40 protein-coding genes (1 of these 40 only partly in view) are annotated in these 57671 nt (G+C 71.6%); 7 read left to right on the forward strand and 33 right to left on the reverse strand.

The genetic code is table 11. From position 1 onward, the window contains the following. Positions 1 to 14: 14 nt before the first annotated feature. From ABZT14_RS24355 to ABZT14_RS24395, 9 genes are all read right to left on the reverse strand, one after another. Entirely contained in the window at positions 15 to 824 is an 810-nt protein-coding gene (locus ABZT14_RS24355; protein ID WP_356306301.1) for an alpha/beta fold hydrolase, read from the reverse strand. 7 nt (positions 825 to 831) lie between these two features. After that, on the reverse strand, positions 832 to 2547 hold the full coding sequence (locus ABZT14_RS24360) for an ABC transporter ATP-binding protein (protein ID WP_356306381.1): 1716 nt from the start codon (positions 2545 to 2547) through the stop codon (positions 832 to 834). Between the two features lie 2 nt (positions 2548 to 2549). Continuing rightward, positions 2550 to 4295, reverse strand: coding sequence for an ABC transporter ATP-binding protein (locus tag ABZT14_RS24365; protein WP_356306303.1), 1746 nt, complete (start codon positions 4293 to 4295; stop codon positions 2550 to 2552). A 422-nt stretch (positions 4296 to 4717) separates the two neighbouring features. Then, positions 4718 to 5794, reverse strand: coding sequence for a Gfo/Idh/MocA family oxidoreductase (locus tag ABZT14_RS24370; protein WP_356306305.1), 1077 nt, complete (start codon positions 5792 to 5794; stop codon positions 4718 to 4720). Then, complete coding sequence (locus ABZT14_RS24375; RefSeq protein WP_356306308.1) at positions 5791 to 11307, reverse strand: amino acid adenylation domain-containing protein; 5517 nt, start codon at positions 11305 to 11307, stop codon at positions 5791 to 5793. The genes ABZT14_RS24370 and ABZT14_RS24375 overlap by 4 nt, the downstream gene beginning before the upstream one ends. Further along, on the reverse strand, positions 11304 to 15851 hold the full coding sequence (locus tag ABZT14_RS24380; RefSeq protein WP_356306310.1) for an amino acid adenylation domain-containing protein: 4548 nt from the start codon (positions 15849 to 15851) through the stop codon (positions 11304 to 11306). The genes ABZT14_RS24375 and ABZT14_RS24380 overlap by 4 nt, the downstream gene beginning before the upstream one ends. A gap of 218 nt (positions 15852 to 16069) precedes the next feature. After that, the gene (locus ABZT14_RS24385; RefSeq protein ID WP_356306312.1) at positions 16070 to 17656 is read right to left on the reverse strand and encodes an AMP-binding protein; all 1587 of its coding nucleotides are present in this window, start codon (positions 17654 to 17656) and stop codon (positions 16070 to 16072) included. Positions 17657 to 18606: 950 nt separating this feature from the next. Further along, a complete protein-coding gene (locus tag ABZT14_RS24390; RefSeq protein ID WP_356306314.1) occupies positions 18607 to 18957 on the reverse strand; it encodes a hypothetical protein in 351 nt (116 codons plus the stop codon). A 69-nt stretch (positions 18958 to 19026) separates the two neighbouring features. Continuing rightward, the gene (locus ABZT14_RS24395; protein WP_356306316.1) at positions 19027 to 20823 is read right to left on the reverse strand and encodes a carbamoyltransferase C-terminal domain-containing protein; all 1797 of its coding nucleotides are present in this window, start codon (positions 20821 to 20823) and stop codon (positions 19027 to 19029) included. A 545-nt stretch (positions 20824 to 21368) separates the two neighbouring features. Here ABZT14_RS24395 and ABZT14_RS24400 point away from each other — a divergent pair. Further along, the gene (locus tag ABZT14_RS24400; RefSeq protein WP_356306318.1) at positions 21369 to 22388 is read left to right on the forward strand and encodes an alpha/beta hydrolase fold domain-containing protein; all 1020 of its coding nucleotides are present in this window, start codon (positions 21369 to 21371) and stop codon (positions 22386 to 22388) included. Positions 22389 to 22781: 393 nt separating this feature from the next. On the opposite strand, the gene ABZT14_RS24405 is transcribed toward ABZT14_RS24400, so the two are convergent. The 18 genes from ABZT14_RS24405 to ABZT14_RS24490 all read right to left on the reverse strand — a co-directional run bounded on the left by ABZT14_RS24405 (position 22782) and on the right by ABZT14_RS24490 (position 43155). After that, on the reverse strand, positions 22782 to 24479 hold the full coding sequence (locus ABZT14_RS24405) for a fatty acyl-AMP ligase (protein WP_356306320.1): 1698 nt from the start codon (positions 24477 to 24479) through the stop codon (positions 22782 to 22784). Further along, complete coding sequence (locus ABZT14_RS24410) at positions 24476 to 27208, reverse strand: aminotransferase class III-fold pyridoxal phosphate-dependent enzyme (RefSeq protein WP_356306322.1); 2733 nt, start codon at positions 27206 to 27208, stop codon at positions 24476 to 24478. The genes ABZT14_RS24405 and ABZT14_RS24410 overlap by 4 nt, the downstream gene beginning before the upstream one ends. Beyond that, positions 27205 to 27465 (reverse strand): acyl carrier protein, encoded by a 261-nt coding sequence (locus ABZT14_RS24415; RefSeq protein WP_356306324.1) that lies wholly within the window; start codon positions 27463 to 27465, stop codon positions 27205 to 27207. The genes ABZT14_RS24410 and ABZT14_RS24415 overlap by 4 nt, the downstream gene beginning before the upstream one ends. Before the next feature lie 73 nt (positions 27466 to 27538). Beyond that, positions 27539 to 28102 carry a 4'-phosphopantetheinyl transferase superfamily protein gene (locus tag ABZT14_RS24420; RefSeq protein WP_356306326.1) on the reverse strand — a complete coding sequence of 188 codons (564 nt, stop codon included), beginning with the start codon at positions 28100 to 28102 and terminating at the stop codon, positions 27539 to 27541. 21 nt (positions 28103 to 28123) lie between these two features. Beyond that, positions 28124 to 28378: a phosphopantetheine-binding protein gene (locus tag ABZT14_RS24425; RefSeq protein ID WP_356306329.1), complete on the reverse strand. Its 255-nt coding sequence runs from the start codon at positions 28376 to 28378 to the stop codon at positions 28124 to 28126. Beyond that, positions 28371 to 29234 carry an alpha/beta hydrolase gene (locus ABZT14_RS24430; protein ID WP_356306331.1) on the reverse strand — a complete coding sequence of 288 codons (864 nt, stop codon included), beginning with the start codon at positions 29232 to 29234 and terminating at the stop codon, positions 28371 to 28373. The genes ABZT14_RS24425 and ABZT14_RS24430 overlap by 8 nt, the downstream gene beginning before the upstream one ends. Next, complete coding sequence (locus tag ABZT14_RS24435) at positions 29221 to 30279, reverse strand: nitronate monooxygenase (RefSeq protein WP_356306333.1); 1059 nt, start codon at positions 30277 to 30279, stop codon at positions 29221 to 29223. The genes ABZT14_RS24430 and ABZT14_RS24435 overlap by 14 nt, the downstream gene beginning before the upstream one ends. After that, positions 30279 to 31109, reverse strand: a complete 831-nt coding sequence (locus ABZT14_RS24440) for an aminoacyl--tRNA ligase-related protein (protein WP_356306335.1) — start codon at positions 31107 to 31109, stop codon at positions 30279 to 30281. The genes ABZT14_RS24435 and ABZT14_RS24440 overlap by 1 nt, the downstream gene beginning before the upstream one ends. Further along, the gene (locus ABZT14_RS24445) at positions 31106 to 31351 is read right to left on the reverse strand and encodes an acyl carrier protein (RefSeq protein ID WP_356306337.1); all 246 of its coding nucleotides are present in this window, start codon (positions 31349 to 31351) and stop codon (positions 31106 to 31108) included. Before ABZT14_RS24445 ends, ABZT14_RS24440 begins: the two co-directional genes overlap by 4 nt. 7 nt (positions 31352 to 31358) lie before the next feature. Beyond that, on the reverse strand, positions 31359 to 32231 hold the full coding sequence (locus ABZT14_RS24450) for a diiron oxygenase (protein ID WP_356306339.1): 873 nt from the start codon (positions 32229 to 32231) through the stop codon (positions 31359 to 31361). A gap of 42 nt (positions 32232 to 32273) precedes the next feature. Then, positions 32274 to 33131: a hypothetical protein gene (locus ABZT14_RS24455; RefSeq protein ID WP_356306341.1), complete on the reverse strand. Its 858-nt coding sequence runs from the start codon at positions 33129 to 33131 to the stop codon at positions 32274 to 32276. Positions 33132 to 33931: 800 nt separating this feature from the next. Continuing rightward, positions 33932 to 34537: a response regulator transcription factor gene (locus ABZT14_RS24460; RefSeq protein WP_356306343.1), complete on the reverse strand. Its 606-nt coding sequence runs from the start codon at positions 34535 to 34537 to the stop codon at positions 33932 to 33934. A 720-nt stretch (positions 34538 to 35257) separates the two neighbouring features. Then, complete coding sequence (locus ABZT14_RS24465; RefSeq protein WP_356306345.1) at positions 35258 to 36550, reverse strand: MFS transporter; 1293 nt, start codon at positions 36548 to 36550, stop codon at positions 35258 to 35260. A 574-nt stretch (positions 36551 to 37124) separates the two neighbouring features. Continuing rightward, positions 37125 to 38162: a questin oxidase family protein gene (locus ABZT14_RS24470; RefSeq protein WP_356306347.1), complete on the reverse strand. Its 1038-nt coding sequence runs from the start codon at positions 38160 to 38162 to the stop codon at positions 37125 to 37127. Between the two features lie 151 nt (positions 38163 to 38313). Continuing rightward, positions 38314 to 39117: a methyltransferase domain-containing protein gene (locus tag ABZT14_RS24475; RefSeq protein WP_356306349.1), complete on the reverse strand. Its 804-nt coding sequence runs from the start codon at positions 39115 to 39117 to the stop codon at positions 38314 to 38316. 63 nt (positions 39118 to 39180) lie between these two features. After that, positions 39181 to 40401: a 3-deoxy-7-phosphoheptulonate synthase gene (locus ABZT14_RS24480; protein WP_356306351.1), complete on the reverse strand. Its 1221-nt coding sequence runs from the start codon at positions 40399 to 40401 to the stop codon at positions 39181 to 39183. Positions 40402 to 40766: 365 nt separating this feature from the next. Next, positions 40767 to 41501, reverse strand: a complete 735-nt coding sequence (locus ABZT14_RS24485; protein ID WP_356306353.1) for a PAS domain-containing protein — start codon at positions 41499 to 41501, stop codon at positions 40767 to 40769. Positions 41502 to 41949: 448 nt separating this feature from the next. Continuing rightward, positions 41950 to 43155: a macrolide family glycosyltransferase gene (locus ABZT14_RS24490; RefSeq protein WP_356306355.1), complete on the reverse strand. Its 1206-nt coding sequence runs from the start codon at positions 43153 to 43155 to the stop codon at positions 41950 to 41952. 189 nt (positions 43156 to 43344) lie between these two features. Here ABZT14_RS24490 and ABZT14_RS24495 point away from each other — a divergent pair, with 189 nt between their 5' ends. After that, complete coding sequence (locus ABZT14_RS24495) at positions 43345 to 44004, forward strand: class I SAM-dependent methyltransferase (RefSeq protein ID WP_356306357.1); 660 nt, start codon at positions 43345 to 43347, stop codon at positions 44002 to 44004. Next, positions 44001 to 44834: a 1,4-dihydroxy-6-naphthoate synthase gene (locus ABZT14_RS24500; RefSeq protein WP_356306359.1), complete on the forward strand. Its 834-nt coding sequence runs from the start codon at positions 44001 to 44003 to the stop codon at positions 44832 to 44834. The genes ABZT14_RS24495 and ABZT14_RS24500 overlap by 4 nt, the downstream gene beginning before the upstream one ends. A 90-nt stretch (positions 44835 to 44924) precedes the next feature. Here ABZT14_RS24500 and ABZT14_RS24505 read toward each other — a convergent pair whose 3' ends face one another. The 3 genes from ABZT14_RS24505 to ABZT14_RS24515 are packed head-to-tail and all read right to left on the reverse strand — an operon-like array spanning position 44925 to position 48314. Continuing rightward, positions 44925 to 45932, reverse strand: a complete 1008-nt coding sequence (locus ABZT14_RS24505; protein WP_356306361.1) for a Gfo/Idh/MocA family oxidoreductase — start codon at positions 45930 to 45932, stop codon at positions 44925 to 44927. A gap of 14 nt (positions 45933 to 45946) precedes the next feature. Further along, positions 45947 to 47257 (reverse strand): lipopolysaccharide biosynthesis protein RfbH, encoded by a 1311-nt coding sequence (rfbH, locus tag ABZT14_RS24510; RefSeq protein WP_356306363.1) that lies wholly within the window; start codon positions 47255 to 47257, stop codon positions 45947 to 45949. Next, a complete protein-coding gene (locus tag ABZT14_RS24515) occupies positions 47250 to 48314 on the reverse strand; it encodes an NAD(P)-dependent oxidoreductase (RefSeq protein ID WP_356306365.1) in 1065 nt (354 codons plus the stop codon). Before ABZT14_RS24515 ends, rfbH begins: the two co-directional genes overlap by 8 nt. 214 nt (positions 48315 to 48528) lie before the next feature. On the opposite strand from ABZT14_RS24515, the gene ABZT14_RS24520 reads away from it, so the two are divergent. Further along, positions 48529 to 49794, forward strand: coding sequence for an activator-dependent family glycosyltransferase (locus ABZT14_RS24520; RefSeq protein WP_356306367.1), 1266 nt, complete (start codon positions 48529 to 48531; stop codon positions 49792 to 49794). A 48-nt stretch (positions 49795 to 49842) separates the two neighbouring features. Here the strand turns inward: ABZT14_RS24520 and ABZT14_RS24525 are convergent, their stop codons facing one another. Then, positions 49843 to 50499, reverse strand: coding sequence for a response regulator transcription factor (locus ABZT14_RS24525; RefSeq protein ID WP_356306383.1), 657 nt, complete (start codon positions 50497 to 50499; stop codon positions 49843 to 49845). Between the two features lie 5 nt (positions 50500 to 50504). Next, positions 50505 to 51710 (reverse strand): histidine kinase, encoded by a 1206-nt coding sequence (locus tag ABZT14_RS24530; protein WP_356306369.1) that lies wholly within the window; start codon positions 51708 to 51710, stop codon positions 50505 to 50507. A 166-nt stretch (positions 51711 to 51876) separates the two neighbouring features. Here ABZT14_RS24530 and ABZT14_RS24535 point away from each other — a divergent pair, with 166 nt between their 5' ends. Genes ABZT14_RS24535 through ABZT14_RS24545 form a run of 3 tightly spaced genes read left to right on the forward strand, consistent with a single transcriptional unit; the run spans position 51877 to position 54121 of the window. Further along, a complete protein-coding gene (locus ABZT14_RS24535; RefSeq protein WP_356306371.1) occupies positions 51877 to 52392 on the forward strand; it encodes a YceI family protein in 516 nt (171 codons plus the stop codon). After that, positions 52377 to 53336 carry an ABC transporter ATP-binding protein gene (locus tag ABZT14_RS24540; RefSeq protein WP_356306373.1) on the forward strand — a complete coding sequence of 320 codons (960 nt, stop codon included), beginning with the start codon at positions 52377 to 52379 and terminating at the stop codon, positions 53334 to 53336. The genes ABZT14_RS24535 and ABZT14_RS24540 overlap by 16 nt, the downstream gene beginning before the upstream one ends. Further along, positions 53333 to 54121: an ABC transporter permease gene (locus tag ABZT14_RS24545; protein ID WP_356306375.1), complete on the forward strand. Its 789-nt coding sequence runs from the start codon at positions 53333 to 53335 to the stop codon at positions 54119 to 54121. The genes ABZT14_RS24540 and ABZT14_RS24545 overlap by 4 nt, the downstream gene beginning before the upstream one ends. Positions 54122 to 54288: 167 nt before the next feature. Here ABZT14_RS24545 and ABZT14_RS24550 read toward each other — a convergent pair whose 3' ends face one another. Beyond that, positions 54289 to 57671 carry the end of an SDR family NAD(P)-dependent oxidoreductase gene (locus tag ABZT14_RS24550; RefSeq protein ID WP_356306377.1) on the reverse strand. The gene runs 5566 nt beyond the window's last position, so only the last 3383 of its 8949 coding nucleotides appear in the window; its start codon lies beyond the right edge, outside the window; it ends in the stop codon at positions 54289 to 54291.

The following is a 57671-nucleotide window of genomic DNA, read 5'->3' on the forward strand; positions in this document are numbered from 1 at the left end:
GGACGCCTGAAGGGTCACGGCATGGTGGGCCACGCCTCGGATACGGCATCCGCCGCCCGGCGCCCCTCACCCACGATCAGGTCGAGGATCTCGCGGCGGTGTTCCTCCAGGTAGAAGTGGTCGCCGGAGAACACCCGCAGCGCGCAGGCCCCCCGGGTGGCCTCCCGCCAGCCCTCGGCCTCCCGCTGGTCGACCTCGGGGTCCCGGTCGCCGTACAGAACGGTGACCGGGGCGCGCAGCGGTGCCCCGGGAAGTGGTCGGTAGGTCTCGATGAGTTGGTAGTCGCGCCGGATCGTGGGCAGTACGGCCGCCATCAGGGACTCGTCCTCCAGGATGCCGCCACCGGTGCCCCCGAGCCGGCGCATGTCGGACACCAGGTCGTCCTCGCTGCCCAGGTGCACGGTGCCCGGCCGTGACAGCGCGGGGGCGGGACGGCCGGAGACGACCACCGCCGCGGGTTCCCGTCCGGCGGCGGTCAGCTGACGGGCGACCTCCCAGGCGACGGCGGCGCCCATGCTGTGTCCGAACAGCACCGTGGGCAGAGGTACCGCGTCCCGGGCGTCGGCCAGGAGTTCCCTGGCGATCGCCCCGGACAGTTCGGCCATGTCGGTGGGCGCCGGCTCCTGGTACCGGTCCTCGCGGCCCGGGTACTGCACCACCGCCCACTCCACGTCCCAGGGCGCCTCCACGGCCCACCTGCGGTAGGCCCCGGCAGTGCCGCCGGCGTGTGGGAAGCACAGGACCCGCGCCCGGGCGCACCGGCGGGGTGCCGGGCGGCGGACGGCGGTCCCCGCCGGAGGCCGTGCGGGAGGTTCGGGAAACATCTTCGCCTCACTCACTCGGTGCGGATGCCAGGGAGGTGTGCCAGAACTGGGCGTAGCGCCCCTTTCTGCGGAGCAGTTCCTCGTGCGTTCCCTGTTCGACGATGTGACCGCCGTCCAGGAAGGCGATGGAGTCGGCCTGTTGGACGGTGCGCAGTCGGTGGGCGACCACGACCACGGTCCGTCCCTTCAGCAGGTGGTTGAGCCCTTCCTGCACGGCTCGTTCGTTCTCCGGGTCCAGCGAGGAGGTCGCCTCGTCCAGCAGGACGATGGGCGCGTCCTTCAGCAACGCCCGGGCGATGGAGACGCGTTGGCGCTCACCGCCGGAGAGCACCGAACCGCCCTCCCCCACCCGGGTCGACCAGCCGTCCGGCAGCCGGTCGATGGTCTCCTCCAACTGCGCGGCGGTCATGGCGGCACGGACCTCGGCCTCATCCGCGTCCGGCCTGCCCAGGCGCACGTTGGCCTCGATGGTGTCGTCGAAGAGGTAGACGTCCTGGAAGACGGCGGAGATGTGGCTCATCAGCTCCTCGGTACCGATGTCCCGCACGTCCACGCCGCCGACCCGCACCGCGCCGCCGTCCACGTCGTGGAACCGCGCCATGAGCTGGAGCAGGGTGGTCTTGCCGGAGCCGGAGGGGCCGACCACCGCCAGACGGGTGCCGTCGGGGACGGTCAGGGACAGCTGGTCGAGGATGGTGCGACGGCCCCTGCGGAAGGTGACCGCGTTGAGGGCGAGGTCGTTGCCGCCCGGTTCCATCGGCTCCTCGGCTTCCGGCAGCGGCTCCTCGCGGAGTACCGCCTCCAGCCGCCGCAACTCACCGCGTGAGGCCCGCATCTGACCGCTGAGGTCGGACAGCGACAGCAGCGGGTCCACGCAGCGGGCGGCCAGGACCAGCAGGGCGAGCACCTCGGCCGGACCGGTCTGTCCACCCAGCGCGGAGGCGGTGCCCAGCACCAGCAGGGCGGTGAAGAGGGCCTGCACGCTGAACGACAGCCCCAGGACACCGGGCAGCGCGGACAGGGCGGAACGTCGGAGGCTGTGCCGCTGCCCTTCGAGCGCGTCCTCCAACTGCTTGAAGCCGTCGGAGGTCCGGCCGCCCACGCGCAGTACGGGCTGGGCTCGTACGTACTCCAGTACCCGGCCGGCCGCCTCCTCGTCCCGGCGGGCGCGTTCGGCGTCCTGGGCGGCGGTGGCCCGGCCGGTCCAGGCCAGCATGGCCGCGACCACCGGTACGGCGGCGAGGGCCGCCAGGCCCATGCGCCAGTCGTAGCAGAGCATCACGGCGACCACGGTCAGGGGGGTGACGCAGGCGCCGATGAGCGGCTGGAAGCGGTGGGCCGGAACGGCCATGGCCTGGAGCACGCTGCGGCTGGCGAGGACCGACACCTCACCGATGCGCCGGGGGGTGAACCAGCCCAGCGGGAGTCGGGCCAGGTGGTCACCGAGCCGGTGGTGGAGCCCCCGGGAGAGGACGGCTCCGGCGCGGAAGCCGGCCACGTCCGCGTAGTACCGCAGCACGGCCGTGACGGCGGCGCTTGCCGCGAAGGCGCCCAACCAGGGCCAGGCGTCGGAGGGTTCGTCACCGAACAGGGCGGTGAGCATGGGGACCAGCAGGGCGTAGGACAGTCCCTCGGCGACGGCGGTGGCCGTCATCAGGACGAGTGTGCGGCGTAGTTGCGGGGAGTGCTCGTCGCCGAGAACGCGCAGTAGCAGACGGATCACCGTCACGAGCCTCCTTGTGCGATGGTGTCACGGTCGTGCGGCGTCGCGTCGGGCGCGGCCGGTTGGGCTCTCCACATGGCCGCGAACTTGCCGTCCGCGGCGAGGAGTTCGGCGGGTGAGCCGAGTTCGGAGACGGCGCCGTCCTCCAGGACGACGACGGTGTCCGCTTCGGCGATGGTCTCCAGCCGGTGGGCGATGACCAGTTGGGTGCGGTTCTCCCGGAGGGTGTCCAGGGCCCGCCGCACCTCCTGCTCCGTACGGGGGTCGGCGAAGGCGGTGGCCTCGTCGAGTACCAGTACCGGGGCCTCGGTGAGCAGCGCGCGGGCGATGGAGATGCGCTGGGCCTCGCCCCCCGACAGGCTGGTGTCCTCGCCGATGACGGAGTCGTAGCCGCGCGGCAGTTCGAGGATCCGGTCGTGGATGCGGGCGAGCCGGGCGGCGCGGACGATGTCGTCGCGGTCGGCGTGCGGGACCGCCAGGGCGATGTTGTCCGCGACGCTGGCGCGGAGGAGCCGTACGTCCTGGAAGACGAAGGCCACCTGGCGGTAGAGGTCGCGGGTGGCGATGTCCCTCAGGTCGACCCCGCCGAACCGGACGCTCCCCTGGGTGGGGTCGCTGAACCGGGGCAACAGCTGGGCCAGGGTGGACTTGCCGCTCCCGGAGGGGCCCACCAGGGCGGTCACGGTGCCCGGGGCGAGGGTGAGGCTGACGCCGCGCAGCACCTCGTGTCCGGGGTCGTAGGAGAAGTGGACGTCGCGCAGTTCCACCTGGGTGCCGTGCGGGGTCAGCGGTCGGGACGGCTCGGGCAGGGGCGGTGCCTGGAGGAGTTCGCGGATGCGTCCGGCGGCGCGCTGGGCCGCCTGTACGTCGTCGAGGCCGTGTCCCAGGGCCGCCACGGGGGCGGTCAGCGCGAGCCCCAGCAGCAGGAAGGGCAGCAGGTCGGCGGGGGTCATCCCGCCACCGGTGATCAGCGCCGTACCTCCGGTGAGGATGAGGACCAGTACGAAGGGCGGGGAGAGCACCAGCGAGGCCAGGGCACCCAGCCCCGCCACCCCGAGGACCCAGCCCAGGAAGTAGTCGGCGAAGTCGTCGGCGGCCTTGATGAAGGCGCGATGGGCGCGGCCGGAGGCGCCGAAGGTCTTCACCACGGAGATGCCCTCGACGAACTCGATGGCGGACTTGGCGATCTGGCCCATGGCCTGGTCCAGGGCCTGTTGGTCGCGGCGTCGGCGGTCCGACATCAGCATGAGGTTCAGCGCGAGGCCGAGGGCCACGGGGATCAGCGCGACGAGGGTGAGCCAGACGTTGACGGCGAAGAGGTAGACCAGGCAGGCCAGCGGTACGACGACGGCCGAGGTGGCCTCTGACGGGGTGTGCGCGGTCAACGGGTGGAGCGCGGCCACGTCGTTCTGCACCACCTGGCCGAGTTCGCCGGAGCTGCGCCGCGCGTACCAGCCGAGGGGGACCTTGCCCAGTCGGGCGGCGAGCAGGCGCCGCAGGGAGAGCTGGAGTTCGCCGTCCAGGAGGTGGCCGATGCCCGAGGAGAGGGCCGCGAACACGACCCGGACGAGGAGGCCGCCGGCGCCGAGGGCGACGACGGTCCACACGTGGCCCTCGTCTACGGGACCGGAGGAGAGCAGGGCGCGTCCCACCTCCACGACGGCGATCAGGGGGGCGAGGCCGGCGAGGGCGCTGACGATCTGTAGGAGAAGGACGGCGACCAGGCGGAGCCGGTAGGGCCACAGCACCCCAACGAGGGGGTTTTGTCCGGTAGTTTCGGTTTCCGCGGCGGGAGGGCCGCCCTGTGGGGCGGAGTCCGCTTCGGTGGTCACTACCGCACCTCCTTTGCTAAAGCGCCGATGCCCTCGGGTGTCCAGTGGTCGGTCGGCGGAGTGCTGGTTGTCGGTAACGAGTGGCGGGGGGCGATGTCTCGGTCGAGGTGGGGGTCCGGTGGTGTCGCCGGTGATACGGCCGGCGATGTTCCGGCCACGTGCGACGGGACCGGGAACGCCGGGAACCGTGCGAGAGGTCCCCGCCCCCGGTGCGATCGCACCTGGTTCACCGGACCTCCCATCACCCGAATTACCATACGCGTACGGTAACTTTACAGAAAGTAGGTACCCCTGTCATCCGGGTCCCGAGGCGAGCGAGGACGTTGCGCGCCGGGCGGTCACCGCGCCGCCCCGTCAGCGGGCAGGAGGTCGGCGGCGGTGACCGGAGGGCCGGAACGGGGGGTCGCCGCCTGGGGGTAGCCGAGCACCTCGGTGAGTTCCTGCCAGCTGTGAGCCACCGTCACATGCCGCTGGGCGCCGCGCAGGGGGTCGCCGCCCGCCTCGACCCGTGCGCACAGTTCGTCCAGGGCCCGCAGTACGCCCCGCGGCCACACCGAGTCGAGCACCTCGGCCCAGGAGGGCCCCTCCGCCGGTCCGAGCACCTCGGGGCCGAGGTGGCCGGAGGCGGTGACGAAACGTCCGGCCGGGTCCGGCGCGAGACGTAGCACGGGGCTCCAGACCACCGGCCCGTGGGTGTTGACCAGGGTCAGGTTGCCGGCGTCGGTGCCGATGGTGACGCGGTGCAGGAAGAGGCTGGAACTGTCGTCCCCGGGCTCCATCCGGTTCTCCACCCGCAGGGTCAGCGGAACACCGGCCACCGTCGCGTCCAGGGCGGTGAGGGGGCGGTCGACCGCCCCGACCGGTCCGGTCAGCGACCAGGGGCGCAGCCCGTCGAAGACCTCGCCGAGGATGTCCAGGAGGTCGAAGGAGACCTGGACGGCGCACATCGCGTCGACGAACACCGGGGTCCGCAGTGCCACCAGCCGCCGCGCGGCGGTGATGAAGCGCCGTACGGGTTCCAGGTGGGGGTAGAAGGTGTTCAGCAGGTACTGCGTTCCCGCGCCACGCGCGGTACGCAGGCAGTCCGCCAACTCCTTCGGGTGGAGCGGGTGTTCCTGTAGTACGTGGATGCCCCGCTCCATCAACCGCTGGGCCAGCTCCGCGCCCTGGCCTCCTCCGACCGAGCTGGAGACCGCCACACAGGCGAGGTCCACCTCCTTCGGCAGCTGGTCCACGGAGTGGTAGAGCGGGACGCCGTACTCCTCGGCGAGGGTGACCGACCGGGCGCTGCCGCGTGCCAGGATGCCCGCCAGCCGGTACCGCCGCGGGCAACTGGCCAGCGCCGACAGGTAGACCTGTCCGAAACGGGTGCCGCAGACCACCACGTTCACCGGGGCGCGCTCGGGCCGGCTCATCGCCGCGCCCCGGTGCTCGCCGTGACGGTCGCGGCGGTTCGCCGTACGTGCGGGGGTTGGATACAGGTGAAGTGGTCGCCGGGGACGTCCACGACGGTCAGCTCGCCCAGACACATCTCACGCCAGAAGCGGGTCATGTCGTCCTGGAATCCGGGGATGAAGTGGGTGGGCTCCGACGGGCGCAGGAAGGTGACGTCACCGGCGTAGGGCAGTGGTTCGTAGTGGGTGACGGCCTGGACGGTGTGCTCGAAGACCCGGTGCAGGGCGGCCACCTGCTCGGCGTTGTCCAGCCCGGGGCCGGTGTGGGCCAGGGCGTCGCGCAGCGCCTGCCGGCGCTCCTCCTGTGGCCGCTCCCCCAGCGCGCGGAAGCGTTCGGCGACGGCCCTCAGCCGCTCGTCCCCGTCCAGCAGGGCGAAGGCACCGGGCTCCAGCGCCTTCGGGGACCGGGCGAGGGCCGCCTTCAGGGCGTGGCCCATGTCGCCCTCGTCGGCGGGCCAGCCCAACGACTCCAGGTCGCCGCCCATGACGCGGGCGAAGGCGTAGTCGACCATGAGCTGGTCGTGCAGGCGGTAGGGGATGCGGTAGCTGGAGACCACGGTCAGCCCGTGCACCTCGGCCCCGCTCTCGTCGAGCGCGCGGGCGAGTTCGGCGGCGACCAGGCCACCGGAGCAGTAGCCCACCACCTCGACCTCGCGGTGCCCGGCGGCGAGCACCTCGCGGGCGTACCGGGCGGCCAGGTCCTCCACCAGCCGGTGCGCCGGGAGTCGCAGATAGCCCTCGCTGTCGTCCACCGCGAGCCCCAACACGGGGCCGGCGGTGGCCAGTTCGGTGACCAGGGGGCGGTAGGGCGCCAGGGTGCCCAGCCCCTCGTGCACCAGCAGCCGTACCGGGCCGGTGCCGGTCCCACCGAGGTCGACCAGGGCGCCCCGTTGCCGGGCGGAGGCCCCCCGGTGCGCCTCGGGGCCGGCCTCCGGGTCGGGGGACGCGGCCAGTCGGGCGGCCACACCGGCGACGGTCGGGGTGTGCAGGAGCGCGCGGAGCAGGACGTCGAAGGAGACCTCCGCCGCCTCCGGCACCCCCTCGCGCAGCTGTCCCACCAGGCGTGCCGCCAGCAGCGAGTCGCCGCCGGCGTCGAAGAAGCCCTGTTCCCGGGAGGGGACCTCCCCTCCCAGCAGGTCGGCCCAGAGTTCGGCCACCCGCTGCTCCAGTCCGGGGCGCGGCGGTTCGGTCTCCTCGGCCGTGGCGCGGTCTCCGCGTCGGGGTACCCAGTCCAGCAGCTGTCTGCGGTCGACCTTGCCGTTGGAGGTCAGCGGCAGCGCGTCGATCACCTGGACGTGCGCGGGCACCATGTGGGTGGGCAGCCGCTCGGCCGCCCACCGGACGACCTCCTCGGACCCGATCCGGGCACGGTCCTGCTTGAAGGAGGCGGCGACCACGCCCTGCCCGAGGGCGGCGAACGGGTCGTCGGGCCCGGGCAGGCTCACCACCTCCCGGGCCCCCGCCGCGAGGAGCAGTCGGTGCCAGTGGTCCTCGTCGACGAAGAGGGCTCCCGACTCGTGCCGGAGGTCCTCGGGCTCCTCCATCATGAACGCCTGGGTGGCGGTGATCTCCGGGTGTTCCCGGGTCATCTCCAGCAGGCAGATCCACCCCTGGGGGGCGAGCAGGTCCCGTAGCCGGTCCAGTACGCGGGGGGTGTCGCGCGCGTTGTTGAGGGCGCCCGCGCTCAGCACCACGTCGAAGGAGTTGGGCAACAGGCCCTGCGCGCGCGGGTCACGGTTCATGTCGAACAGGCCGAACCGCACTCCCGGCCGGGCCCCGAAGCGTTCCCTGGCGTCGGTGAGGAAGTACTCGGAGACGTCGGTGAACAGGTACTGCACGGGCCGGTCCCCGAGGGCGTCGAGGACCGGTCCGGTGGCCGCCCCGATGCCGCCTCCCACTTCGAGCACCCGCAACGGCCGCTCCCCCACTCCGTCCGCCACCCGGCGCACGGCGGCGGCGAGGGTGGCGAGCAGGTGCTTGGCGGGCTGGTTGTCGACGTACCAGGAGCGGGCGACCTCCTGGCTGCCGCCGGGGAAGAACAGTTCGACCTCCTGCGCCTCCCCGCGCAGCAGGGCCGGGAGTGCCTCGGCGTGTGCCTGGAAGTAGGCCAGCAGCGCGGGCGGGCACACCTCTTCCGGTGTGTGGGCGGCCAGGTGGGACCAGGCCCGTTCGACCTCGTCCTTCCCGGGCGGCGCGGTGGCGCGCCAGGTGTGCGCGCCGGCCTCGTGACTGACGTGTCCGGCCGCCCGCAGGGCCACCAGCCAGCGGTGCAGCAGTCCACGGTGCCGTTCGGCCACTCCCAACCGCTCGGCCAGCTCCTCCTCGGAGCGGGGTGGCCCCTCCTGCGTGAGCCCTCCGGGCGCGGCCAGGGTGGCGGCCATGGACAGCAGGAACGCCTGGTCCAGGTGGCGGACGTAGGTGGACACGCGCTCGGCGTCCGGCGCGTGGGCGGGCGGGGGCGGGGCGCAGTTCCGTACCGCCTCGCCGACCGCCTGTCGTGGTGGCTCGGCGCGTACCGCGGGTTCCACGAAGGCGACGAGGGAACGCTCGATCGCGTCGGCGCCCTGCACCAGGACGGCGCTGGACCCGACGGCGGGGTGCTCGCCCAACACGGTGTCGATCTCGCCGAGTTCGACGCGGTGCCCCCGGATCTTGACCTGCTGGTCGGTACGGCCGAGGAACTCGATCTGACCGTCCGGCAGGTAGCGCCCGAGGTCGCCGGTGCGGTACAGGCGTTCGCCGCTGGCGGGGTGGGTGGGGAAGCGCTCCGCGGTGCGTTCGGGGTCGTTCAGGTAGCCCTCCGCCAGCCCGGTGCCCGCGATGTACAGCTCGCCGGCGACCAGTTCGGGCCGGTCCCGCAGGGCTCCGTCCAGTACGTGGAACCGCTGGTTGGCCAGCGGGACACCGTAGGGGACGCTGTGCCAGTGCGGCTCGACCCGGCGGACGGGGTGGTGGATCGACCAGATCGCCGCCTCGGTGGCCCCGCCCAGGCTGACCAGTTCGGCCCCGGGCAGGTGCCGCCCCGCGTGGGCCGGGAGCGCCAGCGGGATCCAGTCGCCCGACAACAGGGCGAGCCGCAGCCGGGACAGCGCGTGGGGCTCGGCGTCGAGGTAGTGCAGGAGCATCTGCAACTGGGCCGGGACCGAGTTCCACAGCGTCACGTCATGACGCTCCACCACGTCCGCCCAGTGCGAGGGGTCGCCGCGACGTGCGGGGTCGGGCAGCACCAGGGCCGCTCCCAGGGCGGGCGGCCCGAACAGGTCGTACACGGACAGGTCGAAGGCCAGGGAGGCCAGGCCCAGCACCCGGTCCGAGGAGGAGACCGCGAAGCGCTGGTTGATGTCGTGCACGGTGTTGGCGGCGGCCCGGTGGCTGATCATCACGCCCTTGGGCTCACCGGTCGAACCCGAGGTGTGGATCACGTAGGCCAGGTCGTCCGGGGCCACCGAGATGTCTCGGGGCCACTGTGACGGCGGCAGCACCTCCCCCACGGTCACGTCCACCGCGTGGGTCCCGGGGGGCAGTCCGCGCCCCAGGTCGGGGTCGGTGAGTACGACGAAGCGGGCCTGGCAGCCGGTGAGGATGCGGTCCCTGCGTACGGGTGGCTGACCGGTGTCCACCGGTACGTACACCCCGCCCGCGAGCAGGGCGCCCAGCACGCCGACGGTCTGGTCACAGCCCTTGTCGATCAGGACCGCGACGAGGTCCCCCGGACGGCAGCCGGCGGCCCGCAGCTCCCGGGCGACCCTGGCGGCACGCCCCAGCCACTGCCCGTACGTCAACGAGCCGTCGCCGTCGATCACCGCGGTCCGGTCCGGGTGCTGGCGGGCGTACTCGACCAGTGGAGCGTGCAGCGGTCCGCCCGGTTCCGGGGCGTCGGTGGCGTTGACGGCCTTCCGACGGGAGGACTGGGCTTCGGGCAGGCCCAGCGGGTCGGCCTCGTCCCAGGGGGCGTCCCGCTGGGCCAGGCGGTGCAGCAGCCGGTCGAAGGCGGCGAACATGTCCTCCACCAGGCCCTCGGGGAAGACTCCCTCCCGCACGTCCCAGTTGACCTCCAGACCGCCGAACTGGTCGGTGGCCTGGCAGTCGATCCACACCTGCGGGGTCTGGCTGATGCCGTACACCGGCCGCGCGGGTTCTCCGGCGCCCTCCAGCGCGCGGCCCACGACACCGATGCCGCCGGTGAAGACCACCGGCATCAGGGCCGCCTCGCGTCCCCGGCGCCGGGCCAGCTCCCGCAGCACCCGCACCCCGCCGCACAGCACGTGGTCCAGGTCCTCGAAGAGCCGCTCCCCCATGTCGCGCGCCCGTTGGGCGAAGGGCGCCCGGACGGAGTGGTCCACGGACAGCAGGCTGACGGAGGTGAAGTCGCCCAGCAGCCGGTCGACCTGGGGGTGGAGCGGCATCCGGTTGAGGACGGTCAGGCCCAGACAGAACCGTTCGGCCGCGCTCCAGCGGCCGATGGTCTCGGCGTACACGGCGAGTACGGCGTTGGCCGGCGTGACGCCGTGCTCGGCCGCCCTGGTCCGCAAGGCCCGCCACCGCTCCTCGCTCAGGGAGGTGCCCAGTCGGCGGAAGCGCGGGGGTGTGCGGGAGGGGTCGTGGCCCTCGGCCAGGGGCAGGGCCGGGGCGGCGGGCAGGTCGTCGACGCGGTTCAGCCAGTAGGCGTGGTCGCGGGCGTAGCGGTCGGTCTCGCGCAGCCGGCCTTCGGCGGCGACGTAGTCCCGGAAGGTGGCCTCCAGCGCCGGCAGCGGGCAGTCGGGGTCGGCGTAGCGGCGGTCGAGTTCGGTCAGCAGCAGTTGGATGCTGATCCAGTCCAGCACCATGAAGTCCATCGACAGGTGCAGCCGGCTGTGGTCCGGTGCCTGGGTCAACCTCAGCTCGTACATGGGGCGTTCGCCCGGGGGGTGGACCCGGTGCGACAGTTCCTCGCGCAGCGCGGCCAGTTTCCCGGCCGCGACCTCGGCGGTCTCCCGGCGCAGGTCGGTGACCGGGAGGCGGGTGTCCGGGAGTGTCGGCGCGATGCGCTGGGTGCCGTCCCGGGAGATGACGCAGCGCAGCATGTCGTGGCGTGCCACCAGGCTGTCCCAGGCCTGTTGCAGCCGCTGGGGGTCGAGGTCGGCCGGCCGCTCGAACTCCAGGTAGATGTGGCAGGAGACGCCGCCGTAGTCGAAGGCCTCGTCACGGCCCAGCAGGTAGGCGGACTGGATGTCCGTCAGCGGGAAGGGCTGGTGGCGGTCCTGTGGTGCGGGCCGCCACAGCGGCTCGGGGGCGGCGGGAGCGTCGGTGGACGTTCCCCCGGGTGAGGTGACCTCGGACAGGCAGGCGAGGAGTTCGGCCTTGCTGCCGCGCAGCGTCGCCAGGCGCTCGTCGGTCATGACGCCGCGCGGGGCGCGGAACCGCAGTTGGTCCCCCTCGCGCCAGAGACGGATTCCGGCGCTCTCGAACTCCCTGATCAGCTCACTGGCGTTCACAACGCACCTTCCTCGAAATCGTCACCGGCCGCGGCCTCCCCGGTCGCCCCGAGCGCGGACTGCCGTTCCTCGATCAACGCGCCCAGAGCGGCGACGGTGGGCGCCCGCATCACCTCGCGCATCGCCAGCTCGACCCCGAAGGCGTCGTGGATCCTTGCCACCAGGCGGGTGGCCAGCAGGCTGTCGCCGCCCAGGGTGAAGAAGTTCTCGTCACGGCCCACCGAACTCAGGCTCATCAGGTCGGCCCACAGTTCGGCGACCGTCTTCTCGACGGCGCCGTGGGGCGGCTCCGCCTCCTCCCGTTGCCGGGGTGCCAGGGTGGCGAGCGCCTCCTGGACCCGGTGTCGGTCGACCTTGCCGTTGCCGCTCAGGGGCAGGGCCGGCAGGACCGCGAGGCTGGCCGGGACCATGTGGGCGGGCAGTCGTTCCGCCGTCCAGCCAAGGAGTTCCTCGGGGTCGATGCCGCGCGCCCGGTCGGGTCGTCGTGCGGTGACGAGGACCTCTCCGGTGGGTTCGGCGCGTACCACCTGGACGTCGACCAGCCCGGCCCCGGTACAGGCCCGGGCCCAGTCCGGGCCGTCGTGCAGCCACGATCCGTGCGAGCGGCCGGGTCGCAGTCGGCCGGCCTGGGCGTCCAGGGGCAGGGCGACCAGCAGGGCGAGCGGAGTGAGCCGGGTGGTCTCCACCAGGTGCAGCCGGCCCCCCGGTTTGAGCAGCAACGCCATGGTGGCGGCGGCGACCTGGGGGGAGGGCATCCGGTGCAGCACGTTGTTGGCCACCACCGCGTCGTAGGCGTGGAGGTGCGGGGCCGGTACGGCCGAGGTGCCCTGGTGGACGGTGCGTACCCGGTGTCCCAGGTCGGCGAGCCGCGTGTCGGCCGTCGACAGCAGGGTGGCCGAGGGGCCGAGCACGGTGTAGTCGACGGTGCCGGGTTCGAGTGCGGCGAGCAGTCGGGCGGCGCCCAGACCGCTCGCCGCGTCCCAGTCCGCGACGGCGGGCGGGGCCTCCTCCGCGAGGTCGCGCAGCGCGTCGGCGACGGTGGCCAGACACGCTCTGCTTCCGGGCATCGCGTCGCCCAGGCCCTCGGGGGACAGTACGGGGTCCTCCAGGAGTACCGAGGCGGGGGCCCGCCCGGACAGCACCGCCGCGAAGAGGGGTACGGCGCCGGACAGTGCGGAGGCCACCGGCCCCAGGTGGGTGCCCTGTGCCCGCTCGCGCAGCCGTCGGACCTGCTCGGGGGCGCGGGCCTGGGCCCAGCGTGGGCCCGGCGACACGGTGGCGCCGTCCAGCCGTACGACCTCGTGCCGTGCGAGCTGGGCGCACCAGGCGTGCAGGACGGGGCGTTGCTCCTCGCTGACGTGCAGGGCCCGGGCGGGGTCCGTACCGGACTCCACGGCGGGGGCGAGGAGTTCGGCCAGGAGGGTCTCGACCAGTCGGCGTTCCAGGTCGTCCTCGTCCCGGCCCGGCTCCGCGCTCGTGGGGGCGTGGTGCGCGGGGTACGGGGGTGCTGGGTGGACGTCCGGGTCGGGCGGTGGTGGCACCCGCTCCACGACGGCGGCGATCACCTCCCGTCGCCGGTCCCCCACGGTGACGGCGACGGCCCCGGCGACCTCGGGGTGGGTCTGGAGGCTGGCCTCGATCTCGCCGAGTTCCACGCGGAACCCGTTGATCTTCACCTGGTGGTCCGCGCGCCCCAGGAACTCCAGGGTGCCGTCGGGCCAGTAGCGGCCGAGGTCGCCGGTGCGGTACCAGCGCTCACCGTCCACTTCGGGGAAGCGTTCGGCGGTCAGTTCCCCGTCCCCCCGGTAGCCCAGGGCGACGCCCGCGCCCCCGATCCACAGTTCTCCGGGCACCCAGTCGGGACAGTCCCGGCCACGGTGGTCCACGACGCGGAACCTCTGGTTGCGCAGGGGTTTCCCGTACGGGACGGACCGCCAGTGGGCCGGCACCCCGTCGACCTCGTGGGCGTTGGACCAGATCGCGGCCTCGGTGGCGCCGCCCAGCCCCACGAGCCGACATCGGCCGTCGGTCGCCTCGGACAGCCGTCCGGGCAGGTCGAGTCCGATCCAGTCGCCGGAGAGCAGGGCCAGCCGCAGCGATGAGGGCAGAGGGGACCGCTCCGCCGCGGTCAGCAGCATGTCCATCAGGGCGGGGACGCTGTTCCACACCGACACCCGGTGCCGGGAGCACAGGGCCAGCCACTCCCTGGCGTCCCTGCGGTCCGACTCGTCCACCAGGACCAGGGCGCCGCCCTCGGCCAGGGGGCCGAAGACGTCCCACACCGACAGGTCGAAGTCGAGGGCGGAGACGGCCAGTACGCGGTCCTCCGGCCCGATGCCGTAGCGCTGGTCGATGTCCTCGACGGTGTTGGCCGCCGCCCGGTGGGTCACCTCGACGCCCTTGGGCGTACCGGTGGAACCCGAGGTGAAGATGACGTAGGCGGCCTGGTCCGGGTCCACGGGTGACGGTGCGTCCAGGGGCTCCCCGTGCAGCGCCTCGCTGACCGTCAGCACCTCGACCCCGGCGTCGGACGGTGGCGGGCCGCCGGTGCCGTCCAGGACGAGGTCGGCGCCGCTGAGGCGCAGGATGCGGGAGCGGCGGGCGTCGGGCTGGTCCACGCCGACGGGTACGTAGGTGGCTCCGGCGGCCAGTACACCGAGTACGGCGGCGATCTGGTCGGGCCCCTTGGGAACGGTGACCACCACGGACGACCCCGGGCTGACGCCCCGTCGGGTCAGGGCGGCGGCGATCCGCAGTGCCCGGTCGGCGAGTTCGCCGTGGCTGAGGTGGCCGTCGGTGCCCCACAGCACGGCGGGGCGCGCGGCACGGCCGGCGGCCCGGTCGAAGAAGTCGGCGTGCAGCAGAGTCCGGGTGGCCGGGTGGGAGGTGGAGTTGACCTCCTCCCTGCGCCGGGACTGGGCGGCGGGAAGGGGGATGCGGGGCGCGGCGGCGCGGTCGCGGTCGGCGAGGTCGGCCAGGAGCGTGGCGTACGCGGCCATCATCGCGTCCAGCGTTCCGTCGGGGAAGAGTTCCTCCACCGCGTCCCAGGCGAGCAGCAGTCCGCCGTCGCGGGTGCGGTAGACCTGGTGGTCCAGCCAGACCTGGGGCGTCTGGGAGACCATCCAGGACAGTTCCCCGAACGTGGCGGCGCAGTGGTCCGGGACCAGGGGGGCGTCGAGGTTGCAGGCGAAGACGACGGGCGCGGCGCGGGGGGCGTCCACGTCGGTGCGGACCATGTCCCGCAGGACGTCGACGCCGGTGTACGCGGCGTGCCCCACGTCCTGGTGCAGCCTGTGCTGTACGGCCCGGGCCCGCTGGGCGGTGTCCCGCCCACGCGTCAGGTCGACCTCCAGCAGGACGAGGCTGGTGAAGTCGGCGACGACGTGCTCGATCTGTGGGTGCGCCTCCAGGTCGCGGTCGAACAGGGGCAGGTTGAGCAGGAAGCGTTCCTGCCCGCTCCAGCGGGCGAGGACCTCGCAGAAGGCCGTGGCCAGGAACACGGCGGGGGTGACCCCGGCCTGGGCGGCCCGCTGGCGCAGGGCGTTCCAGTGCGAGGGGGTCAACTCGTGGGTGCGGCGTACGAAGTGGGTGGCGCGCACCTGGTCGGGCTCCACCGCGAGCGGTAGCGCGGGCCCTCCGGGCAGCTGGGGCAGCCGGCGCTGCCAGTAGGCGCGGGCCTCCTCACGTTCGGCACCTCGGGTGCGGCTCTGGTCGGCGAGGTACTGCCCGAAGGTGTAGGTCATCTCGGGCAGCCCCGAGGGGTCCTCGTACAGCGTGGCCAGGTCGGCGAGGAGCAGCCGGATGCTGTGGACGTCGGCGACGAGCAGGTCGACGTTGAGGTGCAGCCGGTCACGGTCGCCGGGCAGCCGGGTCAGCTGGAGGTCCAGCACCTCGCCGGAGCCGACGTCCAGTCGGCGGTGGGAGAGCCGGCCGCGCAGTTCCTCCAGCCTGTGCGCCACCGCCGGCGCGGGCTGGTCCCGCAGGTCGTGCACGGTCAGTCCGGGCCAGGGTGAGCGGGGCAGTGTCCGCTGGGTGGCGTCAGCCTCGAACCGGCTGCGCAGCATGGGGTGCCGCCGTACGAGCGCGTGTACGGCCGCCTCCAGGCGGCGGGGGTCGACCTGTGCGGCGTCGATCTCCAGGTAGGCGTGACAGCCGACTCCCCCGAGCGGCTGGTCGTCGCCCCGTCCGATCCAGTACGCCTGCTGTACGGCGGTGAGGGGGAAGGGCTCGCCCTCCTCGGCGGCTGTTCGCGCCACGGGGGCGGGGGTGGGGGCCGGGTCACCGGCCGGGTCGGTGGCCGTCAGCAGCTCGTACCAGGCGGCCAGTCGGGGGTCGGCGGCCAGGCGCTGGAAGTCGGCGCGGACCCCGGCCCGGTTGAGCCGGCTGGTCAGTCGCATCAACTGCAGGGACTGGAGGCCGAGTTCGAAGAGGTTGACGTCCTCGTCGGCCGGGCCCAGTTCCCGGTCCAGCAACCGCGAGACCTCCTGCCGCAGGCTTCGCGGTTCCCAGGGGGAGGCCGCCGACGACACGTTCCGCTGTGACATCCGTTAACTCCGGTTCATCGGTTCCCCCGTGGGCCGCCGGGCACCGCGCGCCGTCGGCCGTCGGACCGTGCGCTGGTGCGGCCGGACGCCCGACTCAGGCTCACAGGGGCGGCTGGTGGGAATCTGCACGTGTGCTGGGACTGTCCGGCAGCGGTGACGCCGTGGCCGGTCCCGCTGCTGCCCGCCGGCCCGGCTGAGCCGGGTCGGCGGGGTTCTCCTCACTCGTGGAGCCGGTTCCTCAGCGCCCTCTTGTCGATCTTCCCGACCGGGGTCAGCGGCAGTTCGGGGAGGATCTCCAGTCGGTCGGGGAGCTTGTAGGAGGCGATGCCCCGGTCGTTGAGTCCGACCCGTACCTCGCGGAGGGTCGGCGGGTGCTGCGGGTCGCTCGGCACGACACAGGCGCAGGACTGTTCGCCCATGTCCTCGTCGGGCAGGCCGATCAGGGCGACGGCGGCGATGCGCGGGTCGGCGAGGAGGTGCTCCTCGACCTCCTGGGCGGGGACCTTCTCGCCGCCCCGGTTGATCACGTCGTTGCTACGTCCCACCACCTCGAAGTAGCCGGAGGGCGTGCGCCGTACGACGTCGCCGGTCCGGTAGTAGCCGTCCTCGGTGAACCGGGTGCGGTTGCGTTCCTCGGCCTGGTAGTAGCCGCGCACGGTGTACGGGCCACGGGTGTACAGCTCGCCCTCCTCCCCCGGCCTGGCCTCCCGGCCGTCCTCGCGCACCACCCGTATCTCGTCCGCCGGTACCAGGGGGCAGCCCTGGGTGTGGAAGACCACGCTCTCCGGGTCGTCCAGCCGCGTGTAGTTGAGCAGCCCCTCGGCCATCCCGTACACCTGCTGCAGGACGCAGTCGAGGCCCTGGGGGACCTGGCTGGCCGTCGCGGGGTTCAGTCGGGCCCCGCCGACCTGGAGCAGTTGGAGGGACGACAGGTCGTGCGGCGACCACTCGGCGGCCTCCAGCCACAACGGCACCAGGGAGGGCACCAGCGAGGTGACCGTCGCCCGGGCGCTCTCGATCAGGGGGAAGCAGGACTGCGGGGTGGGTTCGGGGGCCAGCACCGCGGTACCGCCCAGGCGCAGGACACCCAGTACGCCCGGGCAGGCCAGCGGGAAGTTGTGCCCCAGGGGCAGCGCGCACAGGTAGCGCGTACTGGCCTGGAACCCGCACAGCCGTGAGGTCTGCCGCAGTTGGCAGGTGTAGTCGGCGTGGGTGCGCGGGATCAGCTTCGGCGGCCCCGAGGTGCCCCCGGAGAGCAGGAACAGGGCGACGTCGTGGGGGTCGGGCGCCGGCAGGTCCACCGGCTCGGCGTCCACCTCCGACAGCGCGGTGAAGGGCCCCGGGTCGCCGGCCACCAGGACGTGCCGGAGGGAGCCGCCCGTACTCTCCAGGACCTCCTTGGCCAGGAGCCGGTGGTCGCAGTCGAGGACCTGGTCGGGGCAGACGTAGGCGACCGCCTGGGAGGTGTTGACCAGGTGGGTGATCTCCGAGGCGCGGTGGGCGGGCAGCGCGAACACCGGCAGCGCCCGCAGCCGGAAGAGGGCGAAGCACAGGACGACCATGTCCGCGTCGTTCGGAAGGTGCACCACCACCCGGTCGTCGGCGCCGACGCCGAGGTCCCGCAGTCCGGCCGCGAGACGGTCGGCGGCCCGGTCGAGCTGGCCGTACGTCAGGGTGCGGTTCGGCGTCACCACGGCCGCCCTGTCCTCGGCGCCGGGGAGCGACATCGGAAGCCCCCCGAGAACCTCGTCCGTCCAGTAGCCCCTGGTCTCGTAGTCACGGACGAAGGACTCGGGCCACGGCACACAACCTTCAAGCACGGGTCATCCCCACTCTCGGCGTCCAGAAGAGCTGTCGTCTCGGTGCGGCGGACGGCGGGCGGGTGAGGACCCGACAGCTGTCCGGTGAGGCAGGCCGGTCGCCGGGCAGGGGCGGACCGGATGGATCGACGAGTGCTGACCAGTTCCGCTGCCCTCGGTCACGTGACGACGGTCGGGAGGGGCCGGCGTGTGTGGCACCGCCCCGCTCACCGTGCGGCTCGCCGACGGGGCCTCCCACACGGTGGGCCGAGCCCCGTACTCCGTCGCGCACGTACCCGCCCAGCCCTCGTCTCCCACGACGAGGTGCTCAGCGGAGAAACAGCCTGACACGGCCCACCTGGCTACTTTCTGCACAAGCTATGGAGGGGCGATGCGCAAAGTCTGTGCCCGGTCACGGTGCGTGTGCGGGCGTCCGGGAAGCCGTCCTCCGACGCCGGGAATGGCGGGCCCGTCCCGACGGCCCCGGGGAACGGCAGGCTGGTGGGAACGGGGATGTCCGGGGTACGTGGTGGGGCCGGCCCACTCTCCTCGCGGCGTTCCGGGTGGGCGTCCCCCGGGGCGCGGCCGGGCCCGGTGACGCGCACTCGGCCTGATGAGCAGGCGGCCAACTGGCCCACGTCGAGGGGGCGTTGGGGCCGGCGCGGTCGTCCCGCCCTCAGCGGTGCCCCGCCGGCCGCCTCCAGTGGGCGGGGGCCGGCGCGACTGGCGGCCGTGACCTACGGGGTTCCGCGCGGGAGAGGGCACCTCGGCCCGGGCCGCCGGGGGGGTGAACCGGCCGGGCTCGGCGGAGGGTTGACGCCACCTCTGGGGTCCGGGCCCGTACCGGTGACCGGAACCCGCCGGTCACGGCAGGCGCCCACCCGGTGTACCGCAGGACGCCCAGGGCTGAGCCGCCAGGCCTACGGGGCGGCTCAGCCGGCCCCTGGTACCGGGGATCAGTCCCGTACCTTCTCCGCCCGCCCTCCCTGCACGGCTCCCGGGGAGGGCACGGACACCGGGGAGGAGGTGCCGGCCCGGTGTATTCCGGTGCGTGCGCGGCAGGCGTACTTCGTCGTCTCCACGACGCTGCGGGCGACGCCCACGGCCTCGTGCAGCAGATCGGTGTGCAGGGTCGCGTCCTCGTGGTGCTGCTGGGTGCGCAGCAGGAGCGCCGCGCAGGTGAGGGCGTCGCGGGCGGCGCTGATCTCGGGCACGCGTTGGTCGGAGTGCCGTAGACGGGTGGCCAGTGTCTCCAGGTGTTGCGTGAGCGTCGGCAGGCCCTCGGGCTTCTCATGGCCGATGGACATCGAGACACCTTTCGTGTTCCTCGTGCCGGGACGCCACGGGAAAGCGTCCCGGCACGAGAGTCGGAGACGTTACGCGGGCCGACTGGTCTTGGTGACGAGGTGGTTGCCGAGGACCAGGTAGTCGATCTCGGTGCCCAGGAAGCAGTTGAGCGCGTCGGAGGGGGAGCACACGATGGGCTCCCCCGCGACGTTGAAGGAGGTGTTGATCAGGCAGGGCACGTCCGTCCGGGCCGTGAACCGGCGCAGCAGGGCGGTCAGCAGCGGTGCGTCCTGGTCCGTGAGGGTCTGCACCCTGGAGGTTCCGTCGACGTGGGTCGCCCCGGGGATGACGTCGTGGTACTCAGGGCGGACGGGGAAGACGAAGGTCATGTAGGGCGAGCGGTTCTTGCGGCCCATCTCGAAGATCTTGGGCGCGTCGTGCTCCAGCACGATCGGCGCGAAGGGGCGGAACGGTTCCCGGTGCTTGACCCGGGTGTTGATGACGTCCTTGATGTCGGGGAACTTCGGGTTGGCCAGGATGCTGCGGTGTCCCAGGGCGCGGGGACCGTGTTCGAGCCGGCCCTGGAACCAGCCGATGACGACCTTCTCGGTGAGCAGGTCCGCCACCTGGTCGATGAGCTCGTCCTCGGTCAGCCTGGTCCACTGCACGCGGTCCTCGAAGTCGTGCAGGGCCCGTTCGATGGCGGACTCCTCGTAGGCCGGGCCGAGGTAGGGCGTGACCGTCTCGGCCCGGGGCGTCCCACTGGTGTCCGGGTGCTGGGCCCAGGCGTGGACTGCGGCGCCGATGACCACTCCGGTGTCGCTGGCGCCGAAACTGACCGTCATGTCCTCGAAGCGGGAACCCTCCAACAGGTGGGTGTTGTTCACGCAGTTCAGGGCCAGCCCGCCCTCGAAGATCAGGTGGTCCAGATCGGTCCTGGTCTGTAGCGCGCGCAGCTGGTGGCTGGTGACGGCGGTGACCATCTCCTGTGCCGCCGCGGCCAGCGAGGCCTTGTACTCGACGGTGTCCTGGAAGGGGCCGAAGTGCTGCTCGAACAGGTCGTCGAAGCAGCGGGGGTTCTCCACGTCGTGGGGCCGGCACAGGGTGTAGCGCCCGTCGTCGTGCAGCTGCACGATGTGTTCGAGGAACGGGTTCGGGGAGGGCGCCTCGGCGAACGCGGAGAGGCCCATGACCTTGTACTCGTCGTTGTTGGGGACGAATCCCAGGTACCGCGTGACGGACGCGTAGAGGTTGCCGATCGAGTCGTTGGCGCTGATGGTCGACTCGTCGAACACCCGGATGTGACCGTCGCGTATCTCCCCCACCACCGAGGAGAAGAGTTCCGCGCGGCCGTCACTGATGAGGAAGGCGCTGTCCTTCTTGCCGGCCATGTAGTAGCCGGTCATGGCGTGCGCGAGGTGGTGCTGCACGAACACCACCCGGTCGGGGTCCGGGGTGAAGCCGGTGCGTTCGGCGAAGTCGGCGAGGATCGCCTCACGGCTGAGCGCCTTGTCGAACAACTCGCTGAGGCGGCTGAGACGTTCGGCCTTCTCCACGGGCCTCAGCGGGGCCGCCGCGAGTTCGGACATCAGGGTGTTGAAGATGGAGTCGGAGAAGTTCCAGGGAACCGCGATGAGATCGATGTCGGAGAACTCAATGCCCGCTTCCTCCAGGCACCAGTTGACCGCCTGGAACGGGAAGTCGGAGGTCTTCTTCTCCCGGTTGAGACGTTCCTCCTCGACCGCGGCGACCAGTTTTCCGTCCACCAACAGCGCCGCGCCCGCGTCGTGTCCGAGCACGTAGTGCTTCTCGATTCCGACCGCGCCGAACTTGTCAGCGAAGACCTCCGCGCCCCGGGTGAACCCGTTGCACCCCAGAACAATCATGAATCTCATTCCTTCTCTGTTGTGCCGTCTCAGGTGCACCGCCCCCGGCCACCGGAAAACACGTCGGCGGCTTACGGACCAGCGCGGATCCACTGCCTGTTCGCACCGGAAGGCGGCTGGGCGCGTCCTGCTGACCACCCGTCACGGCGGGTGCGCCGCTTCTTTCCGGGGCAGCCGGGGTACGAAACGCTTCCCCTCCCCCATACGCCCGTCCACGCCGGACTCCGGCCCGTTACCCGGAACGCGAACTCCCCCGTAGCGATTACCAGCGAATGTTTTTCCGCAGGCTACCGACGCCGGCCAACGGGCCGCAATATGCGCATCACACCGCCGCGTGTGCGTTCTTCACGATATGCGGTGGCCAGGAAACGTTCGCAATGTACGACCCACAGTTGATTCCCCGCGCAATAACGTGGCAACTTGAGTGGACTGACGTCCGGCGAGGTGGAGTCCGAAAAACTCCGCCCTCCGGCGCCGAGAAGAATTCGCCGGCACGCACGGCGCCGTAATTCCCGCACCGGACCGTCTCGCAGGAGAGTCTTGGTATGCCGTTAGACCGGATATTCCGCAGCCTGATCGCCTGGCAGCACGCCGACGGCCCTCCCGTTCCCGCCCGCGCGTTGACCGTCGAGCAGGTGCGCGAGCGGTACCGGGCGAACTCCGTACGCCCCGGCGCCCTCGACGACGCGATCGGTACGGCGGACCACACCGTGCGCGGCGCGGACGGTTCCGCCGTGCCCTGTCGCGTCTACACACCGGCCGGCCCGGCCCCGAAGCGGGTGATGACGTACCTGCACGGAGGCGGCTGGGTCGCGGGTGACCTCGACAGCCACGACCGGGTCTGCCGCCTGGTGGCGGACGCACTGGGCGCGGTGGTCGTCTCGGTCGGCTACCGGCGGGCGCCGGAGGCCCCATACCCGGCCGCGCTGGTCGACGCGGTGGCGGCGGCGCGCTGGACGAGCCGCTCCTTTCCGGGCCTTCTCCACGTGATCGGTGGCGACAGCGCCGGAGCGAGCCTGGCGGTGGGCGTCGCCATGGAGGCGCGCGAGGCCGGTGGCCCGGAGTTCGCGGCCCAACTGCTGGTCTGTCCCCCGACCGATCCGTCCCTGTTGTTCGCCGCGAGCGGTGACTGCGCCGAGGGGTACTTCCTGACGGTGGACGACATGGCCTGGTACTACGACATGTACGTGCCCGACGTGCGGCGGCGCGGGGACCCCGCGATCGACCTGCTCCACGCCGACCTGCGGAACCTGCCGCCCGCCGTGATCGGCACGGCGGAGTTCGACCCCCTGCGGGACGAGGGCGTGGAGTTGGCCGACAAGTTCGCCGTCTGCGACGTCGCGGTACGCCATGTGCCGGGGCCCGGACTGGTGCACGACTACTTCGTGATGCACGACCTGGTGCCGGCGGCGGCGACCCGTGCGCGGCGGGTCCTCCAGGAACTGGACGCCCTGCTCGAAGCGCGCGGCGCTGTCGACGGGACCGCCACCCCGCTGGAGGGAGGCCGGCCCGTCCCGGCGGACCGGGCGGCTGCCCCGGCCCCGGTTCGAGGCGCGGGACGGTGAGCCGCCCCGCCGACCCGTCGGTGAGCGGTGCCGTGGCCCCCCGTACCCCTGTGAGCGGTCCGGTGGACCGGGCACCGTGGAGGGCCGCCCCGGCCGCGCGGTCCCAGCCGAGGGGCCCCGACAGCTGACGGGGCCGACCTCCCCGTGGTCCGAGGCTGGTGACCCGGTACGGGGTGGGGGCGGGCCAACTCCGTCCGGTCACCAGGAGGTTGACGGTGCCTGGGGGGGACTCCCGCGGGGTACCGCCCCCACTCCCCCGCTGGTCGCGGGCCGGCCGCGCCGCGTCCGACCTCGCGTCCGCAAGGGTTCCGAACCGTCCCGTGTGGGAGGGGGCGGCGACGCCCGGGACGGGGCCCGAGGCTGAGGAGCCCCGGGCCGGCCGTTGAGGCGGGCTCACCCCTCGCCGGTGACCGCCGTTTCGACGAACATCTCCCGGGCCTTGGACCGCTGTAGCTTTCCGCTGGTCGTCTTGGGGATGCTCCGCCGTGGGACCAGGTGAACCTGGCGGGGCGTCACACCGGTGCGGGAACTGACCGCGTTGCGGATGGCCAGGCGCAGGGTTTCGAGCTGTTCACCGGACAGTTCCGTCTCGGCGATCACGTGGAGTTCCTCGGAGTCGCTGTCCTCGGACCGGTGGCCCACCGCGATCACGGCGCCCAGCCGGACGCCGGGCACGGTCTCGGCGGCCTGCTCGAAGTCGGAGGGGAAGTAGTTGGCGCCCCGGATGATCACCAGGTCCTTGGCCCGACCGGTGACCCGCAGGCTGCCGGCCCGCAGGTAGCCGACGTCGCCCGTCCTCCACCAGCCGGAGGGGTCGAGGCAGGCGGCGGTCTCCTCGGGGAGTTCGAAGTAGCCGACCGTGCGGGAGGGGCCACGGAACTGGAGGTGACCGATGCGGTCCTCGCCCAGTGGCCGTCCCTCACCGTCCACCACGCGCACCTCCGTGCCCTCCACCGGTCGGCCGCAGTCGACCACGTGCAGCGCCTCGGTGCCGTACGGGTCGACGTCGCTGGCCCGCCCCTCGTCGACGGCGCTGCGCCGGTCGATGGAGTCGAAGGTGAACGCGTCCTCGGGCCGTGTGGTGGTGACGACCAGTGCGGCCTCGGCCATGCCGTATCCGGGGGTGAACGCCGACCGGGGCAGGCCCCAGCGGGTGAAGCGCTCCACGAACCGCCGTACGGTGTCGGGCTGGACCGGCTCCGCGCCGCACAGGGCGGCCCGCCAGCTGGAGAGGTCCACGCCCTCCATGTCCTCCTCCCGCACCCTGCTGGTGGCGTAGCCGTAGCCGAAGTTCGGCGCCGCCGCGATCTCGCCACGGTAGGTACTGATGTGGCGCAGCCACTCCACCGGTTGCCGCAGGAAGCGGGCGGGAGGCATGAGGACCGCGCCCGAACCGGAGTAGACCGGGCACAACAGGCCGGTGATCAGCCCCATGTCGTGGTAGTGCGGTATCCAGCTGACGGTGGTGCCCGTGTCCGTCCAGCCGATCGCCCGGGTGAGCTGCTCGCAGTTGGCGGCCAGGTTGGCGTGCGTGACCATGACGCCCTTGGGCGTTCCGGTGGAACCGGAGGTGCACTGGATCAGGGCCAGGTCGTCGCCGTCGGGTCGACGTACCGGGTGGACGGGGGCGTCCTCGGCCAGGGTGCGGGCGTAGAGCACCGAGCCGTCGAGCAGCGCGCTGCCGTCCAGGTCGGGCAGGACGTCGATCACCGTGGCCGTGGTGACCACGGCGGCCGGTCGCAGGTAGCTCACCAGGTCCTTCATCTGCCCCTCGGCCCCGGCCGCGCCGCCGAAGCGCAGGGGTACGGCCACGGCCGTCGGTACCGCTCCCAACAGCTGCGCCCCGAAGAAGACGGTGGTGAACTCCGGGCCGGTCGGCAGGCACAGCACCACCCGGTCACCCCGGCCGACACCGTGCTCCGCGAGGGCCGCGGCGGAGCGCGCGGCCCGGGTCAGCAGCACGTCGTACCGCAGCCGCTCCTCCCTGCCCGGCTCCGGTATCAGCGTGATCGACGCCCCGTCGGGGCCGCGTTCGGCCTGTGCCAGCAGCGCGTCCACGACGCTGGCGAAGTGCGGGCGCGGTCCGGTCATCGGTACTCCTTAGGAGAGCTGCTGAGCTGGTCCTCGATCCACGGCCGTACGGAGACGTCGTCATGGACGATGCGGGCGGGGTGGAACGCGTGCCGGACGGCCAGGTCCCGGGCGGCCAGCACTCCGGTCAGGGACAGCCCTCCGTAGGAGGGACTCGGTGTCTTCGGCTCCAGACCGAGCAGGGTCGCCTCGGCCATGCAGGAGTAGACGATTCCGGGGGGAAGGGTGATCCCCGGGAAGTGGGGGGTCTGGAGGCCGGGCAGTTGGATACGGCCGCCGGAGACGAGTGTGACGTTCGGCAGGCTGGCCACGGCCGGGTGCACGTCGCCGGGAACCGCCAGGTCGCAGATCAGCACCTTGCGTTCCTCAGCCAGGTGCTGGGGGGCGATCACCGGGTCCGCCGAGTTGGTGGCGCTGACCACGATCGGGCAGTCCCGCAGCGCGTCGAGGTCCTGGGAGATGGAGATCTTGGTCTGGGCGGAGAGGCGGTCGGCCAGCGCGCGCAGTCGCCGCTCCGAGCCGGGCCGGCCCACCAGGACCACCGAGTCGCAGTGCGGGGCGATGAGTTCGGCCATCACCGCGCCGATGTTGCCGATACCGCCGACGAGCCCGACCCGTCGTTCCCCGGTGCCGGACTCGGCGAGCTGGAGCCGCAACAGGTCGTAGGCGCAGGCCGCCGTCAGGGAGTTGCCCGAAGTCACCCTGATGTCGTCCTCGACCACGTCGCGGGCGGCGCTGGTGACGATCGAGGTGTGACCGCCCAGGCCGATCACGTCAGCCCCCATCGAGGCGCTGAACTCCACCGCGTCCAGTACCGTCCGGCGCAGCCACGCCCCGTGGCCGGACTGGAGGGCGGAGACGGCCTGAGCGGCGGTGAAGGGCACCGCCACCATCATCACCTCGGCCGCTTCCCCGGTGTGGGAGCTGACGCGGTGGCGGGCGACCTCGAAGGGTTCCGCCTCCCCCCACATACGGTCGAACACCGCCGCGCACTGGTCGTCGGACCAGGCGGCCAGTTCCGGCGCCAGGTAGCGCAGCTTGCCGGGGACGTCCATGTTGGCGAGGAAGGCGACACGGGGCAGGTCTTTCTCCCTCCCCCCGTCCGCCGGCGCGCGGTCGCCGCGGGGCTGGGGCACGTGCTGCCGGGGCTGCCAGGCGTCGGTCACCGGCACCGTCAGGTGCTCCAGCAGCGTCGCGTAGTCGCCGCGCGAGAACAGTCCGGCGACCTCGTCGAAGGCGGTGGCGACACGGTCCACGTCCGCCGACTCCAGCAGGGCCGAGGGCTGGATGCGGACGGTGGTGGGGGCGGAGAGGGTGGGGATGACCCGGATGCCGTGGGTGTGCAGCAGGCGTCCGGCGATGAGGTAGCCGAGGGACTCGGAGTCGAAGAGTTCCCGCAGCAGCCCCGACGCGGGCCGTGGCAGGGCGAACTCCACGCCCAGCAGCAGCCCTCGGCCCCGTACGCCCACCACGGCGTCCGGCCACCGTGCCGCCACCTTGGCCAACTCCTCCCGCAGCAGGGTGCCGGTCCGGGCGATCCGGTCCAGGTACTCGCGGGACAGGTCCAGGGAGGCGGTGGCGATCCGCGCGGAGAACTCGTCGTCCGCGAAGGTCGAGGTGTGGTGGCGGCCGAACTCCGTCACGTACCGGTCCTCGGCGACCAGCAGCGCCGAGATCTTGGCCAGGCCGCCGCCGAGGGACTTGGAGAACAGGTAGTAGTCGGCGGCCACCCCGGAGGGCTCCGAGGCGAGGAAGGTGCCGGTGCGTCCCATGCCGCACTGGATCTCGTCGAACACCAGCGCCGCCTCGTGCCGGTCGGCCAACTCCCGCAGGGCGGCCAGGGTTTCGGCCGGCACCTCGTGGACTCCGGCCTCCCCCTGGACGGGTTCGGCGAAGCAGGCGGCCACCGGGGACAGGTGACGCGAAGTGGAGTGGGGCGTCCCGGCCGGGTCGAGGGTCACCGCGTAGGTCTCGACCCGTTCGGCGTCCAGGGCGGCCACCACCGCGTCCGGTGCCCAGTCGGTCAGCCGACGGTGACTCGGGCCCGGTACGTGCAGGTCCTCCGGCACGTTGGAGCCGTGGGTGAGGGTGCCGGCAGCGGTCGACTTGCCGTGGAAGGCGTTCACCAGGGAGACGAACACCGGGTCCCGCCGGCGTAGTTCGACGATCTGGTCGAGGACCTGGCGCAGCACCTCCGCGCAGGGTCGGCCGGTCGCGGGCCCGCTCGCGCAGGGGGTGTCGGCGAGGCCGTCACGTCGCACGCGCCGCAGCCGCGCCTCGTACTCCTCCTGCAACCGGCCGAGCCGGCGCCGGTGTTCGACCGTCGCGTGCTTCACCGCCGCTTCCACCGCCTCCGCGCCGGTGTTGCCGAGCGTGGTCACGTACCGGGTGCCGGTGGTGGCCCCGACGAGGGAGGACAGCCGTTCGGCCAGTTCGGCCGCTCCGGGGCGGACGCTGGCCTGGGCGTTGAAGGGGGTGTCCTCGTCCAGGCACCGCCGGGCGACCTCCAGCAGGGCCGGGTGGTTGTGGCCGAACAGGGAGGCGCCGGCACCGCCGACCAGGTCCAGCACCTTCCGGGGAGGTTCGTGGCCGTCACCGGTGCCGGACGGCGCGTCCTGTACGAGGTGGTCGCCCCGGCCGGACCGGTAGGTCACGTCCAGGTGCAGGGCGCGCAGGAGCCGGGCGAGTTCCGGTCGGGTGTACCGCGCGAAAGCTGCCTTGGCGTTCATATCTCACCGTCTCCCTGCCCCGCGCGGACCGTCAGCGACTCGCTGATCTGGTTCACCACGTCGCGCAGTGTCCGCATCAAAGCCGCCTGGTCGTCCGAGATGTGCACGTCGAAGGCGCACTCGAGTTCCACGACCGTCTCGATGGAGCGGACGGAGTCCAGGCCGTAGTCCACCAGGGGAACGTCCGGGTCGAGTTCGGGTACCTGAAGCTGGCGACGGAACAGTTCGTCGACGACTCCGAGAACGTCTCGGTTCATGCCTTCTTCCTTCCTCCCTGCGGTGCACTCTTCCTCTTTCCTGCGCGAGCCCGAAAGGACGAGGAGAACGGGTTCATCGCCGTATCGCCACGGCGAACGAAAGGCCTTCCCTGGTGCTGACCCACACCGGAAGCGACACCTCGCGGTAGGAGGCGGTCAGCCGGGACTCGGACGGGGAAAGGCCGACGCGCCAGAACGGAAAGCCGCCCGGTGGCCCGACGTCGTTCAGGGCCTTGAAGGCCGCTTCCTTGGCGGCGAACAACTCACGCGCGGTATGTCCTCCGACGGGAGGCAGCAATGTCGCGCGCTCCTCCTCACGGCACACGAAAGCGGCGGTACGGGCGTCGATGTCCGCGTCCTCGATATCGACGCCGACCGCCACCGCACCGGGAACGACCACCGCCGCCGCCAGGCTCGCGGTATGGGAGATCGAACCGGCGAAGCCCGGTGGAAAGCGCGGACGGCCGTCCGCCTCCCGGGGTACGAGGCGGCTGCCGCACCCCGCGGAGGCCAGAGCCAGGGCCGCCGCCCGGCGGCCCGCCGCGGTCTGCTGCGCCGGCCCGTACGGCGGCCACACCGGGGAGCACCCCAGCGGGGTCGTCGGCGCGACGCCCGTGGGGAGTTCCAGTACGGCCACCGTGCTCCTCATCGGCGCTCCTCACTGGCGCAGCGCCACGACGTGTCCGGCCAGCGAGTCGATCGACCGGAGCACCTCGGGCCGTACGTCGTCCTCCCACTCGAATCCGAACGTGTCCTCCATCGCCACCAGCAGACTGACCAGCGCGGTGGAAGACACCCCCGCCTCGCGGAGCGACATGGTGTCCGGCACGCCGTCGAGTCGGCGGTTGCCTCCGAAGATCTCGGCCAGGAGTTCCCGGATGCGCTGCCGGACCGCGACGGCCTCCTCAGACATGCGCTTCGCACTCGTCGACGAACTTGCGCACGATGGCCTGGAACCCCGCCGGGTCGTCCAGGAAGGGGACGTGACCGGCGTTCGGCATGATCTCGCAGCGGCCCTTCGGGAAGAGCGCCGCCAGTTCGTGGCCCCGCGAGGGGCTGAGCAGGATGTCGTCGTCCCCGAGGACGATCAGTGACGGCGCCTCGATGCGGGACAGCAACTCGGGGCTGGTGTCGCCCTGTTGGACCAGCCGCAGGCCGCCGGCGAGGTCCTCGGGGTTGTTCATCGCGGTGAAGGCCTCCCGGAGTCCGAGGAAGCCCGGGGTTCCGCCCTCCTCGTTCATCTCCCCGCTGATCACCTCGGGGTACATGTGGCTGTACAGGGCCGGTATCCCGTGGTTCTCCAGCGTCACCAGCCAGGCGCGGTTCAGCTGACGGTGGCGCCGCATCCCGCGCAGGCCCATGACCGGTCCGGCCAGGATCAGCCCCCGCACCCGGTCGGGGTGTGCCAGGGCCACGTCCCGGGCCAGCTGGGTGGAGGCCGAGGTGCCGACGAGGTAGGTCGACTCGATCTGGAGGGCGTCCAGCAGCCCGATCACGTCCGCCGCGTGCTCGGCCCAGGTCGGCTCCTGTTCCAGGTGCGTGGAGGCGCCGTGGTTGCACATGTCGTAGGTCACGACGCGGTGGTTCTGGGTCAGTTCCTCGGTGTACTCCCGCCAGAACGGGCTGGTGAGGAAGAAGTTGTTGAGGCAGGTGATCGCGGTGCCCTCACCGGCCGACTCGTAGTAGAGCTCGACGCCCTCCCGGGTGGGGATCCGGGGGGTGTCGCGGTAGGACAGGTCCTGGCCCTCCTGGGCTTCACCGTCGGACATTGCCGTTCCTCGCTTCCTCGTTGTCGCTCTCGTGGCTGACATCGCTGCCGTGGCTGGCGTCACTGCCGTCACTGCCGTCGCGGTCACGGACTCCCGGGAGGACCCGGGCGTACGCGGCGACGACGCCGGCGGCCGGGGTCTCCTCGGACAGGTCGTCGCAGGACAGACCGCAGTACAGGGCCATCTCCTCGATCCGACCGCTGGTCGCCTCGGTCGGCACCGCCGCGCTGAAGCGCGGCACCAGGTACGGCTTCCCCTCGACCACGGTCCGGCCGATGAACCGGGCCGGCTGCTCCGGGGTCTCGGTGACGGAGGTGGCCAGTACCCGGTGGCGGCGGCCGGGCCACCCGATCTCGTAGACCGTCGTGATCACGGTCTCGCCGCCCTTCGCCCCGGCGACCGCCGACTTGAAGCGGGCGTGCGCCCGGGACTCGTGGGCGATCACGAAGGCGGTGCCCAGCAGCACTCCGTCGGCCCCGGCGGCCAGTGCCCGGCGGGCCGTGTCGGGCGAGCCGATCCCGCCCGCCGCCGCGAGGCAGCTCTCGGGCAGGCGGGTACGCAGCGCGGCGACCAGGTCGTCCCGTGGGGAGGTCCCCAACAGGTGGCCCCCCGCCTCGGTGCCCTGGGCGACCACCACGGCGCCCTGGCCGGCGGCTCGTTCCCCGTCCTCGACCGTCCCGACCTGCACCACCAGGTGCCGTCCCGCGCCGCTGATCCGTTTCATGACCGCGTCGTCAGGCACGCCGAACAGGGACAGGTAGACGCGGTCCGGCGTCTCGTCGAGCACCTGGGCCACCTGGCTGTCGAGCAGCTTCGGGCCGGCCACCTCCGGGATCAGGTTCACCCCGACCGGGTTGTCGGTGCCCTCGACCAGGCGGCCCAGCAGGGCCGACAGCGCCTGGTCGGTCAGCTTGTAGCCGCCGACACAGCCCGCCGCGCCGGCGTTGGAGACCGCGCAGGCCAGTTCGGCGCCGGCGACGCCTCCCATGCCCGACTGCAACAGGCTCACCCTCACGCCGAGTGCCCGGGCCACCGAGGAGCGCATCAGCTCAGGCCCTCCAGCGCACGCGTCGCGGCGTCGGTGCCGCCGAACCGTTCGGTGAGCACGTGCACCCACCGTTCCAGGCCGAAGGCGAGGCAACTGGTGTGGGCGGTGGCCTCGCCGGTACGGATGGCGAACCGTTCACCGAAGAAGTTCCGGTGGTAGTTGACCGACCCGATCGCCAGGCCGTTGACGACGAACTCCTCCTTGACCGGGAACAGCCGCTGCATGGTCGCCTTCCCGCTGTGCTTGTCGAAGAACGGGTCGGTGGCCACCTCCAGCCGTACGTCCAGCCCGAGTTCGGCGCACAGGTCCCTCACCACGTCCTTCGCCCGCAGCAGGTGGTCCTTCGCCCGCTCCTCCGGTCCGACGCAGACGATCTCGCGCATGGAGAACCCGAGGAGCCGCTGGAGTCCCTGGTACCGCTCCTCGTTACGGAAGCAGGTGCCCACCGTGGTGCGCATCTCGCCCTCGGCGGGAAGCGTCGAGTGCGCGAGGTGTACGTAGAGGGGGTAGCAGGCCGCCGACGGCAGGGCGAACCCGGTCGGTTCCATCGCCTCGGTCGGGATGCGGTCCACCGGCCGGGACGCCCCCGCCAGGACAGCGCCCAGACGTTCGGGGTCGAGCCGGGTCGCGGTCAGCCCCAGGTGCGGGAAGTTGTCGTAGTAGTCCAGCGCGTCGAGGTCGTCGCAGCGCATCAGGAACGGAAAGCGGTACTCCGGGGCGTCCCACTTCTCCGCCCAACGCAGGATCAACCCGTCGATCGTCCGCAGCAACCGCAGCTGGCCGCCGTCGAGAACCTCCAGGCCGTTGTTCCTCGGATTGCTCGTCATGCGGTTTCCTTCTTGAAGAACCGTGCTTCCAGCGCGTCGAGGGTGCGAAAGTCGTCCAGGTCCACCTCTTCGGGATCGATGGGCTCCTGCGTCAGTTCCTCCAGCAGAAAGATGAACTCGACGAAGGCCAGCGAGTTGATGGCCCGGCTGTCGATCAGATCGAGATCGCGCGTGACACTGCCAAGTTCCGGGTTACGGCCGAGGATGAACTCCTGGACCGCCTGCATCGGATCGCTCGTCATGGGGTCCTCAACTCCGTGTGTCCAGGCCCGACTTGGCCAGGAACCGCCTCGTTCGCTTCAGGACGTCGTCGTGCGCCTTCACCCGCGCGGGGTGTTCCAGGGCCCGACGGCGCAGTGCCAGCGCGTCAGGGATTCCGGCGTCACGGTAGGCGGCGGGGTTGTACAGGGTGCCGATGCTGTACTGCAGGTAGTCCTCCAGGTACGCGGCCACCACCGGCACCTCGTCCGGGTCGCGCTTGGCCACCTGCTCCAGGAGGTTGGTGAAGATCATCCGCCCGAAGGCCACGTGCCGGCTCTCGTCCTGGTGGTGCACCCGGTTGATCTCCCGGGCGATGAACGGCAACGACTGGTCCGTGGCCATGCGCGCGTTGTAGTAGTCGACGATCTCCTCGAATATCAGAATGCGCGCGAACACGATGAGTTCACGGGCGACCGGGGAGAGGTGGTCGACCGAGCCCGCCTTCAACGTGGGCTGCGCCGGATAGAGCTTCCCCCCGTAACGCAGGCAGAACTGGGCGAAGAACCACATGTGCTCGTTCTCCTCGCCGATGAAGTGGTGGAGGAACTCGGACACGTCGGCGTAGGTGCGCTCATGGATGCGCATCACGACTTCGCTCATCAGCTCGCGAATACCGTGGATGTTCAGGCTGAAGAAGTTCACCGCCTCGTACCGGGTCAGCGCCAGCTGCTGTTCCCGGGAGAGCTCGTCCCACATCGGGGTGCCTGCCAGGGTCACCAGGCTCTCGCTCATCCACGGCAGGTCGGACTCGATGGTGTCGGGCCAGTCGAACATCGTATACGGGTTGTAGTAGCCCGACTCGGCCAGGTTCTCCAGCCGGTCCAGTTCGAGCACGACAGGCTCGATCCCACGTACCGCCATTTCCACTCGCCCCTTTCGAGGAGGTAGTTCGAGACGCCTGCTTCACCGCACCGACTGGATATCCGCGCGCACCTGCACCGGCATCCGCGAACCACAGTCGTGGTGGCCGAGTGGCATGTCACCGGAGGCGGTGGAGAGAATCACCTTGTTGTAGATCGACCCGAGGCACAGTTCCTGGAACTCCTCGGTGTTCTTCGCCAGTCGCGCGGCCAGCTGCGCCTTGGCGATGTCGACGGTCTTGACGACTCCGTCGTCGTCCGTCACCTCGACGCACGCGTGGGGCAGGTCCAGGGCGCCGCCGAGGACTCCACAGAACCAGCCGCGCCTCACCCCCGCCCGGTATCCGGCGGCCCGGAAACGTTCGGCCAGGAACAGGCTCGCCGCGATACAGCTCGTGGAACCGAGGGAGTGCACCAGCGCGTAGTCGGCCTGCATGGCGACGGGGATCATCTGCCAGCGGTAGCCGGAGTCCAGGTACTCGTGGACGACCTTCCTCAACTCCGACGAGACCAGCGGGGTACGCGCCCCGGTCACCGTGACCCTCGCCGCGTAGACGGCGGAGTCCCGACCGGTCTCCGGCGCGGTCACCTCGGCGAGGTCGCCGCCGAAGCGGGCGACGTCCGGTTCCTCGAACCGCCAGGGGGCGTCCCCCTGGCACTCGCCGCACTCCAGGGTGACCCGGAAGTTCCAGGTCTTCGGGCGGAGAAGGGCGTCGACCGGCCGTCCGGCGAACCGGAAGAGCATCCGAAAGGCGAGTTCCGGCTGGGTCCTCGACTTGCCGGAGTACATTCCCAGGTTGTAGAGGTCGTTCGCGTCGAAGAAGCGCGCGCCCGAGCGACTCTCACACGGCAGACCCGCGTCAACAAGTGTGTCGAGGTCCTCCTGCGTACAGGCGAGCATTTCCCGCGCTGTGGACTCGGAATGTGTCCTGTGGGAGTAGCGGGTGGGAACGAATTCAATGGAATTCGCCACCTCCTCCCAGGAGGTACGCACAACTTCGGTTTGCTGCGGCACAATCTCTCCCCCGATACTGAAACATCCAGGCGACATTCACCGTGCGTGGTCAGTGCGCTTTTCGCCGGGGTATTCGCCATCAGCCTTCATCGGCCCTATTCCGGCAAGGCGGGGCCGACGTTATCAGCCAGGAGGCCGCACTCGAAAGGTTCACTTTGCATTCTTGTCCGTGCGTTTTTCACACGCACATCCGCACAACGGAACAGGCGGAGCGGGTCAGGAAGATCACGTGAACGCGGCAGCAGTGGAGTAGCCCATGACCTGCGAGGGCAGCCTATCCCAACGATCATGTGAGGGAGACGGCCCCACGGCACACCCCCACACCGAAGGGCCTTCGGAAATCCCCGCCCCCAGGCACAGGGAGTCGCCCGGGGGACGCTGATTTCCGGCAAGCCACGAAGAGCATGACGCGAGCGACGACGGAAACGCCGCACACACCAGGACACCGCCACGCGCCGCCTCGGATACGGCGACAGGAATCCCCCGAAGGGGAAAACGGGGAGCCGCGAGGAGTGATACCGGTCAAGCCGGGAAACGCGCGGCCCGAACCGGAACGGCGAGGTGCCATGTTCACCGATGACCGGGCACGAGGGGGGCGCATATCGCGTGGAAACCGAGGTGCCCCAACAGGTCCCGGCCCTCGCGCCACAGGCGGAAAGTCCGCCGGGTTCCGGTGCCGTCCGACCTCAGATCCAGTGCGCGTCCCGGGCGATACGCAGGGCGTCAATGCGGTTGCGCGCGCCCAGCTTCGCGACGATGGAGGAGACGTAGTTGCGTACGGTGCCCTCGGACAGGCACAGCCGCGCGGCGATCTCTCCGACGGCGTCCCCGCAGGAGAGGTACTCAAGGATGGAGAGTTGCCGAAAGGTCAACGGGCATCCTTCGTTGACCAAGGCCGCCACGGTTAACTCGGCGTCGAAAACCCGCTCACCCTGGTACACCGTGCGAATGGCCTCGAAGAGCTGCTCGGTGGAGTCGTTCCGGCGCAGTATGCCGTCGATTCCCCCGGTGAAGGCCCTGCGGACGACCGGCCGGGGGCACTCGGTCGCGAGCAGCAGTGTCCGACATCCCGGAAGAGCCACGAGCTTCTCGGCCATCTCGATGGTCTCGTTCTCCCTGCCATCGAAACTGATGACCATGACATCCGGCCGACGTAGCTCAGCGAACTCCAAAGCGGCGAGCTTGCTTTCCAACGACCCGACGACCCTGACCTCATCGCACTGACGGATAAGTGTGGTGAGCGCAAGCCTGGACAAATGCAGATCGTCGAAAACCGCTACATCGATGCCCACTTGGGTCCTCCAGCGATTAGGATCTCAAGAGCGTAGCATACGCGTACGAAAAATAACCCTACCGTGGGCAACCCTTTACCGCCACAGCGGCAACCCCGGCCACTATGCCGGAATTCAACAGTTTGCGAAATAGACGCACTTACCTTGCCGACAAGGCTTTTCTCCGCAACTTCACAGACGTACCGGTAAGAGCCTGTCACGCGGTCTCACGACAGGCAGGGTACACGCCTCAGGAATATGCCCCCGCCACACTGGTGAGGGAAAGCGCGAGGTCACGTCAACCGGTCCGAGTGCTGAGCGCACTTCCGTGTATCCGGCATCTTTGAAAGGTTTTCCCAGCCAATCGGAAGTGGTCGTCAAAACCATTGTCCACTCCCCCACGGGGAGAGGTTTCGGAGCGACACCAGAAGCCCGGGGAAACCAGATCCTCCCCGGGAACCACCGAACCGTGGCCCCGTGCGGCCGCAACCACCTCACCGACGAGCGGATCTCGCTGCCCGACATGGCGGAGAGCCGGCCCCACCGGGCGATGCCCCACCGTCGAGGGGACAACTCCCCCACGAAGAGGAGTGCTCGCTGAACGACGTCCCCACGCGACCCCGCGCCGAGAGAACGGCCGACCACGGAAGCGAGGTGACCAGCCGGAGTCAGCGCACGGAAACGAGGCCGGTCAACTGTCGGGGGGAACAGTGACCGGCCTCGCGACGGGTGCCGTCGGTCCTACAGGACCTCGGACTGTTCACTTTCCGTGGTGGGCGCCGTCTCCGTGGTGGCGGTCTCCCGCGCTGTCTGCCGCACGCCCTTGTGGACGTAGGTGAACACCACCAGGCCGATCAGCATGACCGTGCCGAAGACGTAGGGGACGGGGATGCCCAGCTCGTAGAGCCCGTTGCCGAGGAGCGGGCCGATCATGAAGGTGATGGCGACGGACGCGTTGAACAGCCCGGCCACACTCGCCTGCTCCTTCTCTCCCACCAGAAGTGTCGGCGCCGACATGACTCCCGGCATACCGAACCCGAGGCCCGCCCCGAGCAGGGCGACGCCCACGCCGATCAGCAGCCCCGTCGAGGACACGGCCACCACGATCATGCCGATGGTCATGAGTACCGAACCCACCCGCATGAAGTGCGCCGGGGACCAGGACAGGCGCGGCACCGCCACGACCTGGACGGCGACGATCATCACCGCTCCGGCCAGGGTCACCATGCCGGTCGCGGTCCCGGTCTGCTGGGAGTTCAGGTCAAGGCGGTCCTGGAGCAGGAAGCCCGCCGTCATCAGCACGATCGTCATGGCCAGGTACAGCCCGAACCCGATCGTCAGGAACGGCCACATCCGGCGGTCGAAGGGGCTGACCTTCACCGACTCCGTACGCTCCGCGTCACCCTCCGGCTTCGGCACGCTCACCGCCACCACGACCGCGATCACGACCAGGATGGCCGGAGCCACGTACATCGGGGGGAGCAGGCCCGCGATGCTCAGCAGACCGCCGATCGCCGGCCCCACCGCCAGCCCCAGGCCCTGCGCCGCGCTGAAGATCGACATCCCGCGCACCCGCTCGGCCTCACCGGAGGTCATGCTCGCCACGTAGGACTGGGCCGTGACCGGGGTCGCGGCCCAGGCGAGGCCGAACAGCACACCACGGCTGAGGATGATCAGCACATAGGTCACGGAACCGGGAAGCGTGTCGTCGAGCCCCAGCTGGGCGACCACCGCGAAGGCCAGAAGGCTGAACGTGGCCCCCACCAGCGAGATCAACAGGACCGTACGGTGCCCCCAGGCCATGGCGCGGCGTCCCCAGAACGTGCCGGCCAGCACCACGCCGGAGGCGCCGACGAACATCACGAACCCCAACGCCAGCTCGCTGAACCCGAGTTCACGTGCGAGCGGGGCAAGGATCGGGTTCACCATCTGTTGCCCGGTCATCAGACCGAACACCGCAAGGCAGGCCAACAGGATCGGCCGCTGATGGGTCAGCTTCGGCTGCCCCTCAGCAGCCTTTTGATTGGCGCTCACGCAACGCTCCGTTCTGGGTACCACTCACCCACAAGTCCAGCCACGACACAGGAAAACCACTCAGAACCACCAGGCGCGCACCCATGCGGCCGTGGTCGACACGGCCGGCGGGCAAGTGTCGGGATCGACCTCGATCGTATAGAGCCAGCGGCATTTTGTCTACGCGTATATTAAGTACCCGCGGCCCTCGCCCCGCCTCCGTCCGGCAGGGCCCTCGTGAGGGCCCTGGGTTCGCCCGCCTCCTCGTCGCCCGTACGTACGCCGGACATGGTTCGACCAGGTCAGAGCGGGGGTCTGCTCCTGCCACAGCCGGAGGCCGGCCCCCCCGGGCGGGTCCGTTCAGCGGCCCACGAGGACGGCTCCGCCTCCGGGCGGGACGAACAGCGCTGAGGTGGAGTCAGCGCAGCCACCTCGGCGGGCTCGGCCGCCCGTCCTCCTGACCTGGCGTGCGGTCAACCACTGGGTTCTGGCGGCGAGTTGGGATTACGGCCTGTGGCGCCGGGGTGAAGTGGCCGTGGCAGAAGGCGTGTTGAGCCGCCAGGGGCGGGCTCCTGCCGTCGGAAGGGAGGTGGACCTACTCCAACGGGTCGATGATCTCCAGCGAGCGCAGTGCCGCCGTGAGGGCCAGCGGGTCGCCCACGTCGAGCGCGGTGTCGGTGAACTTGACGGCGTGTTCGTCACCATGACGCAGGGCCCGCTCGAAGACCTCTTCGGCGAGGAGACGGGGCGACGTCCGGGGGGTCACGGGTTCCGCCGTGGGATAGGCGGCGGTCACCGTGGCGGACGCGGTCCATGCCGCGACCAGGCTGGGCGCCCACAGCGCATGGGGCAGTGCGGGGAGGGCGCGTAGCACGGCGTTCGGCGCGGTCGCCGCGTGTACGAGCATGACCGGCCTGCCGTGTCCGTGGCTGGCGTAGCGGTGGGTGGTGGCGGCGACGAGTTCCCTCAGGTGCCGCTCGGCCTGCTCCGGCGCACCGACCGCGCCGGCCCAGTCCGGCAGCCGGCTGATCCGGGCGAGTCGGGTGGCGAAGCCGCCCGAGGCGTCGAGGACCGGGGGCACCTGGTCGAGGGCGACGGCCGCCCGGGACGGTGCGGCGACGGAGCTGACGGCGACGGGGTGGTGTCGGGCGGCCCAGTAGCCGAGTCCGTGCGCGAGTTCCGTCACCCGGGGCGCGGCGGGTCGCGCGTCCGGCCCGGCGATCTCGTCGGCGCGCAGCGCGCGTACGGCGTGGCCCACCCGAATCACCGGATGGGTGGCGCCTCCGGCGATGCCCGGCAGCAGGTGCGGCCACCACGTCGCCAGGACCTCCCGCCACGGCCGCTCGGCCAGGGTGCGGTCGAAGAAGTCGATCCAGTCCGCCGCGCGACGGGAGTCCCCCAGCGCCCGCCGCCAGTTGTCCTCCGTGACGGTGGAGTGGCGGGCGGGGAACTCCTCCAGGTGGTCGCGGTACCGGTCCAGCCAGCGGTGGACGGCGGGTGAGTGTCCGTGTGCGGTCAGCGCCTCGACGACCATCGGGGCGTGGTTGCTGAGGCTCTCGTCCCGTTCGGGCCCGGTGGTGTGCAGGCGTTCCAGGGCTTCCTCGTGGACACCGTCCGTGGGGTTCGGCTTCATGAGGTGAACGTAAGGAGGCCGGTTCGTCGCGGGAACGGGCTCGGGTCGTATACCGGGGTACGGATTTCCGCCTAGGCCTCAGGGCCGCCCCGGTCGGTCAACTCGGTCAAGGCGCCCGGGCGTTGGGGTTCTGCCCGGGTGCCTCGCCGGGTCAGGGCCGGCGGCCCCAGGCGGAGATCATCGGGGCGGTGGCCAGGTCGAGTCGCCCGGTGGCGACGTTCGTCAGGTGGCGGTCGACCTCCTCGTCGGTGGCGAGCCCGTGGTCGGTCAGGTGGTGACGGATCTGCCGTACGGTCGCGTCCTCCAGGGCCGTGCACGCCGGCGAGGTGATCGGGAAGTAGGCGTCCGCTTCCACTTCGGCCAGGCCCACCTGCCGGAGCAGCCGGGGCAGGGTCCGTCCGTAGGCGAGGTCAGCGCCGCGCTCGGCCATCAGGGCGCGGAACCCGGAGCGCAACCGGTTGGCGAGCCGCTGTTCGGAACCGGACTCGTCCGGGCACGGCAGCGGTTGCAGGGCGGGGTCGGCGTCCTCCACCAGCAGCCAGCCACCGCGACGTACCGCCCGCGCCATCCGGCGCAGCGCCTCGTCCCGTTCGCTGAGGTGCACCAGGACCAGCCGGGCGTGCACCAGGTCGAAGCCCCCCGGTGGCGGCGGGTCGCTCGCCACGTCGTGGCGCAGCACCTCGATCACGCCGTCGGCGGCGTCCCGGGTCCAGGACACGTCGATGTCGGTGGCGACCACCGTGCCCTGGGGGCCGACACGTTCGGCCAGCCCCAGCGGTACCGAAGCGCCTCCGGCGCCGACCTCCCAGCACCGCATTCCGGTACCGATGCCGAGCCGGTCGACATGGCGGAACGTGACCGGGTCGAACAGTTCGGCGAAGGCGTCGAAGCGCTGGCCCGCCTCGGACTGCCGGTTGTCCAGCAGGTAGCCGTGGTCGGTGTCGCGTTCAGCCATGGGCCGAGTCTGGCAGAGGGTCCGTGCTCCCGGGTGACCGGGCGGGACGGGAGGGGCGAGCGGTCAGAGGGAGGCCGGCCCGCCCTCCTCGGGACCGCAGTAGGTCTCGGCCACCTGGAACGCCAGCTCCAGGGCCTGGGCCCGCCCCAGGTGGGGCACCGGGGAGGGCGGCGAGGCGGCCCCCTCCCCCTCGGCCGGCTCGGGCCCGGCCAGCTGGACGTGCAGGCCACCGGGGTGGGCGCCGAGTTCCCGCAGTACCTCGAAGAACACCCCGACCTCGGTCCGTACCCGGTCGAAGTCCCCCGATCCGGGGGACGTGCCGTTGGCCGCCCGGGCCGTGACCGGGTGGATGGGGTCGCAGACCCACACCACCTGGTGGCCCTCGGCGTTCACCTTCTCCACCACGGCGGGCAGGGCGTGCCGCAGGGCCTCGACTCCCATCCGGGCGACCAGGGTCAGCCGCCCCGCCTCCCGTCCGGGGTCCAGACGTTCCAGTGGGGCCAGCACCTCCTCGGGCGCGCTGTCCGGGCCCAGCACCACGCCGAGGGGGTTGTGGAGGCCGGCGACGTACTCCAGTGTCGCGGCGTCCATCCCCCGGGGCCCGCAGTCGACCCACACGTGGTGGCTGTCGGTGTTGTACGAGCGACCGCTGCGGGAGTCGACCCGGGTCAGCGCCGTCTCGTAGGGCAGTGAGCCCGTCTCGTGGGAGGCGTAGAACTCCGCCTGTGCCGAACCCTCCAGGTCGAAGCCGTAGGCGCCCATGAAGTCCAGGGCGCGCCCGACGTGGCGCATCAGCGCGCCGTAGCGTGCCCGCGAGGCGCAGCCCTCGACGAACTCGCTGTTCCAGGCGTGTACCTGGGCGAGACCGGCGTACCCGCCGGCGGTGAAGGCCCGCACCAGGTTCAGCACGGTGGCGGAGGTCTGGTAGCGGGGCAGCGGGGACGACAGCCCGTCGGTGTGGCTGACCTGGCTGAGCTTGACCACCGGGGCCGACGCCGCGTACGTGAGCAGCACCGACATCTGCGTGACCGTGCACAGCGCGTCCCGTATCACGTCGGCGGTGTCGCGGCCGTAGGTCCTCGCCCGCAGGCCGCCCTGGAGGACGAAGCCCTCACCCCGGGCCACCCTGGCCAACCGTTGGCGCAGCTCGTCGCACTCCCCCGCGAACACCAGCGGTGGCAGGGTGCGCAGCCGCGCCAGATCGTCGTCCGGCCCGTCGGGGCCCCGGGGCTCCGGCTCGGTGGTCGGGGACGTCGGTTCTCTCCACGCCTCGATGTCCGTCATACACATCCATCAGTTCTGTGACCCCGGATGCTCCTCGGCCTCGGTACGCCGGGACGGCCCAGGCCGGGACGTCCAGCCGCCGGGGACACCGTCGGTCACGCGCGGGAACTCCAGCAGTACGGCCCCTCCCCCACCCCGTCGTCCCTCCGCCCTCGGCCTGCCGGGACGCGGGCCGCCTCCGCGCCGGCCGGAACCGGGCGGCAGGCGGGCCGCTCCAGCGGCGGAACGGGCGGGGTGACCGTCGTCGGGGAGGACCCGACGAGAGCGGGACCAGGCCCCCGAAGGGGCCCGGCCCGCCACACCTCTCACCACTCGACCTCGGGTACCCCCGGGTGGTCAGCCCGGCCGTACCCCTGGCGGCCGGGTCAGGAGGCCTTGCGCCGGCGGTCGGCTCCCGCCGAGGCCCTGCCGCAGTCGGATTCGCTGCGCACGTACTCCGGCAGCACCTTGGGGGGCCAGCAGCCGATGCTGAACATGCCCATCGAGTACGCCTTGGCCGCGAGGGCCGTGCGGTTGGGCACCTTGAACTGCCTCAGCAGGATGCTGACGTGGTACTCGATGCCCTGGCGGCTGAGGAACAGCTTCGCGGCCAGCCGTACCGTCGGGTCACCGGCGGCCACGCCCTCCAGGACCTTCGCCGTAAGCGGCGTGAGCTTGCGCTGTACCCCCACCGAGGCGAGGGGCTCCTCCCGCTTGTCGGGGGTGAACTGCACCAGGATCATCGCGCCGTTGGAGTCGTTGTCGACCGTGAAGGCGGTCAACTTGCCGGCCACCGCGGTGTCGTTGAACCACATCACGATCGCCCGCCCGACCAGCCGCGCGTGGTGGCCCTGCACCAGCCGGCTGAACTGGCGTATCAGGTGCTGTCGCACGCTGGGGTGCAGGAAGTCCGCGAAGCTGCGTTCGGCGATCTCCTCCCGTTCGTGGCCGCTCAGCGCGAGGAACGCGCTGTTGACGGCGCGTACGCGCAGCGACGAGTCCAGTACGCCCAGGCCGATGCCGGAGCGCTCGAACAGCGACAGTACGGCGTCGCCGTACTCCTCGCTGCGCAGTTCCGCGTCCGGGGCGCCGTTGGTCTGGGCGGCGCCGCCGATCGCCACGGCCTGCCGTGGAATGAACGGTTTGCGAGTGCCGTTCGTGCTTTCCTGTGCCTGGCCGTTCACACTGAGTTCTGACTCTAGGGCGGAATTCCCATCTTCCGCGTGCTGAAGGCCTCTATCCGCACCGTCCTTGGCCAATGCCATTTAGGTCGCACCTTCCCCCATCACGTTCCTCAATGAATGGCGGGGAGTCTAAGAAGCCCTCTTCACAAGGTCAACGCACACCAAGAGGCACCGCGGGACGTGGCGCGGCGCCTAGGGGGTCCATGGTTTCCCTGTACGACCTGTCTGCTTTCGCCTTTCCTTCGACTTTGCTCCGCCCTCCCCTGCGGATTGGAAACGGGTTTTCCAAATGCCCCCTAGGACACCCGTGACCCCCCTAGGGGCCCATAGGGGTACCCCTTGCCCCAAACCCCCGGGGGGTACGGATGACATGCGTCGGAAACGTTCAGTGACGGATTCGACTCTCAATGTAGTCGGCCGCGCGAGCCGGGCCTCCGCCCTCTCGCAACTCGTCCCTGAGCGCGTGAACTCGGCGGAGGGTTTCCTCGTCGCCGGCGAGCCGGTCCACTTCGGAACGCAGTCGTTCGGCGCTGACATCCGTTCCGGGCAGGTGAGTTCCGAGCCCGAGTTCCACCAACCGGGCGGCAACCAGGCGCTGTTCGGGCATGTGCGGTACGGCGACCACGGGTGTGCCGAAGTAGAGCGACTCGATGACGCTGTTCATTCCGGCATGAGAGACGAAAACGTCCGCGCGCTCCAGTACCGAGAGTTGGGGCACCCAGTCCATCAGCCGTACGTTGTCGGGCACCGGGCCGAGTTCCTCACGGCGCACGCTCTCCCCGGCGGCGACCACCACGTGCCAGTCGCTGTCGGCGAACGCCTCCAGGCAGGTGCGGACGAACCCGCCCTGGTGGTCGAAGTCGAAGCTGCCCAGGGACACCAGGGCCACCGGCCTGCCCGGCTCTGGCTCGTCCCACTCCGGCTCGGCCACGCGGTTGCCGACGCTGGCGCCCACGAAGGCGAACCGGTCGTCGAAGGTCTCCTGGGCGGGCTGGAAGCTGCGCGGCAGGAAGACGAGGTTGGACTCCTCGGCCGGGGCGTTGAACTCCTCCAGGGTCACCCCTTCCAGACCGTTCTCCTTGAGCAGGGTGCCCTGCTTGACGAAGAAGTCCACCAGCGCGGGGTGGTGGGGGTCGATCTCGCCCTTGTAGAGATTCCCGATCTCCTGGGTGAGCGAGTAGTGCTCGTTGGAGGCGAAGGTCGCGAACAGTTCGATCGCCGGACGGTTCCACTTCCGGGCCAGTACACGACCGGCCGCGAAGGTGCTGACGTCGTACAACAACACGTCGGGAATGTCGTCGGCGAATCCCTCCTCGTAGATCGGCACCGTGGCGATGGCCTCGTCGATGGAGCGGACCGGTTCGTGGGCCATGTAGTCCGCGTCCACCTGGTCGGGAAGCTTGCGGGAGGCCAACCACGACTCGTAGCGCAGGATTCTGGCTCCCGTCGGAGCGACCAACGGTTCGAAGCGTCCGTTGGTCGCGAAGGTCACCCGATGCCCACGGCGCACAAGCTCCGCCACAATGGGAAGGGTGGTGTTGATATGTCCGAATGCGGGAAACGGCATGAAAGCCACGTGGTACGCCGACATGACGGCAGGATGCCAGTGTCGCTGTGTGACCGAACGGTCAGACGGCCAAGTCTGAGAAATTCATCAGTCAGGAACCAATGCCGATCCGTGGTTAGGGGAAATCACCCGTTCTCCTCTGGTTCTCTGGATCGGTTCGCTTTCTCGTGCTCCTCTTGGGCGGTCAACTGTGCCGATGGAGGGCGAGATGCAGTGAACCATGGAGCGAGTGACAGCGAATCAGTGAAGTCGGCGGGGGGTATCAACCCCCGCCTCCAGGTGTTCTCCCGTGGCTGGCCGGACCAGGCCCCCGACACGGTGTGTGGCTGGGGTTCCAGCGAGCCGCACACCCAGCTCGTCCGCAAGGAACTCGTCGCGATCCTCGGCCGGTACGGCGTGACCACGATGAACGACGCGGGCTGCGGTGACCTGGCGTGGATGAGCACCATCGACCTCGGCCGGGTGGACTACGTGGGCTACGACGTCCACGAGCGCCACACCTGGCCGGAGTTGAGACGGGACGGCTACCGGCTGGAGGTGGTCGACATCACCACCGACTCCCTGCGTCCGGCCGACCTGTTGATCTGCCGTGACGTCTTCATCCACCTGCCCAACGAGATGATCCAGCGGGCGCTGACCCAGTTCCGGGCCAGCGCCCGTTATCTGCTGACCACCAGCTACGTCAGCGACCCCTCCGTCGAACGGGGGGCCTTCCGCAACGACGACCGCCTGGAGGCGCCCAGCCTGCTGCACGCCAAACTCGACCTGCGGCTGCCGCCGTTCGGCCTGGGCGAGCCGCTGGAGCGGATACCCGAGGACTCGCCCAACAAGTACCTGGGCCTGTGGGACCTGAGGGGGGAGCCCGGGTCGTGACCGGGGCGCTGAGCCTGGCGCACTCCCCCGGTCCCCACGACACCTTCGTCTTCCACGCCTGGAGCGCGGGGCTGGTGCCCCGCGCTCCCGACGTGGAGGTCACGCTGGCCGACATCGACGTGACCAACTCCCTCGCGGAGAGGGGGGAGTTGGACGTACTGAGGGTCTCCTACGCCGCGCTCCCCCGGGTGTGGGACCGCTACACCCTGCTGCCCTGCGGGGGTGTGCTGGGCCACGGCTGCGGACCGCTGCTGTTGACCGCCGCCCACCGGGAACCGGCCGAGCTGGCCGGCCGGGTGGTGGCCGTCCCCACCGAACGGTCCACGGCCCACCTGCTGTTCCGGCTGTGGGCCCGTCGGGTGCTGCCGGGGGTGGAGGTGGACACGGTGGTGATGCCCTTCGACCGGATCATGCCCGCCGTGCGGGACGGCGAGGTGGACGCGGGGCTGGTGCTCCACGAGGCGCGGTTCACCTACCGGCGGTACGGGCTGTTCCCGATGGTGGACCTCGGGCAGGAGTGGGAGGACCGTACCGGGATGCCCGTCCCGCTGGGGGCGATCGTGGCCCGGCGTTCCCTGGGGCAGCGGCGCCTCGACGAGGTCGCGGAGGCGATCCGGGCCTCGGTCCGCTACGCCTGGGCGAACCCCTGGGTGTCGGCGGAGTACGTACGCGCCCACGCCCAGGAGATGTCGCCCGAGGTGCGGCAGCGGCACATCGAGCTGTACGTGAACTCCTCCACCGAGGAGTTGGGCGAGTCGGGTCACCAGGCGGTACGCGCGCTGCTGGGGCACCTCGTCGACGGCGACGCCGCCACCGACCCCTGGTGGTGACCCGGCCCTCCGACGGCGACCGTCAGCCGTCGGGGGCGTCGGGAACGGGTACGCCGTCCCGGGCGGGTCCCGGGTTCCGGGCGCCGTCGCTCAGCGGGACGCGGCCCGGAGGACCTCCTCCATCAGTACGGCCTGGCGCACCGCGTCGGCGCCGAAGTGCCGGTGCGCCTCGGGGTTGGCGCAGGCCAGGGCGAAGGCCTGGAACATCCGCTGGAACTGGTCGGCGGCCGGCAGTTCCCGCTCCTCCAGGGAGTCACCGCGCTGTAGGCGCAGCTTCGGCCGGGTCTCGGGGCGCGGGTTGAAGGCCCAGCCGAGTTCGATGCGGCCCTCGCTGCCCCACAGCGCGTAGGTGTTGCGGTAGGCGTGGGCGAGGCCGAAGTCGCACTGCGCGGTCACACCCGCCCCGTCCACCAGCAGTGCCGAGCCGGCGATGTCCACCCCGGTCTCGGGGTCCATCCGCAGCCGGGCGCCGACCACCGACAGCTGTTCGTCCAGGTGCAGCAGGGCGGCCCGCAGGGGGTAGCAGCCGTTCTCCCGCAGGGTGCCGCCGGCCAGTTCCGGGCGGTAGCGGATGAGGTCGGGGTTGTTCCGGGGGATGCCCAGGGAGGCGCTGAGGACCTGGGGGGTGCCGATGGCGCCCTCGGCGACCAGGTCACGGACGGTCTGGTGCTGGGGGTGGAAGAGGAAGGTGAAGTTCTCCATGAAGGCGAGCCCGCCCGCCTCGGCCGTCTCGACCAGTTCCCGGGCCACCTTGGCGTCCACGGTGAGCGACTTCTCCACCAGGACGTGCTTGCCGGCCTCCAACGCCGCCCGGGACCACTCCTCGTGCATCGAGTTGGGCAGCGGGATGTAGACGGCCCGGACGTCCTCGCGGGCCAGCAGGTTGTCGTAGCCGCCGACCGCCTCGCAGCCGAACTCCTCGGCGAGGGTACGGGCCTTGGCCACGTCCCGGCTGGCGACGGCGGCCAGGTGCAGCCCGGAACAACGCTGGAGCGCGGGGATGGCGTTGCGACGGGCGATGTCCGCGGCGCCGAGTACGCCGACGCCGAGGGAGGCGGTGCCCGTACCGCCCACCCCGGCCAACTCGTTGACTGTCACGCGTCGTACTCCACTCAGTGGGGCTGGGCGACGAACTCGCGGATGGATGCGGTCATGTAGTCGATCATCTCGGTGCTGATCCCCGGGTAGACGCCGATCCAGAACGTCCGCTCGGTGATGATGTCGCTGTTGGTCAGGTCCCCGCTGACCCGGTAGTTCTCGTGACGGTAGGCGGGGTGGCGGGTGAGGTTGCCGGCGAACAGCAACCGGGTGCCGATGCGGCGGGAGTTGAGGAAGTCGACCAGCTCGGGACGGCCGAACGGGGCGTCCTCGGCGAGGGTGATGACGAAGCCGAACCAGCTGGGGTCGCTGCCGGGGGTGGCCTCCGGCAGCAGCAGGCCCGGCACCCCGTCCAGGCCCTCCCGCATCCGCGCCCAGTTCCGTTTGCGCGCGGCCACGAAGTCGGGCAGCTTCGCCAGCTGGCTGAGGCCGAGGGCGGCCTGCATGTCGGTCGTCTTCAGGTTGTAGCCGACGTGGGAGAAGATGTACTTGTGGTCGTACCCCAGGGGCAGGTCGCCCATCTGGTACGAGAAGCGCTTGAGGCACTTGTTGTCCTCGCCCGGTTCACACCAGCAGTCCCGGCCCCAGTCCCGCATCGACTCGGTGATCCTGGCCAGTTCCAGGGTGTTGCTGAGGACGCAGCCGCCCTCGCCCATGGCCAGGTGGTGGGCCGGGTAGAAGCTGACCGTCGAGTAGTCGCCGAAGGTACCGGTGGTGCGCCCCTGGTAGGTGGAGGACACCGCGTCGCAGTTGTCCTCGACCAGGAACAGGTCGCGGTCCTCGCAGAGTTGGGCGACCTCGGCGACCGGGAACGGGTTGCCCATGGTGTGGGCCAGCATCACGGCCTTGGTGCGCGGGGTGATGGCCTGCTCGATGCGCTCCACGGTGGTGTTGTAGGTGTGCAGGTCGACGTCGATGAAGACCGGCACCAGCCCGCACTGGAGGATCGGGTTGACCGTGGTGGGGAAGCTCGCGGCGACGGTGATGACCTCGTCGCCCGGGCGCAGCCGGCGGTCCTCCAGCTCGGGGACGGTGAGCGAGGCGAGGGCCAGCAGGTTGGCCGAGGAGCCGGAGTTGGTCAGGTGCGCCTTGCGTACGCCGATCGTCTTGGCGAACCGGCGCTCGAACAGCAGCGCGGTGGAGCCCGAGGCGATACGCATCTCCAGCGCCTGTTCCACCAGGGCGGCCCGGTCGTCCTCGTCCAGGACCGCGCCGGAGGGGAGGATGGGCGTCACGCCGGGCTGGAACTCCCGCTCGGACGGGTCCCGGTCGCGGTGGAGTTTCCGCGTCAGTTCGAGAATGGACTGCACGTCCGCGTCAGCCATGGATGCGCTCTCCGTCCGCTGCGAGGGTCGAGGTGGTGGTGGGCGCCGGGGGATCGAACGCCGAGGGGTCGAACGCCGTGGTGGGGGCGCCGACCGGTCGCGGAACGGTCTCCCACAGGGCGCTCAGCGCGTCGTCGAGGCTGTGCCGGGGGGCCCAGCCCAGTTCGCTTCGCGCACGTGAGATGTCCAGGGGCTGCTCGCCGATCCCCGCGTCCCGGCGCGTGCCCGCCGGCTTTGAGGGGTCGGCGTCGTCGGCACGGTGGACGGTGGCGTCGGTGCCGCTGATCCGTAGCAGCGCCTCGACGGCGTCCACCAGGGGCACCCCGACGCCGGAGCCGATGTTGACCACGGGCGGTACCCGCTCGGCCCGCGCGGCGCACCGTACGGCCTCGGCGACGTCCCGGATGTCAACGATGTCGCGTACCCCCCGGATCGGCGGCAGCCGCAACTCGGCCGGCCGTCGCGCCAGTTGGGCGGCCAGCCCGCCCAGCAGGCTGTGCGGGGAGGTGTGGGGGCCGACCGACATGGCGATGCGCAGCACCACCGCGTCCAGCCGCCCCTCGGCCACGGCCTCGGTCAGCACCCGGGTGCCGGCCAGCTTGGTGCGGGCGTAACCACTGGTGGGCCGCTCGGTGAGGTCCTCGGTCAGGGGGACGTCGGCGGGGTGGCCGCCGTACTCGTAGGCGGAGCCGATGTGGACCAGGCGGGCCGGCCGGGGCAGGGAGGCCATCGCCTCGACCAGTCGCCGCACCAGGGTCACGTTGCCCTCGGTCAGCTCCTGGTCGGTGACGTCCCACAGGGCGCCGGCGGCGTTGACCACCAGTGCCGGCCGTTCCCGGGCCAGGAGGGCGGAGAGGTCGCCGGTGGGTGAGCGCAGCAGGTCCAGCCGCTCCAGGTGGCAGCCGGGGGGAAGGTCGGGGGCGCCGCCACGGGCCACCGCCAGGACCGACCAGCCTCGGGTGGACAACATGTCGCAGATGTTGCGGCCGACGAATCCGGCAGCGCCGAGCACGACCGCGGTCGGCGGCTCCCGGTCCGCGGGAGTGACTGCGCGCATGGTCGGCCCTTCTCGGTTCGGTCAGCCGCGGGGCGCCCGTCGACGGCCCGCTGACGTCAATATTCACACCGGGCCTCGCCGAGGACAGCGGTAGCCGTCGCATACGGCGGAACTCTGGGTGTTTCCCCCGAGTCACACGCCGGCGGGTCCACGGGGGCGCGCGGTGGGCGGAACCTGGGGGCGGCACCGGTACCACCAGTCCCAGGAGTCCACTGTGCGCGTGTTGTTCGCCACCATCCCGGAGAAGTCGCACCTGTACTGCATGACACCGGTCGCGTGGGCGATGCGCGCCGCGGGGCACGAGGTGCGTGTGGCCAGCTGTGTGGAGTTCGAGGACGTGATCGCGCGTACCGGGATGACGGCGGTGTCGGTGGGGACCAACGACACCATCACGGCGGCGATGAGCGCCAACCGGCACACCCAGGTCGAGGAGCGGGTCAGCTTCAACGAGCTGGACCCGGCCAAGCTGAACTGGAAGGACGAGTTGGAGCGCATCCAGCTCGCCGCCTACGGCTCGGCCATGTACAACGAGCCGATGATCGACGGGCTGGTGGAGTTCGCCCGGTCCTGGCGTCCCGACCTGGTGGTGTGGGACCCGCTGACCTACGCCGGGCCGATAGCCGCCGGGGTGGTCGGCGCCGCGCACGCGCGTTCGCTGTGTTTCGCCGACGTGTGGGTGATGAAGCGGCAGCTGTTCCGCAAGCTGTACGAGGAGGCCCCGCCCGAGGAGCGGCGCGACCCGCTGGGCGACTGGTTGGAGGAGCGGGCCAGCGAGCTGGGCGGGACGTTCACCGAGGAGTTCACCACCGGACAGCTCACCCTGGACCCGCTGCCGGAGAGCCTGGGCATCGCCACCGAGGCCCGTCGCACCCCGATCCGCTTCGTGCCCTACAACGGGCCCGCGGTGGTGCCGGACTGGCTGCGGGTGCCGCCGGAGCGCCCCCGGGTGTGCATGAGTCTGGGCGCCTCCAACACCGAGCGGTACGGCGGGGACTACGTCTCCAAGGACGAACTGCTCAGCGCGCTGGCCGAGTTGGACATCGACGTGGTGGCCGCCCTGCTGCCGGCGCAGGCCCGCGAGGTGGGGCCGCTGCCGGACAACGTGCGGGTGGCGGAGTCGGTGCCGCTGCACGCGCTGCTGCCCAGTTGTTCGGCGCTGATCCACCACGGCGGCTTCGGCTCGTACGCCAACGCCCTGGTGTACGGGGTGCCGCAGATGACGGTGACCACCACCGTGGCCGACCAGATCTACCGGGCCGAGGGGCTGGAACGACAGGGCGCCGGTCTGCTGCTGGAGCGCAGCCAGGTCACCCCGGAGGGGGTGCGGGACGGCATCGCCCGCATCCTGGAGGACGAGGACTTCGCCCGGAACTCGCGGCGGCTGCGGGACCAGGCGGTCTCCCGTCCCTCGCCCAGCGAAGTGGTGCCGGTGCTGGAGCGGTTGGTCGAGGAGCGGCGCACCGCGCCCTGGCGGGTCTGAGCGCCCCCGCCCCCGCGAGGCCCCTGCGGGCCGGCCCGGAGGTACGGCTCAGGACTCGGCGCGGACCACTCCCGCCTCGTGTGCCACCAGTCCCGCCTGGGTGCGGTTGCGGCACCGCAGCTTCTCCAGCACCCGCGAGACGTAGCCCTTGATGGTCGCCTCGGACAGGTGGAGCCGGGCGGCGATCTGCGCGTTGGACAGCCCCTCCCCCAGGCCGGCCAGCACCTCCGCCTCCCGTTCGGTCAGCGTCCGCACCAGCTCCCGTGCCTGGTCCCGGGCCGACGACTCGTCGGCGGAGGCGGCGACCAGCCGGCGCGCGGCGGCGGCCGACAGCACGGTGTGCCCCTCGGCGGCCACCCGTACCAGGCCGATCAGTTCCTCGGGGGGCGTGGACTTCACCAGGAACCCGGCGGCGCCGGCGCGGAGCGCCCGCATCACGTACTGGTCGGCGTCGAAGGTGGTGAGCACCACCACGGCCGGCGGGTCGGGCAGTTCCTGTATCCGCTCGATGGCGGTGAGCCCGTCCACGCCGGGCATCCGCAGGTCCATCAGCACCAGGTCGGGCCGGTGGCGCACGACCTCCTCCACGCCGGCCGCCCCGTCGTGGGCCTCGGCGACCACCTCGATGTCGTCGGCCGAGCCGAGGATGGTGCGCAGGAACCCGCACACCATCGGCTCGTCGTCGACGACCACCACGCGCACCATCCTGGTCACACCACCGGTTCCGCTGTCGGTACGTAGGAGGGCAGGGTCACCTCGACCTCGAACCCGCCCTCCGGGGAACTCGCCGCGCGCAGGCGCCCGCCCAGCACCTCGACCCGCTGCCGGAGGTGGGTGATGCCCAGCCCGGAGCCGGTGCCCACCAGTTCGGGGCTGGGGCGGGCGGTGGGCGCCGTGTTGCGCACGCAGACCCGCACCTGGGAGGCGGCGTACTCCACCCGGACCGCCACCCGGGCCCCGGGCGCGTGCTTGTGCGCGTTGGTCAACGCCTCCCGCACGGTCTGGTAGGCGGTACGGGAGACCACCGGGGAGGCCAGCTTCGGGTCGCCGTCCTCGACGAACTCCACCTCCACCCCGGCCGCCCGGGACTCCGACACCAACGCGGCGAGGTCGGCGAGGGAGGGCGAGCCGTCTCCCTCGGGCGCGGTGCGCAACAGGCCGACCAGGTCGCGGAGTTCCTCCAGCGCCTGGCAACCGGCCACCCGCAGGTCCTCGGCCGCCTGCCGGGTCGCCTCGTCGGTGGCGGTCATCCGCAGGGCACCGGCCTGGAGGGCCATCAGGCTCACCCGGTGGGTGACCACGTCGTGCATCTCCCCGGCCAACCGGGCCCGTTCCTCGGCGCGGGCCCGCTCGGCGAGCAGGTGCCGTTCGCGTTCGGCCCGCTCGGCCCGCTCGGTCAGGGCCAGCACCAGCCTCCGCCGGGCCTCGACGTACAGCCCCAGCAGCGGGCCCACCGCGGTGCGCAGCAGCCCTATCGTCAGCACGCTCCACGACGGGTCCCAGGGGCGCATCACCAGCAGGGTGAGGGCCCCCAGCACCACGAAGGCGACCAGGTTGCTGCGTCGGTCGCGCTGGTAGAACAGCGGCCCGTAGGCGGCCGGAACGGTGGCGAACGGCGCCCACAGGTTGCCGTCGTGCGCCGGGGTGACCGCCCCCACGGGGGAGATCAGCAGGGTCACGGCCAGGGTGAAGACGCCCAGCACCACGACCACGGTGATCGGGGCCCGCCGGCGGAAGACCAGCGAGGCGCCGGCGAGACCCTGGAGGGCCAGCAGCGACCAGGCGAGGGTGTCGGGGCGTTCGGGCCACCAGGTGCCGCCGGCCAGGGTCACCCAGGTGTCCAGCAGTACGACGCAGACCGCCAGCGCCACGTCCACGAGGACCCAGTGACGGTGGTGCCAGGGCGCTGCAGTCATGCGCAGAACGGTACGTCACCGGCCCAGGTCCGCCACCGCGAGGGGCTTTCGCTGGTGGGAACCCTACGAAAGTCGTGTCCGGGCCGCCGGAGAGGGGCGGATCGTCGTACGCGGAACCTCCCTCCCGCTCTGCCGGGGCCCTGGCCCGGCGGGGTGGGATGGGGGCATGGACACCACACAGGACACGGCGAAGCAGACCCCCAAGCTGGGTCGGTACACCATCGACACCGAGCACTCCACGGTGCGCTTCGGCTCCCGGCACCTGTTCGGCCTGATGCCGGTGCGCGGCACCTTCGGCCTCCGTGGAGGCACGGTGGACGTCGCCGAGCCGGTCAGCGAGTCCCGTACCGAGGTGGAGGTGGACGCGACCAGCTTCCACACCGGGAACGACCACCGCGACCAGGACGTGCGGTCCGCGAAGTTCCTGGACACCGACACCCACCCGACGATCACCTTCGCCTCCGACCGGGTGGACGGCACCACCCTGGTCGGCCGGCTCACCGCCTGCGGGGTGGAGCGTCCGGTGACCCTCCAGGTGGAGGAGGTGCGGGTGACCGAGGAGGGGTTCACCGCCCGGGCCAGCACCCGGGTCGACCGCACCGAGTTCGGGGTGACCGCGGCGCGGGGAATGGCGGGGCGCCACCTGGCGATCACGGTGGAGGTCACATGTCGACGGTCGTAGTGGAGGACCTGCACAAGTCCTACGGCGCGGTGCGGGCCGTGGCCGGCGTGAGCTTCCAGGTGCGGCACGGGGAGATCTTCGCGCTGCTGGGCCCCAACGGGGCCGGGAAGTCCACCACCCTGGAGATCCTGGAGGGCTTCCGGCACAGGGACTCGGGCCTGGCCCGGGTGCTGGGCCTGGACCCCGGCAGCCGTTCGGACAGCCGTGAGCTGCGCGAGCGGATCGGGCTGGTGCTCCAGGACATCGCGGTCGAGCCGTACCTCACGGTGCGCGAGACCATCGCCCGGGCCGCCGGCTACTACCGCTCCCCGCGCAGGGTGGACGAGGTCATCGAACTGGTGGACCTGGCGGGCAAGGAGCGCCAGAAGGTCCGCAACCTCTCCGGGGGGCAGAAGCGCCGCCTGGACCTGGCCCTGGGCATCGTCGGCAACCCCGAGCTGCTGTTCCTGGACGAGCCGACGACCGGCTTCGACCCCAACGCCCGGCGCGGCGCCTGGGAGTTGGTGCGCCGGCTGCGGGACGCGGGGATCACCATCCTCCTCACCACGCACTACATGGAGGAGGCGCAGCAGCTGGCCGACCGGGTGGCGGTGATCGTCGGCGGGCGGATCGTCTCCGAGGGCACTCCCACGACCCTCGGTGGGCGGGACCACGCCCAGGTACGCGTCCGGTTCGCGCTTCCGCACGGGTGGTCGCCGGAGCGGTTGCCGGTCCCCGGCGCGACGTACCACGAGGGGCTGGTGACGCTGCACACCCCCGAACCCACCGCGCTGCTGCACCAGTTGACCGGCTGGGCGCTGGAGCGGGGCACCACCCTGGAGGGGCTGACGGTGGAACGGCCGAGCCTGGAGGACGTCTACGTACAGCTGACCGGCCAGGACGGCGGGGTGGCGCGGACCGGCCAGCCGGTGAGGGAACCCGTGACGAACAGGAGCGCGCCATGAGCGGTGTCGCACAACTCGCCCCCCGCAGGGACCTGGGCCTGCTGTGGCACCAGGTCAAGTACGAGCAGCTGACGTTCTGGCGGAACCCGCAGAGCGCCTTCTTCACCTTCGTCTTCCCGGTGGTGACCATCACCGTCTTCGGGCTGATCTTCCGGGGTGGGGAGGCCAGTTCGTTCTTCGGCGGGCTGACGCCGATGCAGTACTACGTGGCGACCATCGCCGCGCTGGCGGTGCTCAGCGCCTGCTACAGCCAGCTGGCCATCGTGCTGTCCACCCGCCGTCAGGACGGCATCCTCAAGCGGGCGCGGGCGACGCCGCTGCCGGCGTGGATGTACTTCGGCGGGCTGCTGGCCCACTGCGTGATGGTCAGCGTGGTGGACATGGCGCTGGTCATCGGGGTCGGCCGGCTGTACGACGTACCGCTGCCGCACGCCGGACAGCTCCCCACCATCGCGGTGACGCTGGTGCTGGGCGCGGCCAGCTTCTGCGCGCTGGGGGTGGGCGTCGCCTCGCTGATCCGCAACGCGGAGGCCGCGCCGGCGGTGGTGCAGTTCGTGCTGTTCCCGCTGATGTTCATCTCCGGCACCTACATCCCCATCCACTCCGACTGGCTGAACCCCATCGCCGGGGCGCTGCCGGTGAAGCCGTTCAACGAGGCGCTGCTCGGCTCGGTGACCGGGGACGCCGCCTTCCCCTGGCAGAAGCTGGCGGTGCTGCTGGTGTGGGGAGTGGCCGGGGCGGTGGTGGCGGTACGCCGCTTCCGCTGGGACCCCAGGCCGGAGTGACGTCCGGGCGACGAGAGCGGACTGGTCACCCGACTCGTACGCCGGACCGCCGTGGCCCGGTCACTCCCGTGCGGGACCACGGCACCCCCTTGTCCCTCCCGGCCCGGGCCGGGAGGGACAAGGGACGTTCTCGGCCGGTCACCGGACCGTCCACCAGGCTCGCGGGCTCAGGACTCCCGGGCCCTGAGCCACTCGTCGACCACCCCGGCGGTGGTCCCGGCGAGGTCCTCCATCATGGTGAAGTGGTTGCCGGCGACGTCCACGACGTCGTCGGCCTCGGTCCAACCGGTCTGCCAGTCCTCGGGCTTGAGGTCGCCGTCGCCGGACATCGGCTGGCCGGCCCGCACCAGCAGCACCGGGGAGGACAGCTTGTCCGGGGTCCAGCCGCCCAGCAGGTTGAAGTACCAGCTCATGGCGGACAGCCGGGCGGCGTCCATCCGCGCGAAGTTCTCCTCACGCTCGAACATCCCGCCCAGGAGCTGGTCCTCGAACTGGCCGAGGGAGTCGTCGCCGGGCACGTAGGTGTCCAGCAACACCACGCCGGACGGGGCGCGGCCGAGCTGGTCCAGGTGCGCGGCGACCGCGTACGCCAGCACTCCGCCCGAGGAGGAGCCCAGCAGCGCGAAGGGCTCGTCGCCGACCTGCTCGGACACCATCCGGGCCAGCAGTTCGACCAGGGCCCGTTCGGTGGCCGGCAGCGGCTGCCCGCTGGCGAACCCGGGCACCGCCAGGGCCACCACGTCCCGTACGTCGCGGAAGGCGGAGGCGAAGCGGGCGTACTGGTGGACACCGGCCAGGGCGACCTGGGAGCTGACGCACACCAGTCGTACCGGACGGGGCCCGCTGGCCAGCCGTACCGAGGTGGGCGACTGCGGCACCTCCTCGGCGCTGGCGAAGGTCGGCCGCAGGGCGGCGACGCTCTCCAGCAGCGCGAAGCCCTCCTTGAGCCGGCCCTCCTCGCAGGCCTGCCGGAACAGCGCGCCCACGGTGTCGTCCACGCTGGTGGTGCCGGTGGCGGCTGGCTCCGCCGAGCCCTCCGGGCCGCCGGAGGCGGCGAGTTGCTCCACCAGGTGGTCGGCCAGGTCCACCGGGGAGGTGTGGTCGAACACCAGGGTGGCCGGCAGCCGTAGTTCGGTGGCCGCCGCCAGGGCGTTACGCAGTTCCACCGAGGTCAGCGAGTCGATGCCGAGTTCCAGGAACGCCGCGTCGGGCTCGACGCTCTCCACCGAGGGGTGGCCCAGGACGGCGGCGGTGGCCGCCCGTACCGTCTCCAGCACGGCGGCCCGGCGGCCCGGCGCGTCCAGACCCGCCAGCCGGCGCACCAGGGAGGGGCCGGCGTCGCCGGAGGAGGCCTGGCGGCGCGTGGTACGGCGGGCCAACCCCTGGAACAGCGGCGCTGGTTCGGGGCCGAGCGCCCCGGTGTCCAGACGTACCGGAACCAGACCGGCCCGGTCCACCCGCAGCGACTCGTCCAGGAGTTCCAGGCCCTCCCGCTCCCCCAGGGCCAGCACACCGCCCCGGGACATCCGGCCCCGGTCGGTCTCGTCCAGCCGCCCGGCCATGCCGCCCTCCCAGGCGCCCCAAGCCAGCGAACGGGCGGGCAGCCCGTCGGCGCGGCGCTGTTCGGCGAGCGCGTCCAGGAAGGCGTTGGCCGCCGCGTAGTTGCCCTGCCCCGGGGCGCCGAAGGTGGCGGCCGAGGAGGAGAACAGTACGAACGCCGACAACGGCACCTCGCGGGTCAGCTCGTGCAGGTTGACGGCCGCGTCGACCTTGGCCCGGAACACCGCCTCGAACCGCTCGGGCGTCAACGCCGAGACCACTCCGTCGTCCAGCACCCCGGCCAGGTGGACCACCGCGGTCAACGGGTGCCGGGACGGTATCCGCTCCAGCGCCTCGGACAGCGCCTGCCGGTCCGAGGCGTCACAGGCCAACAGGGTCACCTGCGCGCCGAGCCCGGCCAGCCGGTCCTGGAGGGCCACCCCCGCCTCGGACGCGGGGCCGGTCCGGCTGAGCAGCACCAACCGCCGCACCCCGTGGGCGGTGACCAGGTGGGAGGCCACCGAGCCTCCCAGCGCCCCGGTCGCACCGGTGACCAGTACGGTGCCCTCGGGGTCCCAGGGCGCGGCCGTGGCCTCCGGCACCGGTACCCGGGCCAGCCGGCCCGCCCGCAACGTCCCCTGGCGCACCAGGAGTTGGGGCTCGCCACTGGCCACGGCGGCCGGCAGGGCCAGCACCGACTCCGGGTCACGGTCCAGGTCCACCAGCACGAAGCGGCCCGGGTTCTCCGACTGGGCGCTGCGCAGCAGTCCCCACAGGGGTGCCGCCGCCAGGTCGTCCGGGCGTTCCCGCCCGTCGCCGACGGCGCCCCGGGTGACGAACACCAGCCGGCTGGCGGCCAGTTCGTCAGCGGCCAGCCAGCCCTGGGCGACCCGTAGGGCCTCGGCGGTGACCTGCCGCGCGGCGCGAGGGAGGTCACCGCTCCCCTCAGCGCCGGGATCAGCGCCGGGATCAGCGTCGTGAGCGCCCTCGAAGGCGACCAGCACCATGTCGGGCAGGGCCATGCCGGTGGACACCGCCCCGGTCAGCGCCTCCAGGTCGGCGAAGGCCTCCACGGCGATGCCCGCGTCGGTGAGCGGGGCGGTGACCCCCAGGGGGTCGGAACCCAACAGCACACAGCGGCGGTGCGCCCCGGCCGGGGCGTCGGAGGTGAGTGCCGTCCAGTCCACCGTGAACAGCGACCGGGACCAGCGTTGCTGGACGGCGGCGGTGGACGGCTCCCGCAGGGCCAGGGCGCCGACGGTGGCGACCGGCCGGCCCTCGGCGTCGGCGAGGTCCAGCGCCACCTGCTCCGGCCCGGTCGCGGTCATCCGTACCCGCAGCGAGGAGGCGCCCTGGGCGTACAGGGTCACCTCGCTCCAGGTGAACGGCAGCGACCGGCCGGCGCCGTCCGGCAGCAGCAGGGCGACGCCGTGCAGCGCGGCGTCCGACAGCGCCGGGTGCAGGCCGAAGTGGCTGGCGTCGGCGCGCAGTTGCTCGGGGAGGGCCACCTCGGCGAACAGTTCCCCGTCCCGCTTCCAGGCGGCCCGCAGCCCCTGGAAGGCGGGGCCGTAGGCGACCTGGGCCTCGTCCTGCTCCTGGTAGAAGCCGTCCAGGGGTACCGGGGTGGCGTCGGCCGGCGGCCACACCGTGGCGTCGAAGGTCTCCGGTGCGGGGGTGTCCGGCCGCGCGCTGAGGGTGCCGGTGGCGTGGGTGGTCCACGGCTCCTCCTCCAGGGCGCCGACCGGACGGGACAGCACCCGTACCTGTCGCTCTCCCTGGTCGTCCGGCGGAGCGGTGACCACCTGGATCCGCCGGTCCGTCCCGGGGTCCAGGAGCAGCGGGGTGCCGAGGACCAGTTCCACCAGGTGGTCGCAGCCGACGTGGTCGCCGGCGTGGACCGCCAGCTCCAGCAGGGCGGTGCCCGGCAGCACCACGGAGCCGGCCACCCGGTGGTCGGCCAGCCAGGGGTGGGCGGTGGACGGCAGCCGTCCGGTACGCACCCACCCGCCGT

Source organism: Streptomyces sp. NPDC005438 (genome assembly GCF_040606315.1).
Lineage (GTDB): Bacteria > Actinomycetota > Actinomycetes > Streptomycetales > Streptomycetaceae > Streptomyces.

Coding starts and splice junctions, on each gene's coding strand:
- ABZT14_RS24355 (WP_356306301.1), bottom strand. CDS start 824: ATGTTTCCCGAACCTCCCGCACGGCCTCCGGCGGGGACCGCCGTCCGC.
- ABZT14_RS24370 (WP_356306305.1), bottom strand. CDS start 5,794: ATGAGCCGGCCCGAGCGCGCCCCGGTGAACGTGGTGGTCTGCGGCACC.
- ABZT14_RS24380 (WP_356306310.1), bottom strand. CDS start 15,851: ATGTCACAGCGGAACGTGTCGTCGGCGGCCTCCCCCTGGGAACCGCGA.
- ABZT14_RS24390 (WP_356306314.1), bottom strand. CDS start 18,957: ATGTCCATCGGCCATGAGAAGCCCGAGGGCCTGCCGACGCTCACGCAA.
- ABZT14_RS24395 (WP_356306316.1), bottom strand. CDS start 20,823: ATGATTGTTCTGGGGTGCAACGGGTTCACCCGGGGCGCGGAGGTCTTC.
- ABZT14_RS24400 (WP_356306318.1), top strand. CDS start 21,369: ATGCCGTTAGACCGGATATTCCGCAGCCTGATCGCCTGGCAGCACGCC.
- ABZT14_RS24405 (WP_356306320.1), bottom strand. CDS start 24,479: ATGACCGGACCGCGCCCGCACTTCGCCAGCGTCGTGGACGCGCTGCTG.
- ABZT14_RS24410 (WP_356306322.1), bottom strand. CDS start 27,208: ATGAACGCCAAGGCAGCTTTCGCGCGGTACACCCGACCGGAACTCGCC.
- ABZT14_RS24415 (WP_356306324.1), bottom strand. CDS start 27,465: ATGAACCGAGACGTTCTCGGAGTCGTCGACGAACTGTTCCGTCGCCAG.
- ABZT14_RS24425 (WP_356306329.1), bottom strand. CDS start 28,378: ATGTCTGAGGAGGCCGTCGCGGTCCGGCAGCGCATCCGGGAACTCCTG.
- ABZT14_RS24430 (WP_356306331.1), bottom strand. CDS start 29,234: ATGTCCGACGGTGAAGCCCAGGAGGGCCAGGACCTGTCCTACCGCGAC.
- ABZT14_RS24435 (WP_356306333.1), bottom strand. CDS start 30,279: ATGCGCTCCTCGGTGGCCCGGGCACTCGGCGTGAGGGTGAGCCTGTTG.
- ABZT14_RS24440 (WP_356306335.1), bottom strand. CDS start 31,109: ATGACGAGCAATCCGAGGAACAACGGCCTGGAGGTTCTCGACGGCGGC.
- ABZT14_RS24445 (WP_356306337.1), bottom strand. CDS start 31,351: ATGACGAGCGATCCGATGCAGGCGGTCCAGGAGTTCATCCTCGGCCGT.
- ABZT14_RS24450 (WP_356306339.1), bottom strand. CDS start 32,231: ATGGCGGTACGTGGGATCGAGCCTGTCGTGCTCGAACTGGACCGGCTG.
- ABZT14_RS24455 (WP_356306341.1), bottom strand. CDS start 33,131: ATGCTCGCCTGTACGCAGGAGGACCTCGACACACTTGTTGACGCGGGT.
- ABZT14_RS24470 (WP_356306347.1), bottom strand. CDS start 38,162: ATGAAGCCGAACCCCACGGACGGTGTCCACGAGGAAGCCCTGGAACGC.
- ABZT14_RS24475 (WP_356306349.1), bottom strand. CDS start 39,117: ATGGCTGAACGCGACACCGACCACGGCTACCTGCTGGACAACCGGCAG.
- ABZT14_RS24480 (WP_356306351.1), bottom strand. CDS start 40,401: ATGACGGACATCGAGGCGTGGAGAGAACCGACGTCCCCGACCACCGAG.
- ABZT14_RS24490 (WP_356306355.1), bottom strand. CDS start 43,155: ATGTCGGCGTACCACGTGGCTTTCATGCCGTTTCCCGCATTCGGACAT.
- rfbH (WP_356306363.1), bottom strand. CDS start 47,257: ATGGCTGACGCGGACGTGCAGTCCATTCTCGAACTGACGCGGAAACTC.
- ABZT14_RS24515 (WP_356306365.1), bottom strand. CDS start 48,314: ATGCGCGCAGTCACTCCCGCGGACCGGGAGCCGCCGACCGCGGTCGTG.
- ABZT14_RS24525 (WP_356306383.1), bottom strand. CDS start 50,499: ATGGTGCGCGTGGTGGTCGTCGACGACGAGCCGATGGTGTGCGGGTTC.
- ABZT14_RS24530 (WP_356306369.1), bottom strand. CDS start 51,710: ATGACTGCAGCGCCCTGGCACCACCGTCACTGGGTCCTCGTGGACGTG.
- ABZT14_RS24535 (WP_356306371.1), top strand. CDS start 51,877: ATGGACACCACACAGGACACGGCGAAGCAGACCCCCAAGCTGGGTCGG.
- ABZT14_RS24540 (WP_356306373.1), top strand. CDS start 52,377: ATGTCGACGGTCGTAGTGGAGGACCTGCACAAGTCCTACGGCGCGGTG.
- ABZT14_RS24545 (WP_356306375.1), top strand. CDS start 53,333: ATGAGCGGTGTCGCACAACTCGCCCCCCGCAGGGACCTGGGCCTGCTG.